We start from the raw sequence: 54,778 nt of genomic DNA on the forward strand, positions 1-54,778 counted from the left end.
GGACACACCCGCATGAACGCGAGGGACTTAAGCGAAAGACCTAAACGGGACGACCTTGGGATGCCCCCCTCCGTCGCCCGATCACAATTACCGAACGTTCCTGCACACACAACAAAAGAACGCTCCAAAACGGGCCTGCGAAACGTGTTTCCCGGAGAGTGTTGCACAAATAACACGCAGATGTGATCGAGCGACGCTCGCAACATATTGTTTTTATTATATTTTTTACTGCAGTTCCATTTGCCGTCAAGGTTCCCGGTCAGACGGCGCGCGGGCAGACTTACACACAGCACCAGGGTTTGGGGCGCTCAAATCTTGGAATCAACTCGGAGACTCAAGGGGGATCTAGGCCGGGCCCGTAACGCGGGGCGATCTTCAGCTGGACGTATAAAGCATCGGCGGCGCAGCCGGCTACGAGGCGGCAATCATCTGGAGATCGCGACATCCAGACGACGGACCCCCTCCCGACCGCTCCTTACCCCGCAGCGAGCGGGCGATCCTGTCCCACGAGTCCGAGCACTGGGGAAACGGCCAACAAATTCAGATATTTGAGGCCACAAGAGATGATTCCCCCCTTGCCCCCTGCCCGTCTCTGAGCCACGCGCGCTGACGGCGTGTCGGCGGTTCCCGCGCGATGTTTACCGGCGCGACTGCAAACCGCGTTGATTGACGCGCAGAGCCGCGGAATTCGTTGGGAATATTTGAGCGAAAACACACGCTTCCAAATTGACCCGCCCAACCAATTAGATGCATAAGGCTCGCACCGGAGAGGTGGCCGAGTGGCTGAAGGCAACGCTTTGCTAAAGCGTCATACGGTCTCAAGCTGTATCGAGGGTTCGAATCCCTCTCTCTCCGCCACCCAGCCGCAGAATCAAGGTCTGTGCATTTCCACATTGGAAAGCGATCGCCGCGCAGCTGCGACAGCGCAAGGATTCGCGCCGGCTGAGCTCGGCCGATTCGCTGCCTCTCTATATATGTGTGTGCGCACCAGCTTGTGCGGGATCGCCAGATTCGCCGGTGGGACGGCGATATCAGCAGCGCCTCGCCCGCCCAGACGTGGATCCAGACACGAGCGTTGCGTCTGCATTGAGAGTTGAGCGGCAGAATGCCGGTCTTGTGCAGCCGTCCGAGTTCCAGATCGCAATCGTCGGGCGCGACTCTGAATCGGCAGCCATCACCTTTGCCGCGACTGCGCCTTGCTGGAGTCGTTCACGCCGCGCGAGTCTATGCAGCGGCACGATGCGGGAACTCGGTTCAGCGCAATTGAACCGCCCCGTGGCAACACGGGGCCGGATGCAAGTGTCTGCTCAATGCGCGGAAACCCAGGCCCTCGCCTCGCGCTGCGCGGCCGAGATCTCGGCCTCCGACATCTGACCGGCCACTTCCTGCCGCAGCGCGATGGCGTCCTTGCGGCCCTTCAGAGCGGCGAGGTTGAACCATTTGTGCGCGGCGACGAGGTCGACCAGGCCGGAACGGCCGCTCGCCCAATAGATGCCGCGCTCGAACAGAACGTCCGACAGCGCGGTTGCATCGATCGGCGTCGCCGCATCGAGATCGAAAGTACCCTGAAACATAACGCATCCCCTTTTTTCTTATGCCGCCTCGAATCCCCCGAGCGCGGCTCCCGTCCAACTCTGATCTGCGTGATCCTTCTGGACCGCGCATTGTTCAACTCATCCCGAGTCTTCTTGCCCAGTGCCGTTCGCCGGCTTGTTGGAGGGGATGATGGCGGGCAAATTTGAATGGCAGTTTAAGTATCGCGATGAAGCAGACGTAAACGAGGGCGCGCGCCGCGCGCGCCGGCGATTCGAAAAACCCCTGATTTGCAGGCACTTCTCTGATTCGTCAGATTCGGTTTACCCTGCGGTTTTCGGACATCGATAACCATCGCGCACGGTGGCACGCGTGCTGCGTTTGGAATGTCTGGGCGGGACCGCGCTGGAACCGCCGCATCGTCGACGGCGGGCTGAGCGCCGGGCCAGCGGCTCGTTAAGGCAACGAGAGCTCGCCGCAACCCTCGCCTGCCTCACGGCAGCACGATGCGACGCTCTCGCGGTCAGTTCAGCAATGTCGGAGAAAAGGGGATGCCGGCAATACCCCGGCCTCAGGGAACGAGGGCGTCGGCGAACACGTCAGGACCAGATTCCGTGATGGCCCGAAGGCCGCTCGTGGAATTGCGGAGCCCTTTTGAAGGAGAACCGCACCGAACGAAGAAAACCTGTTTCTTCTGCCGGACCGGACTTTGACGAGCAAGCTCGAAGAAAGCTGACGATCCGACCGTTGACCTGATGTCTCGCCGACACCCTCTATCGTCGACCAGAACCTCTGGGAGGGGCTGATGACGTGCCGGCGCTTAGGAGCCGGCAACTTCAGAAGTCGAAGTTACTTCTTCTTCTTCGCGACCTTGCGGGTCTTCTTCGCAGTCTTCTTCACTGCGCTCTTCGCCTTCTTCGCCTTCTTCGCTTTCTTGGCCATGTTGCCCTCCGATGTGTGAGATGGCTTTAATCGCTGCGCGCATTCGGGGATCGAATGCACTCACCCCGAATACACCAACACGACGAAAAAAACATCTTCTCACTTAAGGAAGTGTTGACGACGCAGCGCGCGTGCGCCAGCCGCGCTTGATTTGCCTGCGAGCAGCGACGCGCGCTCGCGATTGCAAATGCTTCGCGCAACATCGACATCGACAAGCGCAGGGATTGCAAGAAAACACTATGCAGCAAGTATTATTCTGTGCGCGCACATCAGGCGCGATCGACGCGGTGAAGCGCGCCGCGAAGCGTGCGATCGCCTCGTGAAGGCTTGTCGCGGACTCTGAGTCGCGAATTTTGGCAACGAAATTATTTTCATGCTTAACGGCGGAAGCGCTCGTCAGAGCGTGTGCAAGACGCCGTTTTGCGCGAATCGCGCGGACTGCGATTCGGTCGCGACATCGCACTCGGACGGGATGTCGGTTGCTGTCGACGACGCGTGAGAGCGTCGCGTCGCAAGGCGACGAAGCGCGTCGTCACCTCGTCCGAACGCGCGACGTCAGATGCCGAGCTTGGACTTGAGCAGCTCGTTGACCGCCTGCGGGTTCGCCTTGCCGCCCGACGACTTCATCACCTGGCCGACGAACCAGCCGAGCGACTGCGGCTTGTCCTTCACCTGCGCAGCCTTGTCTGGGTTGGCCGCGATGATGTCGTCGACAACCTTCTCGATCGCCGAAAGATCCGTCACCTGCTTCATGCCGCGGCTTTCGACCAGCGCGCGGGGGTCGCCGCCCTCCTGCCAGACGATCTCGAACAGATCCTTGGCGATCTTGCCTGATATCGTGCCCTCGCCGATCAGGTCGATGATGGCGGCAAGCTGCCCGGACGTCACGGGAGAGCCCGTAATATCCCGGCCCTCCTTGTTGAGACGGCCAAACAGCTCGTTGATCACCCAGTTCGCCGCCATCTTGCCGTCTCGGGCGCGGTTGGCGAGCCTGTCGAGCACGGTCTCGTAGAACACGGCGCTCTCGCGCTCGGCGACCAGCACGCTGGCATCGTAAGCCGACAGGCCGAAGTCTGCGACAAAGCGCGCCTTCTTCTGGTCCGGCAGCTCGGGCAGCTTCGCTTTCAGCTCGTCGACGAAAGCCTGAGTGAACTCGAGCGGCAGCAAATCCGGATCGGGGAAGTAGCGGTAGTCGTGCGCCTCTTCCTTCGAGCGCATCGAGCGCGTCTCGCCCTTGCTGGGATCGTAGAGCCGCGTCTCCTGGTCGATTGCCCCGCCGTCCTCGAGGATTTCGATCTGGCGGCGCGCTTCGTACTCGATCGCCTGCCCGATGAAATTGATCGAGTTCATGTTCTTGATCTCGCAGCGGGTGCCGAGCGGCGCGCCCGGCTTCCGTACGGAGACGTTGACGTCGGCGCGCAAGCTTCCCTTCTCCATGTCGCCGTCGCAGGTGCCGAGATAGCGCAGGATCGAACGCAGCTTTGTCACGTAGGCCTTGGCCTGCTCCGCGTCGCGGATGTCGGGTTTTGACACGATCTCCATCAGCGCCACGCCGGAGCGGTTGAGATCGACATTGGTCATCGTCGGCGACCGGTCGTGCAGCAATTTGCCGGCGTCCTGTTCGAGATGCAGGCGCTCGATGCCGATGGAGACGCTGCGGCCGCCATCGAGCTCGACCACCACCTCGCCCTCGCCCACAACGGGCGATTTGTACTGGCTGATCTGGTAGCCCTGCGGCAGATCCGGATAGAAATAGTTTTTCCGGTCGAATACCGAACGCAGATTGATCTTTGCGTTGAGACCGAGCCCGGTCCGGACGGCCTGCCTGACGCATTCCTCGTTGATGACAGGCAGCATGCCCGGCATCGCCGCGTCGACCAGCGACACATGGCTGTTCGGCTCGCCACCGAACGCGGTCGATGCACCCGAGAACAGTTTCGAGTTCGACGTCACCTGGGCATGGATCTCCATGCCGATGACCATCTCCCAGTCACCGGTGGCGCCTTTGAGAAGTTTGTGCGTGGCCGTGCTCATGTCGTGCTCCCGAGCAGCGCGGCAGCGATCCGCTCCCACTCCGCCTCCAATGAATCCTTTGCCGCTGGCTGGCCGGCCTGGCGATACCAGTAGCCGGCATTGCCGAGATCGCCTTCGACGCGGTGCAGGTACGCATGCACCCAGGCGGCGTCGCGGCCCTTGTCGTCCTGAACGATCTTGTGCGCCTGGTCCCAATCGCCTCGCGCGGCCCACCAGAGACCGGCGAGCGGCGCGCTCAGCTGCGGCGCGGGCGCCGCGCCGCCCAGGCTCGCGATGAAATCAGCGACATTCACCACCACCTCGCGGGCGTGAAGCGGCCGGCGGCCTGCTCGATCACCTCGCCGAGCGAGAACAGCGTCTCCTCCTCGAACGGACGGCCGATCAGTTGCAGGCCAAGCGGCAGACCCTGCGCATCCTTGCCTGATGGCACGGCGATACCCGGCAGACCGGCCATGTTCACGGTCACCGTAAAAATGTCGTTGAGATACATCTCGACGGGGTCGGCGCCGCCCTTCTCGCCGATACCGAAGGCCGCCGACGGCGTCGCCGGCGTGAGGATCGCGTTGACGCCCTTGGCGAAGCAATCCTCAAAGTCCTTCTTGATCAGCGTCCGCACCTTCTGGGCGCGCAGATAGTAAGCGTCATAATAGCCGGCCGAGAGCACGTAGGTGCCGATCATGACGCGGCGGCGCACCTCCGCGCCAAAACCTTCGGCGCGGGTGTTTTCATACTGCTCGATGATGTTCCTGCCCGGCTCGCGCAGGCCATAGCGAACGCCGTCGTAGCGCGCGAGGTTGGACGAGGCCTCCGCCGGCGCCACGATGTAATAGGCGGGCAGCGCGTACTTCGTGTGCGGCAGCGACACTTCGACCAGCTCGGCGCCGGCCGCCTTCAGCCAGGCCGCGCCCGCTTCCCAAAGCTTCTCGATCTCGGCCGGCATGCCGTCGAGACGATATTCCTTGGGAATGCCGATCTTCATGCCCTTGACCGACTTGCCGATCGCCGCCTCGTAGTCAGGCACGGCGATGTCGACCGAGGTGGTGTCCTTCGGATCGTGGCCGGCCATCGAACGCAGCAGCATCGCCGCATCGCGTGTCGTGCGCGCGATCGGACCTGCCTGATCGAGCGACGAGGCAAAGGCGACGATGCCCCAGCGCGAGCAGCGGCCATAGGTCGGCTTGATGCCGACGGTCGCGGTGAATGCCGCGGGCTGACGGATCGAGCCGCCGGTGTCGGTCGCGGTCGCGCCCATGCAGAGCAGCGCGGCGACGGCCGAAGCCGAGCCGCCGGACGAGCCGCCCGGCACCAGCGTCGTGTTGCTTCCCTCGCGCCGCCAGGGATTGCCGACGGGACCGAAGCACGAGGTCTCGTTGGCCGAGCCCATCGCGAACTCGTCGTTGTTGAGCTTGCCGAGCATCACCGCGCCGTCGCGCCACAGCTGCGAGGTGACGGTGGACTCATAGGTCGGCACGAAATTGCCGAGGATCTTCGAGCACGCGGTGGTGCGGACGCCCTTGGTCGCGAACAGATCCTTGATGCCGAGCGGGATGCCGGCGAGCGGCCCCACCTCACCCCTGGCGATCCTTGCATCGGCCTCGCGCGCCATGCTGCGCGCCTGCTCGGGCGTCTCCAGCACGAAGGCATTGAGCACGCGCGCCTTCTCGATCGCGCTCAGATGCGCGTCGGTCAGCTCGAGTGACGTGAAAGTCTTGTCGGCGAGACCCTTGCGGGCCTCGGCGAGCGTCAGCGATGTCAAATCGGTCATTTATTGATCGGGCTGCAGAAGAACGGAGACAAGGTCTTGTCGTTGGCCGGGTCGTCTTGCGTGACGTTTTTCTTGGCGGCCGCATTCGCGGCGGCCTGGAGCTCGTCGAGCACGGCATTGACGGCGACATTGGGATCGGCAGCCTTGCCCTGCCGCTCCATCTTGTCGAGGTAGTTCATGTAGGCCTGGTAGGCCTTCTCATCGTCGCAAAGCATGCACATCGGACTTGGTCCTAAAACCTATTCAACAACCTTTGGCACCAGAAAGAAGTGACCTTCGGTCGCGGGCGCGTTGGCAACGATATCGTCGGCGATCTCGCCGTCATTGACCACGTCCTGCCGCTTCTTCATCTGCATGGGTGTGACCGAGGTCATCGGCTCCACGCCCTCGACATTGACCTCCGAGAGCTGCTCGACAAAGGCGAGCATGGCATTGAGCTCGCCCTGAAGATGCGGAACCTCGTCCTCGGAAACCGCAATGCGCGCCAGATGCGCGATGCGGCGGACGGTAGCGGCGTCGACGGACATTATATAAGGCCTCTCACGGCAAAACCTATTGCCGTATAGCAGAGGCCGGTTTTGCGCCGCAACCTACCCCGCCATCTGGCGCAGGCGGGCCAGGGCCGATTTGGCGAGATCCCGGGTCAATTCGGCAGCCGGAAGCGCCCTGCCCATCCCAATCGCCTGCCCTGCCCAGAGATTGGTGAAGTCCACCTTGCCCTGCTTCTCGGCGGCTGCCTTCAGCGGCGCCAGCGCCGTTGCGGCATGGGGAAATGGCGGGGCATCGGCCGAGATCGGACCAACCTCGCGGATCAAACGGTTCTGGACGCCCCGCGCCGGCCGTCCGGTCATGACATTGGTGATCACGGTGGAATCGTCCCGCGCGTCCGCAAGCGCGGCCCGTCCGGCGGCGGTGTGCGTGGATTCCGGACAACGCAGATAGGCGCTGCCGATCTGCACGCCTGATGCGCCGAGCGCAAACGCCGCCGCGATGCCGCGGCCGTCGGCAATGCCACCGGCCGCAATCACCGGCACCTTCACCGCATCGACGATCTGCGGCAGCAGCGCGAACAAGCCCGGCTGCTCGGCGATCTTCTCGGTCAGGAACATGCCGCGATGGCCGCCCGCCTCCGCGCCCTGCGCAATCACGGCATCGACGCCGCGCTGGTCGAGCCAGACCGCCTCCTTCACCGTCGTTGCCGACGCGATCACGATACAGCCAGCCGCCCTGATGCGATCAAGCAGAGCCTTGTCCGGCAGACCGAAATGGAAGCTCACGACCTCGGGCTTCAACTCCTCCACCACCGCGCAGGTCGCCGCATCGAACGGCGCCCGGTTGGCAGCGTTGACCGGCACAGCCGGATCGAGGCCATGTTCGGCGTAATAGCCCGCGAGGCACAGCTTCCAGCGCGCTTCGGCGGCGGCGGTGAGTTCGACCGGCGTGTGGCAGAAGAAGTTCAGATTGACCGGCGCCGATACGCGCTGGCGGATGATCCCGACCTGCTCGCGGATCTTGTCCCCTGACAGCATCGCACATGGCAGCGATCCGAGCGCGCCGCCTTGGGCGGCCGCGATGACAAGCTCGGCATCCATCACGCCGGCCATCGGCGCCAGCACGATCGGAAATTCGGTCTTGAACAGATCGATCAGTCGAGTGTCAGGCCACATGGTTGTTCTCTCTCGTTTTCCTTACCCTCCCCTGGAGGGGGTGAAGAATTCTGCGCCGCGACAACCGAATTGCGCCGGCCGGCCAGCAACTGCTCGGCCTCGGTCGCAATCCGTTCGACGATCTCGGCCGCCGGTGGAATATCATGGATCAGACCGACTGCCTCGCCCGCAAAGACAGCAGCGATTTCGAAATCGCCCTCCATTTTTGCCGCAGCGTATTCCTCGGCAATCTCGTCCGCGCGCTGCATCAGTTCGATCTCGCGGCCCGTCCAGGTCTTGATATGGGTGTTGACCAACGTCCGTGCAGTGAACGGAGCCGGCCAGAATAGTCTTCGCGACCAGTCTGAGACGACACCGCGCACAGTGCCGTTGCCGTCGGCCGCGCGAATGCGCTGCTTCGCCTCTTCCGCGCCATTGGCCTCGACGCTCGCATAGAACCGCGTCCCGACCAGCACGCCGGATGCGCCAAGCATCATCATGGCCGCCAGACCACGACCGTCAGCGATCCCGCCGGCCGCGACGACAGGCACACGCCCGGCTGCAAGATCAACAATGGCCGGCACAATATCGACGGTGGTGCGCGAAGCGCCGTGGCCCCCTGCCTCCGTCCCTTGCGCGATCAAGATCTCCGCGCCCGCATCAAGAGCCTGTTTCGCCATATCCTCGCTCTGCACCTGACAGATCAAGCGCGCACTGCTCGCCCTGATGCGCGGCGCGAATGGCGCGGGATCGCCGAACGACAGCATGACCGCCTGCGGGCGCGCATCGAGCGCAATGTCGAGAAGCTCGGGCTGTTTCGCCAGACTCCAGGTGATGAAGCCGATCCCGAACGGCGCAAAACCCTTGAGCTCCGCGGCCTCGGCCTGAAGTCGGGCGCGGTCGCCATAGCCACCGCCGAGGATCCCAAAGCCGCCGGCTTCGCTGACGGCGCGGGTCAGCCGGCTGCCCGCGATCGTGTCCATCGGCGCCGACAGGATCGGATGCCTGATCCCGAGAAGCTCCGTCAGCGGCGTCGCAATCGGCATTGGCTCCTCTCCCACTCTGGACAGGAACATTAGGCGCAACTAGCATTCTCGAAAAATGATTTCTTGCGAACGCTGCCATCACAAAAGCGAAACGACGCCATGGAACTGAGCGACATCCAGACTTTCGCCGCGGTCGCACGCACCGGCGGCATTACCCGCGCCGCCGAAGAGCTCAATACAGTCCAGTCGAACGTCACCCAGCGCATCAAGGCCCTGGAGGCCGAGATCGGCACGCCGCTGTTCGAGCGTCACAGCCGCGGCATGGCGCTGACCGGCGCCGGCAAGCGTCTTCTGCCCTATGCGCAACGGATGGCCGCGCTGTCGCGCGAAGCGGTGCTCGCCGCGCGCGACGATGGCGAGCCTAAGGGGCCGCTTTCGATCGGCTCGATGGAGACGACGGCGGCGGTGCGGCTGCCGACGCTGCTCGCCGATTTCCACCACCGCTTCCCGGCCGTGCGGCTGAGCCTGCGCACCTCGCCGACCGCCGATCTCGTCGCCGGCGTGCTAGAGGGCGCGCTGGATGGAGCGTTCGTCGCGGGGCCCATCGCGCACGACGACCTCGCCGCGACGAGTGCCTTTCGCGAGGAGCTGGTGCTTGTCAGCGCGCGGCGCTGGTCCTCGCTTGCGGAGCTGCGCGCCGGCACGCCCGAGTCAGGCCCGACGGCGCTGGTGTTCCGCACCGGCTGCACCTATCGGCAGCGGCTCGAACAGATCTTTGTCGAGTTCGGCTGGCCGTCGGCAACGCGCTTCGAACTCGGCACGCTCGACGGCATGATCGGCTGCGTCGCCGCCGACATGGGCGTCACGCTGCTGCCGCGCGCCGTGGTCGAGCGCAGTGCGATGAACGGCAGCGTGACCATGCACGCGCTGAGCCCGTCGCATGGGCGCGTCGAGACGCTGTTCATCCAGCGCCGCGCGGGCCATCAAACCAGCGCGCTGCAGGGATTCCTCTCCTGCCTGACCCGGGACGACGACATCATCGCGGCCTGATCCACCAGCGGCGCAGCGCGACGATGGCCCAGATCGCCTCGACGAGACCGAACGGCCAGGCCCCCTGCAGGAAGCCGTAGGCCGAGCCGAGCGCGCAGGAGGCGGCGAACAGCAGCACGAACCAGTGGCTGCGGTCCTCCATCGCATAGCAGACCAGCATCGCGGTGACGGCAAACAGGCCGAATAGAGTCAGGGTATCCATCGTTCAGGGTTCACTCCCCGGCGCGGCGCGTGATATGCGCTAGTGCATGCCGGCTCTTATCCTGCCCCTCGTCGATGCTGCAACCCACTGGCCCGAACGCGGCGGGTTGATCGGCCTTGATTTGGGCACCAAGACCATCGGCGTAGCGGTCTCCAATCCCGACCGGCGGCTGGCGACCGGCGTCGAGACCATCCAGCGTAAGCAGTTCAAGCAGGACGCCGCCCGCCTCCTTGCGATCGTGGCAGAACGCAAAATCGTCGGCTTCGTGCTCGGCCTGCCCATCAACATGGACGGCAGCGAGGGGCCGCGCGCGCAATCGACCCGCGCCTTCGCCCGCAATCTGGCCAATTTGACCCCGCTCCCGATCGGCCTCTGGGACGAGCGCCTCTCGACCGCGGCGGTCGAGCGCGAGCTGATCGGCATGGATGTCAGCCGCGCCAAGCGCGCTGAGGTGATCGACGAGCACGCCGCCATCTTCATCCTGCAAGGCGCGCTCGACCGGCTCGCCAATCTGCGACAAGGCTGATCGGAACCGACTGATGGCACTGTCGACAAGAACAAGACTATCGATCGGCGCCTTCCTTCTTGCGCTCCTCGCCGTCCAGGGGGCATTCGCCATGGAAGATCATGTCGCTTCGGACCTCAAGGGCACCTGGTCCGGCACGTTCAATCAATATTCGCACGACATCAACGACAGCTTTGCCTTCAGGCTGACCATCGATGCGGTCTCGGGCAGTGAATTCACCGGCATGATGGAGTGGCCGACCTTCGACACGACGACAAAAGTAAGAGGGATGCTCGAGGGAGCTCTGATCAAATGGACCGAGACCGAATATGTGAAAGGCGATGATGCCGTTCTCCACGGGCTCTACGTTGCGCGCTTCAGTGCCGACAACGAGATCTCCGGCGACTGGATGGACCCCAAGCACACGATCACGCCCGAGGGTCCCCGCTTTGGGACGCGCGGAGCCGACTTCGTGCTGAAAAAAGACTAGGCGCATGGCCGTCGTGATCGCGGCGCTGCTGCCGGTCTTCATCCTCATCGTGCTCGGCGTGGTGCTCCGGCACAGCCTGATGCGGCTCGACACGCAATGGCACGGGCTGGAACGGCTGACCTATTTCGTGCTGTTTCCGATGCTCTTGATCCAGACGCTGGTGAAGGCTGATCTCTCGAAAGTGCCGGTCGCCGGCGTCGGCGGCGCGCTGCTGCTGTCGGCGCTCGCGATGTCGCTGCTCTGCCTCGCGCTGCGCCCGGCCCTGGCGCGCCTCGATATCGACGGTCCTGCCTTCACCTCGATCTTCCAGGGCGCGACGCGCTGGCAGACCTATGTGGCGTTGTCGGTCTCCGCCAATCTGTACGGCGAGGTCGGGCTGGCGCTGGCCTCGGTCGCGATGGTCGCGATCATTCCGTTGGTGAACGTGTTCAGCGTCGCCGTGCTCGCGCATTACGCATCGCCCGAGAAGCAATCCGCGCGCGCGATCGTCATGACCGTGATCCGCAACCCCCTGATCTGGGCCTGCGTCATCGGCCTCGTCATCAATGTCGTCCACCTGCCGATGCCAAAGATCTGGCACGAGGTCGCCGACGCGCTCGGCCGCTCCTCGCTCGCGATCGGCCTGCTCGTCACCGGTGCCGGTCTCCAGCTCAAGGGCCTGCTCCGCCCGCGCGTCGGCGCAACCATTGGCGTGGTGTTCAAGCTGGTCTTGATGCCCGTGCTTGCGCTTTCACTCGCCGTCTGGTTCGGGCTGACGGGGACCAACCTCGCGATCGTCGCGATCTGCGCGGCGGTGCCGACCTCGCCGAGCGCCTATGTGCTGGCCCGCCAGATGGGCGGCGATGCGCCATTGCTGGCGCAGATCATCACGCTGCAGACGATTTTGGCAGCGATCACGATGCCGATCGCGATCGCGCTGGTGGCGTGAGCTCGTCGTTGAGAACGCACTGCTCTCACCTGCGTCATTGCGAGCGTAGCGAATCAATCCAGAGTCTTTCCGCGGCAGCAGCCCTGATTGCTTCGCTACGCTCGCAATGACCGAGCGTGGAGCGACGGCCGGGCTAGCCCCCCAGCCACATCGTCAGCACCACCGCTGTCATGTTGTTCAGCGCATGCAGCAGGATGGTGAGCCAGAGCGAGCCCGCGCGATAGCGCATGTAGCCGAACCACAGGCCGATCGAGAAGACCTCGGCGAGGAAGTACAGATCGTATTGCAGATGCACCGCCGTCCACACCAGTGACGACAGGATGATGGCTCCGGGCACGCGCAGGAAGCTCGCCGACCAGCCGCGAAACAGGAAGCCGCGCGCGAGCACCTCTTCCGACATCGGCGCAGCCACGCTGAAGGCGAACAGCAGTAGCATCGCCGCGCCCTTGTCGCGGCCGGACTTCAACAGGTCTGCCATGAAGCCCGGCGTCGCCTCGCGGCCGAGCGAACGCGATGCCACCTCCCAGGCCAGCACGACCAGAATGAGACCGGCGGCGCCAAGCAGGAACTGCCGCCAGGTCGGCCAGCGCAGTGCGAGATAGTCGACGAAGGATGCTTTCTTGATGCGGATGGCGAGCCATACGGCCGCGAGCGTCGCAGGCAATCCTGTGATCACCGACAGCGCCAACGCCTGCGGCTCGCGGCCGACCGACTGGATCGAGGCCATGTCGAGCGGAAGCCCGCGCATCATGATCAACAGCAGGATCGCCCCGACCTGGCCGACGAACATCGCCACGAAGATGAGCAAGCCCCACAGCGCCGTGCCCCAGAACTTCCAGACGCGCGGCGGCACCGGCGTCTCGATGAGCGGCGGATGGTCGGGATTGAGGGAGTCCATCAGAGGGCTTTCATGGGTTGGGACACGCTCGCCTCCTTGTCATGGCCGGGCTTGTCCCGGCCATCCACGTATTTCGGCGCGCTCAAGCAAGCGTGGATGCCCGGGTCAAGCCCGGGCATGACGTTGTGGAGAGATCGTGCTCCGATCACGGCAGCGCCCGCTCCAGCAGCGCACGGACGTCGCCGCCCTCGAGTTCGACCGCGCCGTACATGCTGGCGTGATTGGTGGCAAGGCGCGTGGCGGCGAAAAGTTCGGCGTTCGGAGGCGACACGCCATTGAACGCGGCCGCGGCGGCCAGCAGCGCCAATTTCTCGACCGCGAGCCGCGCGACACGCTCGCCATCGGCGCGGCGGAAGGTCTTGCCGATGAAGGCAACCGCCTCGCTTGCCCCAGCCAATCCCTTTGTCTCGGCAGCAAGACCTTGCAGCACGGCCATCGCCGCCTCCGGCTCGCGCGACAGCGCGCGCAGCACGTCGAGGCACATCACGTTGCCGGAGCCTTCCCAAATCGCGTTGACAGGCGATTCCCGGTAATGGCGCGCCAAAATGCCGTCCTCGACATAGCCGTTGCCGCCGAGGCACTCCATGGCTTCGTAGAGGAGCGGCGGCGCGCTTTTGCAGGTCCAGTATTTGATCGCCGGCGTCAGCAGTCGCATATAGGCCGCCTCGGCCGGATCGTGCGGCGTGCGGTCGAAGGCGCGGCAGAGCCGCATCGCCAGCGCGGTGCTCGCCTCCACATGCAGCGCCATGTCGGACAGCACCGCCTGCATCAGGGGCTGATCGGCCAGATGCTTCTGGAACACGCTGCGATGACGGGCGTGATGCAGCGCATGCGCGAGCCCCGAGCGCATCAGGCCGACCGAAGCGATCGCGCAGTCCTGCCGCGTCAGCTGCACCATCTGGATGATGGTGCGGATGCCCTTGCCCTCCTCGCCGACGCGTTCGGCATAGGCGCCGACGAACTCCACCTCCGAGGATGCATTCGACCGGTTGCCGAGCTTGTCCTTCAGCCGCTGGAAATGAAGTGCGTTGACCGATCCGTCCGGCGCAAAGCGCGGCATGAAAAAGCAGGTCAGCCCGCTCTCGGCCTGCGCCAGCACGAGGAACGCGTCGCACATCGGCGCCGACATGAACCATTTGTGGCCGGTGATGCGGTAGGCATTCCCGTCGGGTACCGCGCGCGTCATGTTGGCGCGCACGTCGGTACCGCCCTGCTTCTCGGTCATGCCCATGCCGAGCGTCATGCCGCGCTTGTCCCACCACGGCGTGAAGCTGGGATCGTAGCTCCTGGTCGACAGCACCGGCATCACGCGCGCGAGCAGGTCCGGCTGCATCGCCAATGCGGCGACCGAGGCCCGCGTCATCGTGATCGGGCAGAGATGGCCGGTCTCGACTTGCGCAGCCATGTAGAATTTTGCGGCACGAATGACCTCGGCCGCATCGCCCGCGGGCTTGCCATCCGCGGTCCAGGTCGAATTGTGCAAGCCGGCACGCGCACTATGCGCCATCAGCTCGTGATAGCAGGGGTGAAACTCGACCTGATCGCGGCGGTTGCCCTTGGCGTCGAAGCTGCGCAGCTTCGGCGTGTTCTCGTTGGCGAGGCGACCGCGATCCGCCATCGCCGCCGAGCCCCAATGCTTCCCGAACTCCGTCAGCTCCCGCTCCGCCGCCGCGCCGCCATTGGCCCTCACGGCCTCGACCAGCGGTCGGTCTACGGCAAACAGGTCGACCTCCTCGAAAGGCGGCGACTGATTGAATACCTCGTGAGTTGCGAAGCTGGGCTGGGTCATGGTGCTTCCGATCAAATCTGTCCCGACACGGGGGGTGCCACCTCTCCCGACGGGAGAGGTCGCGCCGGAGGCGCGGGTGAGGGCTTACGCTCCACCGAGGGACCTGATCCCCTCACCCGGCGCTTCGCGCCGACCTCTCCCCTTGGGAGAGGTAACCCGACTCGCGGCTGCTTCCGCTTCAATCAACTCTACCTTGTTCGCGGCTGGATCGGGAAATCATAGGCCGCCCCGCCGGCCCCCGGCAGGGAAAAATGCCACCACTCCTTCGAATAGTTCACAAAGCCTTGCTTCGCCATCGCAGCCACCAGCCGCCTGCGCCAGGCGCGCTGCTCCGGCGTGATCGACGGTGCCGCGGTATGTCCCATGGCATCCGTGCAATCATAACCGGTGCCCATATCCACGCTGCCTTCCGGCAGCCGCGCCGCGACCGGCGCCGTGCAATCGGCGTAAGACTTTGCGGGATCAATCCTGGCGGAATTGTCGGCCTTGAGATCCACCAGAGTGAGATCCAGCGCCGCACCGGTCGAATGTTGGGAACGGCTCGCGATATAGCCAAGCCGAAACAGCTCGGACTTGGCGATGTGCGGATTGTAGCGCCGGTCGGCCGCGGTCTCGTGGCCATTCTGTGACCATCTCACCATGTCGAGCGAGGCGCGCGCCGGCCGGTAGCAATCGAACATTTTCAGCGACAGGTTCTGAGCGGCAAGATCCTGCTGAACCGCCTTCAGCCGCAGGCCGACGTCGCGCTTCACCACGCACTCCCCGGCACCGTAGCCGGCGAGCGGACGGCCGACGAAGTTGTTCGGCGTGGCGTAGCGGATGTCCTGGATGATGGTGGGATCGATATCACGCAAATAGACGAAGCCGCCGGGGAGCGATTGGGCTTGGGCGGTGCTGATCGTCATTGTGACCAAGAGCGCGCTCAGAACTGCTTTCAACGGAAGCTCCCCCACGTCGTCATGGCCGGGCTCGTCCCGGCCATCCGCGTCCTTTTTTGCGTCAAATGCGATAGAGAACGTGGATGCCCGGGACAAGCCCGAGCATGACGAAGAAAAACGCCAGCAGCTCGAGACGGAGGGACGCGTCGTCGCATTAAGACAGATCAGGGGATAACTCCCCGCCCCGGCTTTGGCCCTTGCTCCGTCAGCCATCCGCGCCTATAGCTCTCGCTTTAATGACATCGAAATCGACCTTTGTCCTCGGCCACCGGCATTTGCTGGGCATCGAGGGCCTTTCCGCGGCCGATATCACCGGCCTGCTCGACCTGTCCGAAGAATATGTCGAGCTCAACCGCCAGGTTGACAAGAAGCGCACCGTCCTGCGTGGACGGACGCAGGTAAACCTCTTCTTCGAGGCCTCGACAAGGACCCAGTCCTCGTTCGAGCTCGCCGGCAAACGCCTCGGCGCCGACGTCATGAACATGTCGGTGTCCTCCTCGTCCATCAAGAAGGGCGAGACGCTGGTCGACACCGCGATGACGCTCAACGCCATGCACCCGGATATCCTGGTGGTGCGCCATCACGCCTCCGGCGCGGTGGAACTGCTGGCGCGCAAGGTTGACGGTTCCGTGATCAATGCCGGTGACGGCGCGCACGAGCATCCGACCCAGGCGCTGCTCGACGCGCTCACCATCCGCCGCAACAAGGGCCGGCTCGAGGGCCTCGTGGTCGCGATCTGCGGCGACGTGCTGCATTCGCGCGTGGCGCGCTCCAACATCATCCTGCTCAACACCATGGGCGCCCGCGTCCGCGTCGTGGCCCCCTCCACGCTGCTGCCGCCCGGCATCGAGCGGATGGGGGTCGAGGTCGCGCGCGACATGCGCGAAGGTCTCAACGGCGCCGACATCGTCATGATGCTGCGGCTGCAGCGCGAGCGCATGAACGGCTCCTTCGTGCCGTCGACCTCCGAATACTTCCACTATTTCGGGCTCGACCAGAAGAAGCTCGGCTACGCCAAGCCGGATGCGCTCGTGATGCATCCGGGTCCCATGAATCGCGGCGTAGAGATCGACACTGCGGTTGCCGACGGCGCGCAGTCGCTGATCCGCGAACAGGTCGAGATGGGCGTGGCCGTGCGCATGGCCGTGCTCGAAGCGCTCGCCCGCAACCTGCCGAACGCGTGATGCTCATGCTGACCGACCGCCGCCCCATCCTGCTCGCCAACGCCCGCGTCGTCGATCCGTCCAGGGATTTCGACGGTCCCGGCGACGTGCTGATCGCCGACGGTGTCATCCGCGAGACCCGCCGCGGCATCGGTGCGGCCGGCGTCCCCGAAGGCACCGACGTCATCAACTGCTCCGGCAAGATCGTGGCGCCCGGCCTGATCGACATGCGCGCCTTCGTCGGCGAGCCCGGCTTCAGCCATCGCGAGACCTTTGCCTCGGCGAGCCGGGCGGCTGCGACCGGCGGCATCACCACCATCATCTGTCAGCCCGATACGTCGCCCGTCATCGACAATTCGGCGACCGTCGACTTCGTGATGCGCCGCGCGCGCGACACCGCGATCGTCAACATCCTGCCGATGGCGGCGCTGACCAAGGGCATGCGCGGCGAGGAGATGACCGAGTTCGGCCTGCTCAAGGCCGCCGGCGCGATCGCCTTCAGCGACAGCGACAAAAGCGTGACCAATGCGCAGGTGATGCGCCGCGCGCTGACCTACGCCCGCGATTTCGACGCGCTGATCGTGCACTACACCGAGGATCCCGATCTTGTCGGCGAAGGCGTGATGAACGAGGGCGAGTTCGCCTCGCGGCTCGGCCTGATGGGCATCCCGAACGCGGCGGAAGCCGTGATGCTGGAGCGCGACATGCGCCTCGTCGCGCTCACCGGCGGCCGCTATCACGCGGCTTCGCTGACCTGCATCGACTCGCTCGAGATCCTCAAGCGCGCCCGCGACGCCGGCCTCGCCGTGACCGCCTCGGCCTCGATCAATCATCTTGCGTTGAACGAGAACGACATCGGACCCTACCGCTCGTTCCTGAAGCTGTCGCCGCCGCTGCGCACCGAGGACGACCGCCGCGCGCTGGTCGCCGCCGTCGCCTCCGGCCTCATCGACGTCATCATGTCCGACCACAACCCGCAGGACGTCGAGGTCAAGCGCCTGCCCTTCGCGGAAGCGGCGCCCGGCGCCATCGGTCTCGAGACCATGCTGCCGGCGGGCTTGCGACTGGTCCACAATGACGAGCTCGACCTCAAGACCCTGATCCGCGCGATGTCGACGCGGCCGGCCGAGTTGCTTGGCCTGCCGGGCGGAACCCTGCGCAATGGCGCACCGGCCGATGTCGTCGTGATCGACCCCGACGTGCCCTGGGTGGTCGACCCCGCCGACCTCAAATCGCCCTGCAAGAACACCCCGTTCGACGAAGCCCGCTTTACAGGCCGCGCGATCAGGACCATCGTCGGCGGCCGAACGGTTTACGAGCATGTCTGATGGGCGCTGGCTATGTCAGCCATGGAGGCACCGCCATGGGGCTTGATGTGTTCCTGCCGGTGGCCTTCGTCATCGGCTACCTGTTCGGCTCGATTCCGTTCGGGTTGATCCTGACGCGCCTGGCCGGGACGCAGGATCTGCGCTCGATCGGCTCCGGCAATATCGGCGCCACCAACGTGCTGCGCACGGGCCGCAAGGGGCTCGCTGCGGCCACCCTGCTTCTCGACGCGCTCAAGGGCACCGCGGCGGTGGTGATCTCCGGCTACATCGCCGGCCCCAATGCCGCGATGGTGGCGGGCCTCGGCGCCTTCCTCGGCCATCTCTTCCCGGTCTGGCTCAAGTTCAAAGGCGGCAAAGGCGTTGCCGTCTATATCGGCATCCTGCTCGGCCTGTTCTGGCCGGGTGCCGTCGTGTTCTGCCTGCTGTGGCTGGCGACCGCCTTCACCACCCGCTATTCCTCGCTTTCGGCGCTGGTGGCGGCCTTCATCACGCCACTGTTCCTGTGGTGGTTCGGCCACCTCGCGCTGGCCTCGCTGTTCGCGGTGCTGACGCTGCTGCTGTTCTACATGCATCGCGAGAACATCAAGCGATTGCAATCGGGAAAAGAAGGCCGGATCGGCGAAAAGGCCTAGGTCGCTTTTTCGAGCGACGCCGCCGGTTCGCCTCAAGAAAACGCGCCAGAACAAGAAGCCGGAAAAAGTACGGATACCGCCACAGCGCGCCCGCATGATATGCCAAATCCTGTTCGCAACTTGCGTCCGGCTCGCCGGCGCTAGTGGCGAACGTGGTCCATGCCTGTCATTCTGACATCGGAAATGGCGTTACGCGGTTGCTCAGAATGAGCGAGAAGATTGACGGCACGCATGATGACCGTGGCGCGCAGGGCAGTGCGGCGAGCCGCCTGCTGTCATCGACCAATATCTGGTCCGATGCGCCCTCACCGCCTCCGGCGCCAGAGCCTGCATCCGTTCCACTGCGGCAACCCGATCCCGTCCCGCAAGCTCGCGTGACCTTTGCGACCGTTTCACCCAGGCACACCCGCGCCGATCAATGGCCGCCGCGAAAACTCTCGCTGGCGCTCCAGGGTGGCGGCACCTTTGCGGCGTTCACCTGGGGCGTGCTGGAGCGGCTCCTCGAAGAACCATCCATCGAGTTCGACGCGATCAGCGGCGCCAGCGCCGGCGCCATCAACGCGCTGCTGCTGGCGTGCGGCCTTGCCGAGGATGGCCGAGAAGGCGCCCGCAATCGCCTGAACCGGTTCTGGATCCGGCAGATGCACGAGGCCTCGTTCCGCTCGCTGATGCTGATCGGCGGCTTTTCCCCGGCGGGAAGCTCGGTCGCGTTCGGCCCGACGCTGCGCTCGGGCCAATTCGATCCGTTCGATCTCGACCCGCTGCGCCAGGCGCTCGCCCGCGACATCAATTTTGCGGCTTTGCGCGACGCACGATGCCCAAAGCTCCTGATCGCGGCGACGCGGATCCGGGACGGCGAGCTGCAGATTTTCGGCAATGACGCCGTGACCGCCGACGTGGCGCTGGCCTCGACCTGCCCGCCTCTGGTTCACTGCGCCGTCGAGATCGACGGCGAGGCCTATTGGGATGGCGGCTTTGGCGGCAATCCGCCGCTGATCAGGCTGGCGCAGCAATCGACCACCGCCGATCTGCTGCTCGTTCAAGTCACGCCGACGCGCGACGGCTTTGTCCCGATTACGCTCGCCGCGATCGATCGCCGCCTCGACCAGATCGCCGCCAATGCGGCGCTCAAGGCCGAGATCGCAGCGATCGAATGGGCGCGATCCCACGCAGCCCCTGCGCTGCGGCTGTCGACGATCGCTGCGGAAGACTCGATCGAGGGCCTGGCGCAGCGTTCATCGACCGATCTCGGCCGCGGCTTCATTCGCATGCTGCACCGAAACGGCCGCCAGGCCGCCGAGCGCTGGCTCCGACAGGGCGCGACAGGCACTGAAGCCCAACGCGCTCGACCCGTCGCCGAACCCGCGCTAGCCTGATTTCGCCAGCGCGTTCTCCAGGAACCACGCCGCAGCGAGTGCGCCGGGATCGTTGCCGAAGCGCGCGATCACCTGCACGCCAACAGGCAGGCCACCGACCTTCATCACCGGTACGTTGACGCAAGGATTGCCCATCAACGTCCAGAGCCGGTTGTAGCGGGGCGAGCCGGTCGAGGCGAGCTCCTTGGCCGGTGCGGTGCCCGGCGCCGAATAGGTGAGCAGCACGTCGACATGCTCGAACAATTCGCCGAGCTCCCGGCGGCCACGGCGGGCGATGCGGCGTGCATCGTCGTACTCCTTCGGCGTCAGCCCGACTGTTTCGTCCAGGCTCGCACGCAGCATCGGCGCGATCTCGTCGTGACGCGTGTCGAACTCCCAGGCGAGCGCGCGATGCGCCTCGAAATCCTGGATGATGGGGTGAATGCGCCACGCTTCCGCGACCGCCTCGGGCAGATCGATCGTCCGCACGCCGGCGCCGGCCTTCTCGGCCGCCTTGATCGCAGCCTGCAGGCCCTCTTCCGCCGCCGGCTCGACGGCCTCGGCGAATTCCTGCCTGACCACGCCGATGCGCGGCGACTTCGCCGGCGCAACATTTTCGAATTCCGTCCGGCCGGTCATTCCCAGAAGTCCACGCGCGAGATCTTCCGCGCGCGATCCGAACAGGCCGACCGTGTCGAGCGCCCACGAGTAACACTTCACGCCGACCGTCGGCAGCATCCGGAACGACGGCTTGATGGCGGCAGCCCCGCAATAGGCCGCAGGCCGGATGACCGAGCCGCCGGTCTGCGTGCCCAGCGCCAGCGGGATCATGCCGGCACCGACGGCGGCCGCCGAGCCCGACGACGAGCCGCCCGGCGTATGACCGGGATTGTGCGGATTGAGCGTCGGCGTCGGATCCCGCGAGGCGAACGCTGTCGTCGTGGTCTTGCCGATGATGGTGGCCCCGGCCCGCTTCAGCATCATCACGACGGGCGCATCGCTGCGCGGCTGCCAGCCGCGATAGATCTCCGAGCCCATCTCGGTCGGCATATTGGCGGTGTCGATGATGTCCTTGATGCCGACGGCGATGCCGCGCAGCGGACCTGACGCCTGCGCCTTGGCCGACTTGTCGTGGCGGACGAAGGCACGGACGTCCTTCTCCCTGGCCTCGATCGCCGCATGCGACTGGGCAATGGCGTCATCGGGCGAAAGCTCGCCCGCTTCAATGCGGCGTTGGAGGTCGGCAAGTGAGATCATGGCGATATCCTTCTTATTGGCATCGCTTTTAGCATCGGGGCGCGGTCGCGCAAGCGCACGTGGCTGTTGATCACGCCCTCAGGTTGTTCCATGCTGCCTTCGCAAGGAGACGCCGTGGACGCCATCAATAAAAGCGCGAAAGTGAGCGAGGCTGACAGGATCGACCGCCTGCGGCTGATCCGCTCCGAGAATGTCGGGCCGCGCACGTTTCGTTCGCTGGTCGATCATTTCGGCACGGCGCGCGCCGCGCTGGAGCGCCTGCCGGATCTGGCGCGCCGTGGCGGCGCACAGAAATCGGGGCGCATCTGCAGCGTGGATGAAGCAAAGGCCGAGCTCGCCGCGAGCCACAAGCTCGGCATCGCCTGGCTCGCGCCCGGCGAGGACGGCTATCCGGCGCGGCTGGCGACGCTCGACGATGCGCCGCCCCTGCTGGCCGTGCGCGGCGACGTCGCGACCTTGATGCGGCCGATGATCGCGATCGTCGGCTCGCGCAATGCTTCCGGCGCGGGTTTGAAATTCGCCGGTCAGCTCGCGCGCGAACTTGGCGAAGCCGGCTTCATCATCATCTCGGGACTTGCGCGCGGCGTCGACCAGGCCGCGCATCGTGCGAGCGTCGAGAGCGGCACCATCGCCGTGCTCGCAGGCGGGCACGATTGCATCTATCCGCCGGAGCATGACGGCCTGCTCACCGCGATCCTCAATCAGAGCGGCGCGGCGATCTCAGAGATGCCGCTCGGCCACGAGCCGCGTGCTCGCGACTTTCCTCGCCGCAACCGCCTGATCTCGGGCGCTTCGCTCGGCGTGGTCGTGGTGGAGGCCGCGCACCGTTCGGGCTCGCTGATCACCGCGCGCATGGCCGCCGAACAGGGCCGCGAAGTGTTCGCCGTCCCCGGCTCGCCGCTCGATCCGCGCGCCGCCGGCACCAACGATCTGATCAAGCAGGGCGCGACGCTCGTCACCGAAGCCACCGACATCATCAATGCGGTTCAGCCGATCATGGAGCGGCCGCTGATGCGTCCGATGAGTGAGCCCGACGGCGATCCGTTCGAGAACGATCCGCAAGGGCACGACCGCGACCAGATCACCGGCCTGCTCGGCCCTGCCCCTGTTACGATCGACGATCTCGTGCGGATGTCCGGTGCTTCGCCCGCGGTTGTGCGGACGGTGCTGCTGGAACTGGAACTGGCCGGCAGGCTCGAGCGTCACGGCGGTGGAATGGTGTCTCTGGTCTAGGGATCGCTGCGCTTGTCGACATGCGAGTGCGCCGCCTCGATCTGCTGAGGCCGCGCCGACTTCATCAGGCGCCAAACATCTGCGGCGGCCGATGGACCGGTGGATGCCTTTCGAAGCTAAAACCAGGCGCCCTGCACGCCCAGGATCACGGCAAAGAGCGACACGAGCAGGCCGACGCCGGAGAAAATCGCGACCCCGATGAACTCTGCCGTGTCGGATTGCCTGGCGGGAACAGCGGAACGTTCGGTGTAAACACGCGGTGCTGAAATCGGAGAAAAAATGCGTGCTGATTTCGACATGGCGGGTTCCTCAAATGGGCCGTAAAACCCCTTCCCCGTAAACAAAGTCTGAGCAGCCGGCGCGAAGGTTCAACGCATCACGCAAGCGTCAGAAAATACATCCTGCAGGACGTGAGAACCGGACGGCGCAACTGGCCGCCGGCCGGTTCGATTATCGCTTGGCTCGATCATCAGCGATAGATCGGCGCACCGCTCGGCGAGGCCACCGCGCCACCGTCGACGAAGATCTCCTGTCCCTGAATATGCGCAGCATCATCGGAGGCGAGGAACAGCACCGTCTTTGAAATGTGATCCGGTTCACCCATTCGGCCGAGCGGGGTCGAGAGCGCGATGCGCTTCTCGAACGCTTTCTCCGCTTCGGGCGTCGCGATTGCCGCGCCCCAGATCGGCGTGCGGATCGCGCCCGGCGCGACCACGTTGACGCGAATGCCGCGCGGCGACAGTTCCGAGGCCATGATCCGCGCCATCGCCCGCACACCCGCCTTCGCCGCGCCGTAGGCGGAGTAGCCGGGAATGCCGAGCACCGAGATCACCGAACCGTTGAGAATGATCGAGGCGTTGTCGTTGATGTACGGCAGCGCCGATTGCACCGTGAAAAACACGCCGGTGAGATTGGTGCTGATGACTTTCTGGAACACCTCGAGCGTCGCAGATCCGAGCGGCGTGCTGCCGGGAATGCCGGCATTGGCGAACAATATGTCGAGCCTGCCGAATTTGTCGGTGCCCTTCTTGATGGCAGCTTCGGTCGCGGCGATGTCGGTGGCATCGGCAGCGAGCGCGACTGCGTTCGGGCCGAGTTCCTTCGCGGCCGCCTCCAGCGTCTCCTTGTTGCGCCCGGTGATGATCACCTTGGCGCCCTCGGCCACGAACAGCTTTGCCGTTGCAAGGCCAATGCCGCTGTTGCCGCCCGTGATCAAGGCCGTCTTGTTTTTCAGTCTCACGCTCGCCTCCAATGGTTGCATTATGAAACTGATTGCGATGTAGACCATATGGTTTTATAATGCAACTACACGAGCGCGTGAGCAACGACTGGACCGTGCGAACGCGAAAGGAGCGGGACGATGGTGAAACGAACCAGCTTTGAGGGCGATGCCTGCCCGATCGCACGCGCCCTGGAGGCGATCGGCGACTGGTGGTCATTGCTGATTGTCCGCGAGGCGCTGTTCGGCCTGCGCCGCTTCGGCGAGTTTCAGAGCAAGCTCGGCATGGCCAAGAACATCTTGTCCGCGCGGCTGCGCGCGCTGGTCGACCACGGCATCCTGGAAACCGCCCCCGCCTCCGACGGCAGCGCCTATCAGGAATATGTGCTGACGCCGAAGGGCCGCGGCGTCTTCCCGATCCTGGTGGCGCTCCGGCAATGGAGCGAGGAATTCGACGATCGCCCTGAGGAGATCGCGACCATCCTGGTCGATCGCGCGAAGGGCCGCCCGGTGCGCAAGCTGGAGCTGCGCGCCGAAGATGGCCGGTTGCTCGCGCCCGCGGACACAATGCTGAAGCCACGGCCGGCACCGCGGCGGCGGTCGGCCTAGCAGCGTCGAACGCCTCCCACTCCGGCATTGCGAGCGAAGCGAATATCCAGACTTGTGCAAGAGATAGACGGCGTCAAAGATAGCTAAACCGCCGAAGTAGCGCCGCCATGCCCCTGCTTGCGATCGTGTATTTTTCCGTCTCCGGCACCACCGATAGGCTGGCGCAAGCAATGGCGCGTGGCGGGGCTGGAGCCTCGGACGTCGCGCTTTGCCGGATCGCGGGCCATGACATTCTATCAGGCCGTTTTCAGAATGAGAGCTTGTTAGAGACGATCGACCGCGCCGGAGCGGTCGCATTTGGCAGCCCGACCTATATGGGCGGACCCGCGGCGCAATTCAAAGCCTTCGCAGACGCTTCAAGTGACCGATGGAGCCAGCAGCGATGGGCCAATAAGTTCGCAGCCGGGTTCACTACCGGCGCCTGCGCGAGCGGCGATCAACTCCATACACTGACCTACTTTTCCATTCTGGCCGCGCAGCACGGCATGCTCTGGTGCGGACTGGATATTCCGGGTGGGGACGATCCGAGTGGCCGCAATCGGTTGGGCAGCTAGCACCGTCATCCCCGCGCAATGGCGAAGCCATTGTCGCTGAGGTGCTCGCCTCTTCGGCGAGCCTCGAAGGGCGACGGCCCCAACTGCATCTCGGCCGTTCATCCTTCGAGGCTCCCGGCACGATGCTCCGCATCGCGCCACTCGCACCTCAGGATGACGGGTTGGACAGCGGCGCATTCAAATCTGACACCGCCCTGAGCCCCTCACGACAGCTTGCGCTTGCTCCGCAGCCGCAGGTGCTCGTCGGCCTCGAGCTTGGTCATTCCCAGGAGATAATGCAGCACATCGAGCTTGTGGCGCCCGGCGAGCGTGCGCAGGGCGCCGACCTGCTCCGCGATGAAGGCGACGGCCTCATCGACCCCGCCTTCCCCCGGTTCCTCGTTGCGCGAGCCTCCTCGCGCGCCCGTTGCGGCGCGCGCGCGCTTCTTTCCTGGCTTTGCCACCAGCCCCACCCGAATCCATGCCCCGCCGGAACATTACGCCCATAGCGGCCGCAACTCCAAGGTGGTAATTTGCAACTTTCTTGATATGAAACTTTTCTTAATCGGCAGGCCTTCAACACCCCTCGATTTGACAGGGACGGCCGCACCACCCATGTTCGAGTCGAAACGGCCGACCCGAATCTAGAGGAAATCGGCCCTATATTTCCCCGTAAGTTACTGGAACTACATGAATATCGTCATTGTGGAGTCGCCGGCGAAAGCCAAGACGATCAACAAGTATTTGGGCTCGTCCTATGAGGTTCTGGCCTCGTTCGGCCATGTCCGCGACCTCCCGGCCAAGAACGGTTCCGTCGATCCTGACAGCAATTTCAAGATGATCTGGGAGGTCGATCCCAAGGCGGCCGGCCGGCTCAACGATATTGCCAAGTCCCTGAAGGGCGCCGACCGCCTGATTCTGGCGACCGACCCTGATCGCGAGGGCGAGGCCATCTCCTGGCACGTGCTGGAGGTGATGAAGGAGAAGCGCGCGCTGAAAGATCAGAAGATCGAGCGCGTGGTGTTCAACGCCATCACCAAGCAGGCCGTCACGGACGCGATGAAGAACCCGCGCCAGATCGACGGCGCGCTGGTCGACGCCTACATGGCGCGGCGGGCGCTCGACTATCTGGTCGGCTTCACCCTCTCCCCCGTGCTGTGGCGCAAGCTGCCGGGCGCCCGCTCGGCCGGCCGCGTGCAGTCGGTGGCGCTGCGCCTCGTCTGCGACCGCGAGCTCGAGATCGAGAAGTTCGTGCCGCGTGAATATTGGTCGCTGATCGCGACCTTGCTGACCCCGCGTGGCGATGCCTTCGAGGCGCGCCTCGTCGGCGCCGACGGCAAGAAGATCCAGCGTCTCGACATCGGCACCGGCGCGGAAGCCGAAGACTTCAAGAAGGCGCTGGAACTCGCCACCTACGCCGTGACGGCGGTTGACGCCAAGCCGGCGCGCCGCAATCCGCAGGCGCCCTTCACGACCTCGACGTTGCAGCAGGAAGCCAGCCGCAAATACGGCTTTGCGCCCGCTCACACCATGCGCATCGCGCAGCGCCTTTATGAAGGCATCGACATCGGCGGCGAGACCACCGGACTCATTACTTATATGCGTACCGACGGTGTGCAGATCGACCCGTCTGCCATCACCCAGGCACGCAAGGTGATCGGCGAGGATTACGGCAACGCGTATGTGCCCGATAGCCCGCGCCAGTACCAGGCCAAGGCCAAGAACGCCCAGGAAGCGCACGAAGCGATCCGCCCGACCGACCTCTCGCGGCGCCCCGACAGCATGAGCCGCAAGCTCGATGCCGATCAGGCAAGACTCTATGAGCTGATCTGGAAGCGCACCATCGCGAGCCAGATGGAATCGGCGGAGCTCGAGCGCACCACCGTCGACATCACCGCGAAGGCCGGCGGTCGCACGCTGGAGCTGCGCGCCACCGGCCAGGTCGTCAAGTTCGACGGTTTTCTGGCGCTCTATCAGGAAGGCCGCGACGACGAGGAGGACGAGGACTCCCGCCGCCTGCCCGCGATGAGCCCGAACGATGCGCTGAAGCGGCAGTCGCTGTCCGTGAGCCAGCACTTCACCGAGCCGCCGCCGCGCTTCTCTGAAGCCTCGCTGGTCAAGCGTATGGAAGAGCTCGGCATCGGCCGGCCCTCGACCTATGCCTCGATCCTCCAGGTGCTGAAGGACCGCGGCTACGTCAAGCTGGAGAAGAAGCGCCTGCATGGCGAGGACAAGGGCCGCGTCGTGGTCGCGTTCCTGGAGAGCTTCTTCAGCCGCTACGTCGAATACGATTTCACGGCCAACCTGGAGGAGCAGCTCGACCGCATCTCCAACAACGAGATCTCCTGGCAGCAGGTGCTGAAGGATTTCTGGACCGGCTTCATCGGCGCCGTCGACGAGATCAAGGACCTGCGCGTCGCGCAGGTGCTCGACGTGCTCGACGACATGCTGGGCCAGCACATCTATCCGCCGCGCACGGATGGCGGTGATATCAGGCAGTGCCCGAGCTGCGGCAACGGCCGGCTCAATCTCAAGGCCGGCAAGTTCGGCGCGTTCGTCGGCTGCTCGAACTATCCGGAATGCCGCTACACCCGTCAGCTTGCCGCCGACAGCGAGCAGACTGCCGATCGTTCGTTGGGCCAGGATCCCGATACGGGGCGCGATGTCTGGGTCAAGGCCGGGCGCTTCGGGCCGTATATCCAGCTCGGCGAGCAGAAGGATTATGAAGAAGGCGAGAAGCCGAAGCGCGCGGGCATCCCGAAGGGCACCTCGCCTGGCGATGTCGAGCTCGAGCTCGCGCTGAAGCTGTTGTCGCTGCCGCGTGAGATCGGCAAGCATCCGGAGACCGGCGAGCCGATTACGGCCGGCCTCGGCCGCTTCGGGCCGTTCGTGAAGCACGAGAAGACCTATGCCAGCCTCGAGGCTGGCGACGAGGTCTTCGACATCGGGCTCAATCGCGCGGTGACGCTGATTGCCGAGAAGGTCGCCAAGGGCCCGAGCCGGCGCTTTGGTTCCGATCCCGGCAAGGCGCTCGGCGATCATCCGACGCTCGGCACCGTCACTGTGAAGAGCGGCCGTTACGGCGCCTATGTCACCGCGGGCGGTGTCAATGCAACGATCCCCGCCGAGTTCGAAAAGGACACGGTGACGCTGCCGCAGGCGATCGCGCTGATCGACGAGCGCGCGGCCAAGGGCGGTGGAAAGAGCGGCGGCAAGACCAAGAGCACCAAAACGGCGAAGAAGGCGGCAAAGCCGGCCAAGGCCAAAAAGGCTGCGGAGGGCGACGACGCCGCGCCGAAGACGAAGAAACCGGCCGCGAAGAAAGCCGCGGCCAAAACCAAAACCGAATCCACCAGCAAGGCGCGCGCAGGCGTGGCGTCGACGGCAAAGACGTCGGCGACCAAGTCAGGCGGCGCAGCCAAAGCTCCGGCCAAGAAGAGTGCCGGCACCAATTAGAGGTTAAGTGAAACGCAAGAAAGACCATGGCTTTCCCGAGCGGAGCGCCATCGTCGCCTTCATCAAGGCACATCCCGGCAAGGTCGGAACCGGCGACATCGCGCGCGAGTTCGGCCTGAAGAACGCCGATCGCATCGCGCTCAAGCGCCTGCTGCGCGAGCTCGCCGACGACGGCACCATCAAGAAAAAACGCCACACGGTCTCCGAGCCGGACAGCCTGCCGACCACGCTGGTCGCCGACATCACTGGCCGTGATGCCGATGGCGAGCTGATCGCCTCCCCCAGCGAATGGGACGAGGTCGAGAGCGGCGAGCCGCCGAAGATCCTCATCACAATGCCGCGCCGGCCCAAACCCGGCACCGCGGCCGGCGTCGGCGACCGCGTACTGCTGCGGGTCGAGCCGTCCAACGAGAGCGAAGGCCCCGCCTATCGCGGCCACGTCATCAAGGTCTTCGACAAGACCAAGAGCCGCATCCTCGGCGTGTTCCGCGCGCTTCCCGAAGGCGGCGGACGGCTGGTCCCGGTCGACAAGAAGTCCGCCGACCGCGAGCTGAACATCGCCGCGGCCGACACGCGCGGAGCAGAGGACGGCGACCTCGTCAGCGTCGACATCGTCCGCACCCGCAGCTTTGGGCTGGCCTCAGGCCGGGTCAAGGAGAAGCTCGGCTCGGTCAAATCGGAGAAGGCGATCAGCCTGATCGCGATCTACGCCCACGACATCCCCTTGCAATTCTCCTCCGCCGCCGAGCGCGAGGCGGAAGCGGCGGAGCCGGCAAACCTGAAAGGGCGCGAGGACTGGCGCGACGTGCCGCTGGTCACCATCGATCCGCCCGACGCCAAGGATCACGACGACGCGGTGCATGCGCAGCCGGATTCCGATCCAAACAACAAGGGCGGCTTCATCGTCGACGTCGCCATCGCCGATGTGAGTTTCTACGTCCGTCCGGGCACCGCGCTCGACCGCGCCGCACTGGATCGCGGTAATTCGGTCTATTTCCCCGATCGCGTCGTGCCGATGCTGCCCGAGCGCATCTCCAACAATCTCTGCTCGCTGGTGCCGGGAGAGCCGCGCGGCGCGCTCGCGGTGCGGATGATCATTGCGCCCGACGGCCGCAAGCGGTCGCACAGCTTTCATCGCATCCTGATGCGTTCGGCCGCCAAGCTGAGCTACGCGCAGGCACAGGCCGCGATCGACGGACGGCCTGACGATACCACCGGGCCCCTGCTCGATCCGATCCTGAAGCCTCTTTATGCGGCTTATGCCTGCGTCAAGCGCGCCCGCGACGAGCGCGATCCGCTCAATCTCGATCTGCCCGAGCGCAAGATCCTGCTCAAGAGCGACGGCACCGTCGACCGCGTCGTGGTCCCTGAACGTCTCGACGCGCACAGACTGATCGAGGAGTTCATGATCCTGGCCAACGTCGCCGCGGCCGAGATGCTGGAGAAGAAATCGCTGGCGCTGATCTACCGCGTGCATGACGAGCCGACGCTGGAAAAAGTCCACGCGCTCTCGGAATTTTTGCAGACGCTCGACGTTCCCTTCGCGAAGTCAGGCGCGCTTCGCCCGGCCCTGTTCAACCGCGTGCTGGCGCAGCTCGAAGGCCATGACCATTTCCCGCTGGTGAGCGAGGTGGTCTTGCGCGCGCAAGCACAGGCAGAATATTCGTCTGAGAATTACGGTCATTTCGGCCTGAATTTGCGCCGCTACGCGCATTTCACTTCGCCGATCCGCCGCTATGCCGACCTCGTCGTGCACCGCGCGCTGGTCCGCGCGCTCGACCTCGGCGAAGGCGCCCTGCCCGACAGCGAGACGGCGGAGACCCTCGGCGAAGTCGCCGCACATATTTCGCTGACCGAGCGGCGCGCGATGAAGGCGGAGCGCGAGACGGTCGATCGCCTGATCGCCCACCACCTCGCCGACCGTATCGGTTCGACGTTCCAGGGCCGCGTCTCCGGCGTCACCCGCGCCGGCCTGTTCGTCAAGCTGAGCGAGACCGGCGCCGACGGACTGATCCCGATCCGATCCCTCGGCACGGAATATTTCAACTATGACGAGGGCCGCCACGCTTTGGTCGGCACGCGCAGCGGCACCATGTATCAGCTCGGCGATGTCGTGGACGTCCGCCTGATTGAGGCTGCCCCCATCGCCGGCGCGCTGCGCTTCGAGCTGCTGTCGTCGGACAGCGCAACCGCCCCGCGCGACCGCAGACGACCGGGGCCGCAGCGCCGCCCTTCGTTCAAAGCGCATCCCGGCCGCAGCCCGGACAAAAAACACAAGCCGCCGAAGCCAAAGCCCGGCAAGAAGGGCAAAGGAAAGAACAAGGGCAAAGGCAAGGGAAACAAGGGCAAGGCATGGTGACCATGAGCACGGCCCCAAAGATCTGGACGCGCGAGACCGGCCTTATCGAGAAGCGCGACCTCTGGGCTGCGATGAAGCGCGGCTTCCGCGGCCGCTGCCCGCGCTGCGGCGAGGGCAAACTGTTCCGCGCCTTCCTGAAGACGGCGGACGATTGCTCGGCTTGCGGCCTCGATTTCACGCCGCACCGCGCCGATGATTTGCCCGCCTATCTCGTGATCGTCATCGTCGGCCACATCACCGTGCCGAGCATCCTCTGGATCGAGACCAATTACACCACGCCGATCTGGCTCAGCTTTGTGGCCTATTTGCCCTTCACCTTCTTTGCCTCGCTCGGGCTGCTGCAGCCGGTGAAGGGAGCTGTGGTCGGCTTGCAATGGGCTCTGCGCATGCACGGGTTTGACGACAACCCGCCGGATGGTATTCCGCCTGTGTAAGCAGAATAAGCAAGAACAGTCTGGGTGAGGATATGAGCGATACGGCGCAGACGGCCGAGAAGGCCAAGATCCACGAGGGCAAGGAAGCCGATCACCATCCCTATTTCCGCCCGAGGGATGCAGCGACCCTCATCCTGGTCGATCGCAGCGGCACCGTTCCGAAAGTCCTGGTCGGCAAGCGCCACGACAAGGTGGTGTTCATGCCGGGCAAGTTCGTCTTCCCCGGCGGCCGTGTCGACAAGGACGATCATCGCGTGCCGTGTGCTGCGCCCATCACCACGGAGCTGGAGGCCAATCTCGCCAAGGGCAGCCCGAAGACGCCGGCCTCGCGCGCGAAATCGCTGGCGATTGCCGCCATTCGCGAGGCCTGCGAGGAAACAGGTCTCTGCCTCGGCCGCAAATCCGAGGTCAAGGCCAGGCTCGAAGGCCCCTGGAAGCCGTTCGCGGATGCGGGCCTGCTGCCCGACCCCTCCAGCCTGTTCCTGATCGCGCGCGCGATCACGCCGCCCGGCCGCGTCAAGCGCTTCGACACCCGCTTCTTCACGGCCGATGCCTCCGCGATCACCCATCGCGTCGACGGGGTGATCCATGCCGATGCGGAGCTGGTCGAGCTGGTCTGGGTCGAGCTCGGCTCGAAGCCACTCGCCGATCTGCATCCCATGACACGGAATGTGCTCAACGAGCTCGACAGCCGCCTTGCCACCGGTCCCTTGCGCCACGATGCGCCGGTGCCGTTCTTCCATTTCTACGGCGGCAAGATGCAGAAGGACATCTTGAGCTAATCGGCGCGGGCGTCGTCGTCAAAAGGCTCGGTCCCGACATAGTCGCGTGCCGGCAATTTCAGCGCACGCCCGAGCTCCTGAGCGAGTTGGTTGGCATCTTCGCGTTTGGTGAAGCTCATCAGCGAAATGGCTTCGGTGCCCTTGCTGCCGCAGAGATTGACGTCATAGGTGGTCAATTGCGGATCGTCGTCGTCGGTGATGCTGATGAAGTGATAGTCGGCGAGGTCGCGGGACCTGCGAAAGTTCAGCGGGCCGAACTGTCTGGTGATCACGATCTGGCGCAACGTCTCGTTGAGCACGACGAAGGTGCGGAACGTCAGCAGGATCAAGCCGGGAATGCCGATCAACAGCCCGAGGCCGGTGAACACCAGCACCGGCACGAGGTCGTCGGCGAGCCGGCCGAAGCCGGAAAAATCCTGGCGCAGGCCGAGCGCGACATTCCAGAGCAAATAGGCGCTCGCCGCCAGCAATGGCAGCGACAGCAGCCGGCCGAACCAGGGCATCGGACGGTCGATCCGGACGATGCTGCCGTTTACACTCATTGCCGCTGCCATGAAAAGTCTCCTCACGGGTCTTGGCTTGGTCGGAGCGAGTCGCAGGTTGGTTCGACAGCCCCCCTTGCAACGCCCCCGAATGACGCGATTGTGCTGAAGCGCCAGCGAAAAACAAAAAATTGTTCTCAGCCATCCCAATGGCGGAGTTCCCGGGCATGCCTATGTCTTTGCCCAACGACACCAGAACGGGATTTTGGGCGCGATGGCACAACGGCAACTCAAGCTTGGCGCGTTCATGCGCCCGATCAGCATCCACACCGGCGCCTGGCGCTATCCCGGGGCGTGGCCCGACGCCAATTTCAATTTCGGTCACATCAAGACGCTGATCCAGAAGCTTGAGGCCGGCAAGTTCGACGCCTTCTTCATGGCCGATCACCTCGCCGTGCTGAACATGCCGGTCAATGCGCTCAAGCGCAGCCACACCGTGACCTCGTTCGAGCCTTTCACGCTGCTCTCGGCACTCTCCGCCGTCACCGAGCGCATCGGCCTGATCGCGACGGGCTCGACCACGTTCGACGAGCCCTATCACGTCGCGCGCCGGTTCGCCTCGCTCGACCATCTCAGCGGCGGCCGCGCCGGCTGGAACATCGTCACCACCTCGAACCCGGATGCGGCGCTCAACTTCGGTCTCGACGACCACATGGAGCACGCCGAACGCTACAAGCGCGCCCGCGAATTCTACGACGTCGTCACCGGCCTCTGGGATTCCTTCGCCGATGACGCCTTCGTGCGCGACGTCGAAAGCGGGCTGTTCTTCGATCCATCGAAGATGCATGTGCTCGACCATGTCGGCAAATATCTGAAGGTGCGCGGTCCCCTCAACATCGCCCGCCCCGTGCAGGGCTGGCCCGTGATCGTGCAGGCCGGCGCCTCCGAGGACGGCAGGCAGCTCGCAGCCGAAACGGCGGAAGCCGTGTTCACCGGCGGCGGGCCCCTCGCCGACGGGCAAAAGCTCTATGCCGATATCAAGGGCCGCATGGAGAAGATCGGCCGCGACCCCGAGCACCTGAAGATCCTGCCCGGCGCTTTCGTCGTGGTCGGCGACAGCGTCGACGAGGCCAGGGAGAAGCGCGCCTTGCTCGACAGCCGCGTCCATTACGACAGCGCCATCGCCTCGCTCTCGGTCATTCTGGGCACCGATGCCTCCGGCTTCGATCCGGATGGACAGCTGCCCGAGATTCCCGAAACCAACGCCAGCAAGAGCGGCCGCCAGCGCATGGTCGATCTCGCCAGGCGCGACAAGCTCACCGTGCGCCAGCTCGCCGAGCGCGTCGGCGGCTATGGCGGGCTGTCGTTTGTCGGCACCGCGAAAACCATCGCCGACCAGATGGAGGAATGGCTGGTCGGGCGCGGCTGCGACGGCTTCAACATCATGTTCCCGTTCTTGCCCGCGGGCCTCGACGATTTCGTCGACAAGGTCGTCCCGGAGCTGCAGCGGCGCGGGATTTTCCGCAAAGACTATGAAGGGGCCACTTTGCGGGAGAATCTGGGCCTTCCCCGGCCGAAAAACCGCTTCTTCGAGGCGTAAAGGGCCCGATTTGAGCGGTTTTCGGGGCGTGAAACCTTGACATCAGGCGGTTTCTGGCTAGGTTGCCGGCCAACGCGGGCCGTTTGGCCGGCTCCAGATTCCCCTGATTTCTGAGGTTCAGAACATGGCCAAAGCGGTCACCATCAAGGTCAAGCTCGTGTCCTCGGCTGACACCGGCTTCTACTACGTCGCCAAGAAGAATTCGCGCACCATGACCGACAAGCTGGTCAAGAAGAAGTACGACCCGGTCGCGCGCAAGCACGTCGAATTCAAGGAAGCCAAGATCAAGTAAGATCGCGGAACGCTGCAGACTTTGCGGGGCCCTTGCGGGCCCCGTTTTCGTTTGGGCTCCGTCATCGATGACGGCAGTGTCTGTGCTGTCAACGCCAGCCTCGCGAAATCCTGGCGTGGTTGGAATGAGGGGCCTCGCTGACTTCGATTGCGGGGTGGACACGAATTCCACCGCTCCAACCCTCCATGAATCGCAGAGAGCGCCGGGCCGCCGCGGCCAGACAATCCGGAAAGGTCACGCCGGCCGCCCTCGTCCGGGCGGGCTTTGCGCATTTTCAATCGGGACGTATGGCCGAGGCCGAACTCTGCTGCCAGCAGGCGCTGACGCTGGACGAGCAACATCCCGACGCCCTCCATCTGCTCGGCGTGCTCTGTTTCCATGCGCAGCAGCCCGATGCCGCCGTGGAATGGATCGGCCGCGCGGTCCGGCAGGCGCCGAAGCCAGAGTACGTCCTGAGTCTGGCGACGGTGCTGGAGCGCCAGGGGCGGCTCGAAGACGCACAGCAACACTATAGCCACGCCCTGCGCCTCAAACCTGAGGATGCCGGCCTCTGGAATCACGTCGGCAATCTGCTCTGGCAACTCGAGCGCAAGGACGAGGCCGCGCAACACCTGCAGCAGGCGCTGAAGCTCAATCCGCATTATTGGGAGGCCGCGCACAACGGCGGCATGCTGCTGTTCGAGCTCGGCCGGCATGCGGACGCCGTGCAGTGCTTCGATGTTGCAGAGAGACTCGGTCCAAGCTCCGCAGCGCTGCATCAAATGCGCGCCGTCTGCCTCTCGGCGCTGAACCGCTTCGAGGATGCAGAGGCCGACTACGAAAGATCCATCGCGCTGGATCCGGGCCTTGCGGAGACCCACAACAATCTCGGCCTGCTGCATTGGCGCTTCGGCCGGCTGGAACAGGCCTTCGCCTGTTTCGACCGGGCACTCGTGCTTCGCCCGGATTTCCATGCCGTGCTCAACAACAAGGCCGTCGTCCTGTTGCATCTGCAATTGATCGACGAAGCCTTCGCGACCCTGCACAGATCGCTCGCGGCCGCGCCAGACGATGCGCAGACGCTGTTCTATCTGGCGACGCTTCAGCTCCTGACCGGCGATTTCGAGCGCGGCTGGCTCGCACGCGAAGCGCGTTGGCGACTTCCGTCCGTCGGTCTGGTCGATCGCGGCTTTGCTCAGCCGCTTTGGCGTGGCGACCAGCCCATCGCAGGCAAGACCATCCTGCTTCACTCCGACGAGGGATTGGGTGACGCGATTCAGTTCGCCCGCTATGTGCCCATGGTGGCCGCGCTCGGAGCCAGGGTCATCCTCGAGGTCGAGCCGCCGATCCAGCAGTTGTTGGGCGGCATCGAGGGGGTCGCAGACTGTGTCGGCCGCTGGTCCGCGCCGGCCTTCGACCTGCACTGCCCCCTGGGAACGCTGCCGCTGGCGTTCGGGACGCGGCTCGACACCATCCCGTTCGCGCAAGGCTACGTTCCCCCACCGTCGGCGGCGCGCGCAAATGCGTGGGAGAGCCGGCTTGGTCCGCGCCATCGTTTCCGCGTCGGCCTGGTCTGGGCCGGCAATCCCGATCACAAGAACGATCACAACAGATCGATGGCGCTGCGCGCGCTCGCGCCGCTGCTGGATTGCGATGCCCAGTTCGTCTCCCTGCAAAAAGGCGTCCGGGATCAAGACAAGACCTTCCTCGCCGAGCGGCCCGACATCGTCGACCTCACGCAACATCTGACGGATTTCAGCGAAACCGCCGCCCTGATCTCGTGCCTCGATCTTGTGATCACCGTCGACACCAGTGTCGCGCATCTTGCCGGCGCGCTCGGCGCTGCGGTCTGGACGCTGCTGCCTTTCAACCCCGACTGGCGCTGGCTGCGCGATCGCGACGACAGTCCCTGGTATCGGTCGATGCGCCTGTTCAGGCAGCCGGCGCGCGGTGACTGGGCCAGCGTCGTGGAGACTGTTCGCACCGAGCTCGAGCGGCATGTGGCCACGTCGCGATCAAGGCAGGGTCACACTTCGCTCCTGCCGGCGTAAGCCAACGCGAAACGCGGTTGCCGGAAAAAGAGAGAGGCCGCCGAGCAGATGCCGGCAGCCCCCTGTGTTGTAAGGCCTCAGGCGAGACCATCAACGGCCGGTCGGATCCTGGCTGCGCCCCGGACGAGGATTCTGGGGTCCGCCCTGCCCGGCACCGGTTCCACCCGCGTTTCCGGAACTTGCAGCGCCACCGCCCATGCCGCTCGTGCCGCTGCTCGCTCCGGTGCCACCCATGCCCGCGCCACCCATGCCCGCGCCGCCCGTGCCAGCGCCACCGGTGCCAGCGCCGGCGCTCGCACCGGCTCCGCCGGCACCTGCACCGGCTCCACCACCCGCCCCGCCGCCGCCGGCCTGGGCGTGAGCGAAACCGATCGACGCGCCGGCCAACAACGCGCACACAGCAACCGAGAAAATAGTCTTCCGCATGTTCAACTCCGTTTGAGGTTGTGCCCGTCAACCGAAGTTGCACGCGGTCGTTCCTAAGCGCTCACGACAAGCTGTGCCAATTCTTTCAGGAACGATGTCGCGCCGCAGAAGTGCTGGTGGCGGGAACAGATCTTGAGCGACCGCCAGCCGCCGACTATGTTCCAAACCGTCAGCTTTTCAGCCGCCGTCGACCGGCGTGATCGAGGATCATATGCTCATCGCCCAACGGATTGTCTTCATGGTCGGGCGTTTTCCCGCGGTGCGCGGCGGGGGTGAGGTTCGGACGGCCGGCTCCGCAACGGATGCGCGCATGATGGTGCGCACGCTCCCCCTGCTCCTCATCGCGGCGATCGCAATGTTCGCTCCCGCTCCGGCCGTAGCTCAGCGCTTCAACGGCAACTATCCGGTTTGTATTCAGCAATGGGAGTGGGGCGGCGGCAACTGGATCTCGTGCCGATTCACATCGTGGGACGAGTGTCGCGCGAACACTGTCGGCCTTCCCGCCATGTGCTTGCAGAATCCTTACGTTCAGCAGTCGCCCGTCCAGCAGCCGCCGCGTCCAGTCCGCGCTCCGCGTCCCCGATAAGCTTGCCCGCGTCACGCCGTCCGCAGCACCGGCGACGGCGGCTGCGACGGCCGGATCAGCGCGAACGCCACCTGGATGATGCCGCCGGCCAATCCCAGCGCCACGCCGATGCGCCAGGCCATGGTGTAGGAGCCGAGCGAATCGTAGATCAGCCCTCCTCCATAGGCGCCGAGGAAGCTGCCGATCTGGTGGCTCATGAAGGCGAGGCCCTGGATCATGGCCTGCCAGCGCAGGCCGAACATCTCGGCGACGGCGCCTGCGACCAGCGGGCCGACGCCCATCCAGAGGAAGCCCATGATGGCGCCGAACAGCAGCGTCGTGGCCGGCGTCGCCGGCAGCATGAAGTACCAGGCGAGCGCGATCGAACGGAAGATGTAGATCGCCCCAAGCAGCGCCAGCTTGTTCCAGCGCTGGCCGGCCCAGCCGAAGAACAGCGAGCCAAGCACGTTGAAGCCGCCGATCATGCCGAGCGTCTGCGCGCTCAACATCGGATCGAGGCCGCAGATCGCCAGGTACGACGGCAGATGCGTGGTGAGGAACACCAGCTGCATGCCGCAGACCAGGTAGGCACAGGTCATCACCGCGAAGGAGGCATTGCCGAACGCGGTCCTGGCGACGCTCGCAGCGGAGACATCGCCGATGTCATCGGCGGCAGGCTTCGGCAGCGGGATCCTGTCGACGCTCCCGGCGTACAGGGCAGCCGGGATCATCAGCACCGACATGACGACGAAGCCGGCGAGGCCGATACGCCAGCCAAAGCCTTCGTTGAGCATCTGCCCGATCGGCGCCGACAGCAGCGCACCGAGCGAGCCAGCGCCGGAGACGATACCGAGCACGGTCGAGCGCACGGTTGCGGGCACGGCCCGCGCCGCCACCGACATCGCGATCGCATTCGCCGTGCAGGCGAGCGAGGTGCCGATCAGCACGCCGGCGCCGATCATGATGCTGACGAGGCCGTTCGCGGTCGCCATCAGGGCGAGGCCCGCAATGTACATCAGCGCGCCCGCGATCATGATCGGGCGGAAGCCGTAGCGCACGGTCAGCGCGCCGGCGAGCGGCTGGAGGAAACCCCAGGCGAGGTTCTGCACGGCGAGCGCCAGCGTGAAATCCGACACCGAAAGATGGATGTCGTGCGTCAGCGGCTGCATGAAGATGCCGAGCGACTGCCGCAGCCCCATGCTCAGCGTCAGCATGATCGAAGCGCCGATCAGGATCGGCAAGGTCGGGCGCAGGATCTGCAACAGGGGCATTCTTGTTCTCCCTCGTGGGCGCAGAACGCGCGCCGGCATCCGCAATACACTTGATTTTGGTTACACAGACCTGTGTAATTAGTCTATAGAAGGGCCGTGCTGTCAAGCCGCTTGTTACACAGGTCTGTGTTATGCCGTCCGCCGAAAAATCCGACATGAAGGAGCGAATCCTCGAGACCGCCGACAGGCTGTTCTATCTGCAAGGCATTCGCGCCATCGGCGTCGACACCATCGCAGCCGAGATCGGCATCTCCAAGCGCACGCTCTACAACCACTTTCCCTCCAAGGACGCGCTGATCACGGCCTATCTCGAGCGCCGCTTCGTCCACGCCCGCCCCTCCGACAAGCCGCCGGCCGAGCAGATTCTCGCCACCTTCGATTCGCTGGAGCGGCGCTTTGCTGCCAGGGATTTCCGCGGCTGCCCGTTCGTGAATGCCGTCGCCGAGCTCGGCCCCACCGACCGCAAGGTGAAGAAGATCGCGATCGCCTTCAAGGAAAGCCGCCGCGTCTGGTTTCGCGAGCGGCTGAACGAGCTTGGCGTTGCCGATGCGGATGCGCTCGCAACCCAGCTCGTGCTGCTGGTCGATGGCTCCATCGCCCAGGACCTGGTGCGTGACGACCCCGCCATGGCGCGCGCGGCGAAGGAAGCCGCGAAGGTGCTGCTGCGGAATGCGGGGGTGGACGTGGGGGATGAGGCAGCAAGGCCAGCGCCTGTGAAGAGCAAGCGGGCGCTCCAATAATCGCTGTCGCCGTATCCCTCCCTGTCATCACCCGCGAAAGCGGGTGATCCAGTATTCCAGAGACGGCTATGATTGAATCGAGATGCCGCGGCGTACTGGATTCCCCGCTTTCGCGGGGAATGACAACGGAGTTTGTGGCGCTAGCGACGGCACACGGCCTTCACGCCGCCTGCGCCACCACGCGATTGCGGCCGTCGTGTTCTCCTCCTAGGATCGGTCCGGAATGTAAGCGTTCGCAACGCGAGAAATTTCGTTGCTGTCAGCATCCAGAATGCTCGCGTCCAAGAGAATAGCTGCTCCCCAAATACCGTAGCCGGTCGCCCATGTGAGCCTGGCCGCTGGCCGTAGAGAGAGCTTTTGACTGAACGCGGGGTCGATCACAAGCCTAACGCCGGTTGTGTTTCTTGATTTGTAAGGAATGTACGACGAAACCGATTGGATCACGTTCCACGGTATGGCCGTGGACGTCAGTCGCGTGTCCTTGAAACCCGTTGCGTCAATTGAAACGACAACATGCCCCCTCGCCGTCAGCAAGAGATAGGAAACCTTTAGTGCTGCACCCGTCATCGCCGTAGCCAAAACGTAGTTGGTGATGGTGAACCAGACCTGGCCCCGCATCTGCGTGGCGACGAACCAAAACAACAGTGCAAGGCCGCCGTAGAGGCCCACGCGACTTAGCAACGCAAGAACCGAATAACGGGCGTTGAGCGTTTGGTCGGTCATCGCAGGTCCCTGTGGCGCAACGGACGGGCCTGCCTTCCTACCTCAAACCCTGCAAGAATGCGACCAAGGTGTCGCGAGCCCCCTCACGCCGCGTGCGACACCACCCGATTTCGCCCGTCGTGCTTGGCGCGATACAGCGCCGTGTCGGCGCGCTTGAGCACGTCGGCCACGGCCTCGCCTTTCTGCTCAAGCGTGGTGAGGCCGATCGAGATCGTGACCTCGACGCGCTTGGTGCCCTTGTGGATGACGAAAGGCTCGCCGGCGATCGAGCGGCGCAGGCGCTCGGCGACCATGCCGGCAACGTGCAGATCCGTCTCCGGCATCACGATGACGAACTCCTCGCCGCCGTAGCGGCAGGCCAGATCGATGCCGCGGATCGACTTGCGCACGCGCACCGCGAATTCGCGCAGCACGTCGTCGCCGCCGTCATGGCCGAAATTGTCGTTGATCGACTTGAAATAGTCGATGTCCAGGATCATCAGCGCCAGCGGCTTGCCGCGCGTGGCGGCCTGCTCGGCGAGCGTCGCCAGATGGCTTTCCATGTAGCGGCGGTTGTGCAGGCCGGTGAGCGCGTCGGTGATCGCCATCTCGATCGAGTTCTGCACGTTGTCGCGCAAATGATCGGTGTAGCGGCGACGGCGGATCTGGGTGCGGGCGCGCGCCAGCAGCTCGGTCTTGTCGATCGGGCGCAGCAGATAGTCGTTGACGCCGATCTCGAGACCGCGCAGCAGACGCGTGGAGTTTTCCGCTTCCGCGATCGCCAGGATCGGCACGTGACGCGTGCGCTCCAGCGAGCGGGCCTGGCTGCACAGCCTGAGGCCGTCGAAATTGTTCAGGTCGAGCGAGACGATCAAGAGATCGTAGTTGCCCTCGGCGGCGTGGAACAGCGCCTCGGTCGGGTTGGGCTCGACGTCGACGGTGTGTTCGGCGGCAAGGATGGCCGCGAGCCGCTCATAGGAGGCCTCGCGGTCGTCGACCAGCAGGATGCGGCCGCCCTTGCCGGTGTCGGCGATGGCGCTGCGCTCGGGCGCCTGCATGCCGATCTCGAGCGAGGTGATGGCGCGCATGCGCAATTCATCCGTCATCATCTTCAGCCGCGTCAGCGAGCGGACGCGCGCGATCAGCACGACGTCGGAGACGGGTTTTGTCAGGAAGTCGTCGGCGCCGGCTTCCAGGCCGCGGTTGCGGTCGGACGGGCTGTCGAGCGCGGTGACCATCACCACGGGAATGTGGTGCGTGGCCGGATCGGTCTTGAGGCGGCGGCAGACTTCGAAGCCGTCCATGTCGGGCATCATCACGTCGAGCAGGATGATGTCGCACTCGGCGCGGCAGGCCAGCGCCAGCGCCTCGGTGCCGTTCGAGGCGGTCATCACGTCGAAATATTCGGCCGAAAGACGGGCCTCGAGCAGCTTGACGTTGGCGGGAACGTCATCGACGACGAGAATACGCGCGGACACTTTGAACTCACTTCCTATCCGATGAAACGCCGGACCGTCTCTATGAATTTGCCGACCGAGATCGGCTTGGACAAATACGCCTCGCAGCCGCCCTCGCGGATGCGCTCTTCGTCGCCCTTCATCGCGAAGGCCGTGACAGCCACGACGGGTATGGAACGCAGCTCCGGATCGTCCTTGATCCAGCGCGTCACCTCGAGCCCTGACACCTGCGGCAATTGGATGTCCATCAGCACGAGGTCGGGCCGCATCTTGCGCACGAGGTCGAGCGCCTCGTAGCCGTTGCTGGTGCCGGAGGTCTGGTAGCCGTGCGCCTCCAACAGGTCGCGGAAGAGCTTCATGTTGAGCTCGTTGTCTTCCACGATCAGGACGGTCTTAGCCATCCCGCCCTCCTGTTGGTCCCAAAGACCGCTGCATGTGACGCCTCAGGCGCCGCTTTCCGGCGCTTCGAAAACTGGATTCAAACTAGCCTCAGATTCGCTTGAGTTTCGTTAAACCCGAGGGGCCACTTTCCGCGATGTGGTTTCCAGTTGCTTGTACGGCCAGCAAGACTCAGGCCCGAGACTCGGTCCCCAGACTCGGGCATATTCCAAAGTAGACACCGAAAGTTAACGGAAAGGCAAACCGGGCCCTTGAAAAAGCCTGTTCACAACCCCCGCGAAGTCGCTGAAATCGTTGCGATTCAGGCGCTGTCCTTTATTGCGGGCGCCCCTGAAAGGCTGGGCCTGTTCCTGGCCGAGACAGGGGTCGGCCCGGAGACCCTCCGGAACGCCGCCTCGGACCCGAATTTCCTCCTCAGCGTGCTCGATTTCGTGCTGCGCGATGACGACACCGTGAAGGCCTTTGCCAAGGCGACGGACCTGCATCCGACCAACGTTGCCGCGGCGCGGCAGGTGCTGGGCGATGCGCTCGGCGACCGGACCTGGGAGCGCGACGTGCCGTGAGCGCCCCTGATGCGGCCGGGCCCCGCTGCTTCTGCCGGGATTGCCTGGCCGATCTGGAATGGGGCGTACGGCGCTGTTCCGCCTGCGGCTCCCCTCGCCTCGTCCGCCACCGCGCGCTCGCGAGCCTGACCATCGCCCATATCGACTGCGACGCCTTCTATGCGACGGTCGAGAAGCGCGACAATCCTGACATTGCCGACAAGCCCGTCATCATCGGCGGGGGCAAGCGCGGCGTGGTGGCGGCGGCCTGCTACATCGCGCGCACCTATGGCGTGCGCTCGGCGATGCCGATGTACAGGGCGTTGGAAGCCTGCCCGCATGCGACCGTGATCCGGCCTGATATGGCTAAGTACGTGCGCGTTGGACGCGAGGTGCGTCAGGCCATGCAGGCGCTGACGCCGCTGGTCGAGCCGCTCTCGATCGACGAGGCCTTTCTCGATCTCTCCGGCACCGAGCGGGTGCATGGCATGATCCCGGCAAAGGTGCTGGCGCGCTTTGCCGGCGAGGTCGAGCGCAATATCGGCATCAGCGTGTCGGTCGGCCTGTCCTGCAACAAGTTCCTGGCGAAAATCGCCTCGGATCTCGACAAGCCGCGCGGCTTTGCCGCGCTCGACCAGGACGAAGCGCGCACAATGCTCGCCGAGAAGCCCGTCGGCTTCATCTTCGGCGTGGGGCCCGCGACGCAGGAACGCCTCGTGCAGCGCGGTTTTCGCATCATCGCCGATCTGCAGAAGGCCGATGAGATCGAGCTGATGCGGCAGTTTCCAACCGACGGCCGCCGGCTGTGGCGGCTCGCGCGCGGCATCGACGATCGCCGCGTCGAAGCCGATCGCGGGGCAAAGACAATTTCGAGCGAAACCACGTTCGAGACCGACATTCGCGATTTCGCCGCGCTGGAAAAGATCCTGTGGCGGCTGTGCGAGAAGACGTCGTCGCGCCTCAAGAGCAGCGAGCTGGCCGGCTCGACCGTCACCTTGAAGCTCAAGACATCAGATTTTCGTCAGCGCACCCGCTCGCAGTCGATCGCCGCGCCGACGCAGCTCGCCGCGAAGATCTTTTCGATCTGCCGCGAGATGCTGGCCAGGGAAATCGACGGCACCGCGTTCCGCCTGATGGGCGCCGGCGTCAGCGCGCTGCGCGAAGGCTCCCCTGCCGACGACACCGACATGCTCGACCGCCGCGCCGCCCACGCCGAGCGGGCGGTGGACAGCCTGCGGAAGAAATTCGGCAATGCCGCCGTGATCCGGGGCATCGCGTATGAGGGGCCGGAGAAGGCAGAGCGGGAGTGAGGTGCACGCATGTTGCGCCAAGCCATCCCCCGGGGTCGTCCTGGCGAAAGCCAGGACCCATTACCACCGGCCGTCGTTTGGCGAAGACCGGTGGTTGACAGCTCAACGCCGCAACTTCTCCCTGGGGTAATGGGTCCTGGCTTTCGCCAGGATGACATTGTGGAAGCGCCATGCCAGCCGAACGCGACCTCACCGCGCTGCTGAAGAACATGAAGCCGGAGCTGCAGCCGGGCATCTTCGTCTTCTGCACGATCGCAGCAAACGCGCCTGTTCCCGCAGCGCTCAATCCGCTGCTGACATTCCGTGAGCAGGAAGGCACGACGCTGGTCGTCCTGCGCGAAGAAGCCGAAGCGGCGGGACTGAACTGCGCATTCCCCTCGCGCCTGATCACGCTGACGGTTCACTCCGCGCTCGATGCGGTCGGTTTCCTGGCAGCCGTCGCCGCGCGTCTGGCCGACGCCGGCATCAGCGTGAATGCCGTGTCAGCGTTTCATCACGACCACCTCTTCGTGCCCGTGGATCGCGCCGACGACGCCATGGCTGCGCTGTCGGAGATAGCCCTCTCGCCACCTTCGAAAAATGCCAGCATGGCATAATGCCACTGTTTTGCCCGACGCGTCAAACAAAATTCGCTAAAAACGAAAATCGCTGGACGCCTCTACTGTGCATGGGGTTGTTTTCCACTTTTCGCGAAAGCGCGGGCCGGCGCCCTCAGTCCGCGACGGCGATCGCCTCGATCTCGATCAGCCATTCCGGCGCGGCCAGCGCGGAAACGCCGACCAGGGTCGAGGCCGGCGGCTCCATGCCCTCGAAGAAGACCGAGCGGGCCTTGCCGATGATGGGGCGCAGCTCCGGCTTGTAGCCGACCACGAAGGTCGTGATCTTGACGATGTTGGCGTAGGTGGCGCCGGCTGCCTTCAGCGCATGGCCGAGATTCTGCATCACCTGCGTCGTCTGCGCGGCGATGTCGCCCTCGCCGACGATGCGCCCCTCCTCGTCGGTCGAGACCTGGCCCGAAATGTAGATCGTGCGCGCGCCGGAGGCGGTCACGACGTGCGAATAAGCGGGGTTGTGATGCAGGCCGCTGGGACGAAGATGATCGAGCTTGGGCATGGGCTGGCTCCCGGAGTTTGTGGTTGGGAGCAAGCGTAACCGCAGAGTGCGCGGAGGGCCAGCCCCGTCATTGCGAGGAGCTCTTGCGACGAAGCAATCCAGAATCTTTCCGCGGAATGATTCTGGATTGCTTCGCTGCGCTCGCAATGACGGACGAGAGAGAGTGCCCCTCAATTACAGGGCTTGCTGTCCTTGACGTCGAACTTGCCCATCGCACCGGAGATCACGAAATCGTTGTAGTCGAGCACGAGCTGGCGGGAGACCCCGTTCTCGTAGAGCTCGAACGACATCGCATAGACAGGCGTCTGCTCGCCTTGCTTCTGCGGGACGTCGCGATCGAAATAGCTGACGGTCACCGGCCAGCGCGTCATCGACTTCATGTGCTCGTCCGAGGTCGATGCATCGGGCGAGGCGGTGCGGTCGGCGGGGATCGGCTGACCGATCACGGTCAGCGTGTTGTAGACCTTCTGGCCGTCGTCGGAGCCGTCATAGACCGACAGCTCGAGCAGCGACTTGCCGTCCTTGGCGGCTGCAATGATGCGCTGGATCTGCTCCGTGGGGAACACGATCTTGCCGTCGAGGGTGAAGTTCTTCGGCGCCGGCAGCTTGAGCTTGACGTTGATGTGGTCGCCGTCGCGCTCCGCCGAGCCGTCGACGAGACCCGCCTCGGTCTCGTTCATCCGCGTCTCGATCTTGAAGCGGTAGCTCTTGCCCGCGGCGTCCTCCCAGGAATTGGAGCGGAGGTCGCTCAGCGTGATCTTGCCCTCGCCGCTGTCGAGCTCGGAGACCTGGCGGAATTCGGAGGTGTAGCCTTCGCAGGCGCTGCCGGCGAAATTGTAGAGGATGCGGCCGCGCGCGCTGCTGATGGAATTGGAGCGCGATTTGACCAGGCTCAGATCGTAGAGCGCCTGGTGCGCGAGGAACGGACCGCTCGCTGCATGGGCGCGGCTACCCGCGCCGAGAGCGGCCGCCGCGAGCGCGATCGCACCGAGTGAAGTCCGGAAAAGGTGCACCATGTCTATTCCCTGGGGGACGCGCAGATTCGACACTTTAATGACCGATCCATTGCGTCGCAACTGGGGCGGTTTCACGTAAAGTTGCGCCTCCTCACTGAACCTCCTGAGCTGCCTCAGGAAAATGCGACCCGCCCCCGGCGTTTCGCAGTCCTATCGGCTTGCTTGCATGTGGCGGCATGATGGGCGAAACAGGGCGCGGCCGGCCGTCACCAGACGCGCCGGAGCGGAAGAGTTTTCAGACATCGAGGTCGAGACATGGCGGGCACGGTCGAGCAGAAACTGGCGGAACAGGGCATCAAGCTGCACGACGCCCCCAGCCCCGTCGCCAACTACGTCCCGTTCGTACGATCAGGCAATCTGCTGTTCGTCTCCGGCCAGGTCTGCTTCGACCCATCCGGCAAGCTGATCGCCAAGGGCAAGCTCGGCGCCGGCGTCTCGCTCGAGGACGGGGCCGCGGCCGCGCGCGGCTGCGCGGTGAATCTGCTGGCGCAGGTCAAGGCAGCGCTGGGCGACCTCGACAAGGTCGTCCGCGTGGTGCGTCTCGGCGGCTTCATCAACTCGGCGCCGGACTTCGTGGACGGACCGAAGGTGCTCAACGGCGCCTCCGATCTGATGGTCGCGGCCTTCGGTGACAAGGGCCGCCACGCCCGCACCACCGTCGGCGTCGCCTCGCTGCCCGCCGATGCGGCGGTCGAGGTCGAAGGCGTGTTCGAGGTCGCCTGAGGCCGGTATCGTGCGTGCTCCCACCTGGCTGACGGCGCGGCCGGTCGCCCATCGCGGCCTGCACGATATTTCGCGCGGCATCGTGGAAAACATGCCGGGCGCGGTGCAGGCTGCAATCGCTTGCAATTTCTCGATCGAGGTCGACATCCAGCTCTCGGCTGATGGCGAGGCCATGGTGCATCACGACCACGAACTGGGGCGCCTCACCGAGGCCAGCGGCCCGGTGGCCGCGAAGACAGCGGTCGAGCTGAAGGCCGTTACATTCAGGGACACGCCCGAGCGGATGATGTCGCTTGGCGACCTCTGCACCATGGTCGCCGGCCGCGTGCCGCTGGTGATCGAGGTGAAGAGCCATTTCGACGGCGACCGCAAGCTGGTGAAGCGGATGGCCGACGTGCTGGCGTCCTATCAGGGGCAAGCGGCCGGCATGTCCTTCGATCCCGACCAGGTGCTGGCGCTGCGCGAGCTGCTGCCCTCCCGCCCGCGCGGCATCGTCGCCCAGCGGAGCTATGAGGATGAATATTGGGCTTACCTGACGCAGGAACAACGCGACAGCATGCTGTACCTGCGTCACGGCTTTCGGACCCAGCCGCACTTCGTCGCCTTCAAGGTCGACCACCTGCCGGCCCCCGCCCCCTGGATCGCCCGCAACGTCTTCGGCTGTGCCCTGCTCGGCTGGACCACCCGGACGCCGGAGCAGCGCACGCGGGTTGCGCGCTATGCCGACCAGATGATCTTTGAGGGGTTCGTGCCGCAGGGTTGATCTTTCCGACCCTTGAAGTCGCTGCTGCAATGCACGATCTTGGGCGCAATGACATCATCCGACATCACCTTGGAGGCGGTACCGTCCATTGGCGAAGTCTCGCCGGAGGATTGGGACGCCTGCGCCAATCCTGGCAAGGCTCATCGTGGAAAGGTCTGCAACGGGCATGGCACGGGACCCTCATCCGGGCCCCCAGGCGATTCGCTCGGCCTCTTAAGGCCCGCCTATAACCCGTTTGTCTCTCACGCATTTCTCTCCGCCGTCGAGAAGTCGGGTTCGGCCACGATCCGCACCGGCTGGGGCCCGCGGCACCTGGTGGCCAAGATCGACGGCCGTGTCGTCGGAACCGTACCCTGCTATCTCAAATCGCACAGCCAGGGCGAATACGTCTTCGACCGCGGCTGGGCGGACGCCTATGAGCGCGCCGGCGGACGGTACTATCCGAAGCTTCAGGTGTCGGTTCCCTTCACGCCCGCCACGGGACCGCGGCTCCTCGTCCGCGACGGCGTCGACCACGCCCGCATCACCGAGGCGCTGGCGAGCGGCCTGGTGGCGCTGTGCGGCGTCAGCAAGGCCTCCTCGGTGCACGTGACCTTTGCGCGCGAGGCCGAATGGAAGTTGCTGGCGCAGCACGGCTTCCTCCAGCGCACCGACCAGCAGTTCCATTGGCGCAACGAGGGTTTTGCCAGCTTCGACGACTTCCTGGCCACGCTGAATTCCCGCCACCGCAAATCGATCAAGCGCGAGCGGCGCGATGCGCTCGCGGCCGGCATCACGATCCACTGGCTCACCGGCAAGGACATCACCGAAGACGCCTGGGACGCCTTCTTCGCGTTCTACATGGAGACCGGCTCGCGCAAATGGGGCCGCCCCTATCTCACCCGCGAATTCTTCTCGCTGATCGGCGAGACCATGAGCCAGGACGTGCTGCTGGTGATGGCCCGCCGCAACGGCCGCTGGATCGCCGGCGCGATCAACTTCATCGGCTCGGACACGCTGTTCGGCCGCAACTGGGGCGCGGTCGAGCATCATCCATTCCTGCATTTCGAGGTCTGCTACTACCAGGCGATCGACTTCGCCATCAAGCACGGCCTCAGGCATGTCGAAGCCGGCGCGCAGGGCGAACACAAGATCGCGCGCGGCTACCTGCCGCGGACGACGCACTCGGCCCATTTCATCGCCGACCCTGGCCTTCGCCGTGCCATCGACGATTACCTCAAGCGCGAGCGCGCCTATGTCGCCGAGGCCGGACGGGAGCTCGCCGAGCTCGGCCCGTTCCGGAAAGGCATCGACGAGGCGCCTTGACGTGCCTGCGGGGCTGATGACAGTAAGCGCAAAATCCCAGCTCAGAACTTCCGGGAGCCGTCGTCATGACCGCCTACGACACCAACAACATCTTCGCAAAGATTCTGCGCGGCGAGTTGCCCTGCCACAAGGTCTATGAGGACGAGCACGTGTTCGCCTTCCTCGACATCATGCCGCGGGTCACGGGCCACACGCTGGTGATCCCGAAGGCTCCCTCCCGCAACATCCTCGACATCGCGCCTGACGACTTCGCCCATGTCGCCCGCGGCGCGAAGACGATCGCGATGGCCGCCATGAAGGCATTCAACGCCGACGGCATCAGCGTGCATCAGTTCAGTGAAGCCGCCGGTGGACAGGTGGTGTTTCATCTGCACATGCACGTGCTGCCGCGCCATGACGGCGTGGCCATGTTGCCGGCCGCCAGCCGCAAGGAAGACGACAAGGTCCTGCAAGAGAACGCGACCAAGCTGATCGCAGCCTTGAAGGCCTGACTGCTGCGCGATTTTGTCGCGAGCTCCTCGCAATGACGGCGGGAAGACCTACTCAGTCTGAAAATCCCCGGCCTGCGGCGCCGCCAGCGGCGTGAACTCGCAGCGATCCGGCTTGATATCGATCAACGGGGTATTGTCGATGCAGTCGAGCCCGCGCACCAGGATGGCATTTCCCTCGATGGCGACGAACTTCACGATCGAGGTGCCGATCGGGTTGGGCCGCACCGGCGAGCGCAGCGAAAACGTGCCGCGGGTTTTCTCGTTGTTCTTCGGGCTTTGCAGCACGATGTCGCGGCGCGACCGGTCGAGCCAGTACAGCACTTCGAGATTGTTGTAGAAATCGACACCCTTGATCGCCGGCACGAACGGCTCAAAGATCTCGAGGCGGCAGATCGGGCCATCCTGGCGCCCCTGCCGCGGCGTCTCCAGCCGCGACGTCCAGGGCGTGCGGATGCGGCCGACGAAGACGAGGCCAGCATCCTCGGTGGACGGCAGCTCGATGGCGACCTCGCCCTCGCGGAGCTCGTTTTCGCGAACCATATTTCCTGTTCCCTGGCTTGTCGGACGCGGTTTTAGCCCAACCACCACTTGCCGGCCAGCATGAAGACTTCGCCGGCGACGACGCCCGCAAAAATCGACCGGCGGGTCAGCAGGAAAACGACGAGGCCGGCGCCGACCGCGCCGTAGCGCAAACCATCCGGCACGCTGGCGAGCGCGCCTGGCGGCTGCACGACGATCTGGGCGATGACGCCGGCCAGGATCGCCGTCGCGACCGCCCTCACCCAGACCAGCAGCTCGGAGCCCTCGTCGATGCCGCCGCCGAACCAGAGGCCCAGCATGCGCCATATCTGGTTGGGAACGACGCCGGCGACGAACAGCACGACCAGCGCCTGCCAGTCGCCGATGATTTGCGCGGCGCTCATGCGCGCACCTCCCGCCACCAGTGCACGCCATAGGCGATCGTGCCGGCCACAAGGCCGCTGACGAGGATGTCGAGGCCGGAGTTCATCTTCGCCGCCAGCGGATAGAGCAGAACGCCAAGCGCGAGCGCGACGACATCAGCGACCTCGCGGCTGTTGCGGGCGGTCGAGAACAGGAACGACAGCGGCGTCAGCAGCAGGATCGCCGCTCCAAGTGTCTGCGTCAGATTGGCTGCGAGGAAATAGCCGATCGTGTTGGCGGTGAGACACACCGAGACCAGACCGAAGCCAAGCCCGTTCACGAAGGCAATGCGCCGCTCGCGCGGTACCTGCGGCAGGAAGCGATGGCACTCGACCCATAGCGTCACGGCCGTGAGATGCGCAGCAAAGAACAGCTCGCCGCGCTTGGTCGTCGGCGTGCGCATCAGCGGCAGTACCGAGACCACCATCGGAAACAGCCTGATGGCGCTGACGGTGACCGCGATCGCCGACTGGATGACCGTCGCGCCCGAACCGAGCGTGGTGATCAGGATGATCTGCGCGGGACCTGCCCAGACGAACAACGTCGAGCAGAGCGCCCAGAGCAGGCTGAAATGGGTGTCATGGGCCAGCGCTCCGATGCCGAGATAGGTCGCGAACAGGACGAGCGTGAGGATCGTCTGCGTGATCGACCGCAGCCCCCAGCCGAAGGCGCGCCACGGACTTTGCCATTGAGGGGAATCTAGCGGAGGAAGCGCCACGGGAGCTTGGCCGAACAGTGAAGAATCTTGCCTTGCCTGCATAACGGGCAATGCCCGGGCTGACGTCAAGGAAGCCCGGGGCGGGGCTGGCATGCGCGGCACTGCCCTAGCCGCTCACGCCCCTGTTCTTCAGCACAAAGCACGCCCCGCCCGCTTTGCGGATGCGGTTGCAGAGGTCGTCGGCCTCGGGTCGCGTATCGGTGCCGATGCGGACCTGGTAGAAGGCGTGCGACCCGCGGCTGCGCACCACCGAGCTCAGCAGGCTCGGATCGCGTTCGCCGATCACGGCGCTGAGGCGCGTCACGGCGCGGGAATACATTGCCAGCGCCTTGTTGCGGTCGAATCCGGCGGCGAGCTGCACACCCCAGAGCTTGGCGGCGGCGAGCTCGACATGCTGCTCCAGCTCGGCGACGAACGGGTTCGGCGCGCGCTTGAGCAGCGCCATCAGGTCGCGGCAGCTCGTCGGCGGTGAGCTCGGCGGCCCCTTGCCCGTGCTGCCGGCCTTCGCCCATGTGTCAACGCTCGCACCGGTAATGGCGTAGACGTAGTTGCGGGTCTGCTCCGGCATGCCTCCGGTGCCGGCGAGCCATTCCTGGACCCGCCGCGGGCCCGCATTGTAGGCGGCTGCGGCGAGACCGAGATTGCCGAACTGGTTGCGCAGCTCGTTCAGGAACTCCGCCGCTTTCGGCAGGGCCTGAACCGGATTGAACGGATTGAGCAGCCCGCGCTCGCTCGCGGTGCCCGGCATGAACTGCGCAATGCCTTGTGCCTGCTCGCCGCTGCGCGTGATCGGGCCCACCGCGTCGGCCTGGAAACGGCTCTCCTGCCAGATGACGCGGGCGAAAAATTCCAGCGGCAGATTGGCATCGCGCGCGGCCGCCTCCACGATCAGGCAGATCGATTCCCTTGTGTCGCTCTCACGCGCATCCGTGGCTTTCCGCGGTGGATATGCAAGCTCCTCGACGCTGGGAATGGCGACACCTGTCTTCGCGGGCGAGTCGTCCCATGCCGCCGCCTCCATCGCCGAGACGAGCAGTGCTGCGAGGCAGATTGACGCAATTCTCGCCAGCCGTGCCCAAGCAACGCAATGGCGGAGGCCGGTGAGGCGTGCAACAAGATGATCTGCCATGTTGTGGCGTCGTGTCATGGATCGTCGAGCTGCCAATCTATGTTGTCTGACCTGCTTGTCTCAATGCGTTCCCTCGCCAACAGGATCCCTGCCCTCCTTGCCCTCGCCGCGCTCGCCTTGGGCACCGCACCGGCCATAGGGCAAGTCGCCCCTCAAGTGGTCTGGCGGATGGCGACTGAATATCCTGACAACAACATCTCGGGGATCGGGCTCACGACTTTCGCCGATCGCGTGGCCACGCGTACAAACCGTTTCGTGACCGTCACCAACGCCTTCGACAATCAGCTGAAGATCAGCTCTGGCGAGATGCCGCGCGCGGTGCTGGACGGCCGGGTTACCGGCGGGGATGCCTTCGCAGGCGCGCTCTCCGGCATCGATCCCGTGCTCGGCCTCTCGACGCTGCCCTTCCTGATCCAATCGGTCGATCTCGCCCATGCTGCCAACGCGCGTGCGCGCCCTCTCTACGAAAAGGCACTCGCCGCGCGCGGTCTCAAGCTGCTCTACGTGACGGTCTGGCCGGCCACGGGCCTTTGGTCGGACCGCGCGCTCGCAGGCGCCGATGACCTGCCGAAACTCAATTTGCGTGCTTACGATGCCAATTCAAGCGAGGTGATGAAGGCAGCGGGCGCGAACGCGCAATTCCTGCCGATGGATACCGCGCTGGCTGGCCTCAGGGAACGTCGGCTGAATGCGTTCCTCACCTCCGGCGACGGCGGCGCGGGACGCAAATTGTGGGACTTCCTGCCCTATTTCACGGCCATCAACTACGCAATGCCGGTCTCGATCGCTTTCGTCCGCGACGAGGCATTTGCCGCGCTGCCAGAGCCAATGCAGCGCGAGGTCCTGGCTGCTGCCGCCGAAACAGAGCAGAGCCAGCTCGCACTGCTGACCCACCGCACGTCCGAGAATTATGCGCGCATGCGCGACAACGGCGTCAAGATCGCCGAGCCCGCACCGCCATCGCTCGTGGCGGCGCTGCGAGCGGCCGCGACGGGCACGATCGCCGCCTGGGAGGCACGGGCCGGCGCGGATGCCGCCGCGATCGTCGAATGGGCGAAACAGCAATAAGGCGCTCGCCTTGGCTGCTTCAGTTCGTAACGGGAACCAGGTTTTCGCCCTTGATGGCGCGGTCGAGGGCGTCGATCAAAGCCTGGATCTCCACGAACTTGTTGCGCGCCCGCTCGGCGGTGTCGCGCACGAAGGGAGCCGCCAACACTTTCGCATGTGCGTCCCGGTCTTCGATCATGCGATCACGGGCCTTCTTCAGTGTTTCAAGTCGCTCACTCATTCGGGCTCTCCTTCAGATCGGCACGGGGCGAAATCGAGGCATGCGCGCTCCCCGCCCAGTCGGCGGCAGCGCTGGCGACTCTCAGTCACCGGTGAATGCCAGGGGAAATGCGGTGATGGGGCGACCCTACGCCGACGCCCGGCAGATAGCGAGCTTTGATGCGCCATATGACCTCAACAGGGCGGATTTCGACGCGCCGATCGTTCCGCGTTGCCTTGGAGGGCAGCCTCGTCTAGGTCAAGCAGCGGTATCAACGCGGGCACGACCGGCATGGCGACCATCTTCTTCGATCTCGACGGCACGCTGACCAATCCGAAACCCGGGATCACGCGCTCGATCCAGTATGCGCTGGAGCGGCTGAGCCTTGCCGTCCCGAGCGAGGATGAGCTGACCTGGTGCATCGGGCCGCCGCTGCATGCGAGCCTGAAGAAGCTCACCGGGACCGACGCACTGGCCGACCGGGCGCTGCTGCTCTACCGCGAACGCTTCAGCGAAGTCGGCCTGTTCGAGAACGAGGCCTATGCCGGCATCATCGACACCCTGACGACGATTGCCGCAACCGACCAGCGCCTGTTCGTTGCGACCAGCAAACCCGCCGTCTACGCCACCCGCATCGTCGAACACTTTGGCCTGAAGCCGTATTTCGAGCGCGTATACGGCTCCGAGCTCGACGGCACACGTGTCGACAAGCGCGACCTGCTGCGCCACGCGCTCGACGAGACCAGGGTCGATGCGACCAGCGCCATCATGATCGGCGACCGCAGCCATGACGTGCTCGGCGCCCGCGCCAACGGCATGACCGCGATCGGCGTGCTCTATGGCTACGGCAGCGAGGCCGAGCTGAGGGACGCCGGCGCGCACCACATCTGTGCCGCGCATCCGGAGCTGCTCGGTCATTGCTTGGCCTAGACGCTGACGGTCTCCACCGCCGTCAACATTCCGGTCTTGGCGTGGCAGTTCAGATATTCAAAGAACTGCTCGTCGGCGGCCGCCACCGTAACTTCATGATAGAGCCGCAGCTTGGCTGACGGCCCCAGCATCGAGAGATATTTCATCGCCGCGCCGAAGATCCTGACGTGGGTCGGGTGCGATTCCGCCAAACGTTCCAGCGCAGCCAAGCTCCTCCGCCGGCTCTGGCCGTAGGATTTCTCGCTCGCCTTGCCGTCGGCCGGGAGCACCTGCATGTAGCGCTTGGCGTAGCAGCCAATCGCAAGCCCGTCGTCGCGCAAGAAATCTATGCCCTCGCGCAGCACCGGCTCGACCTCGTCGAGGTAGAGCTTTCGCTCGGACGCCTCGGCAATGCCCTCCCCTCGATCTCTCTGATCAGCTCGCTGCCGCGCCGATATCCGCCGGCTCGATGGCATCAACTGGCAGTGCGAACTGCTCGACGCGCTTGTAAGGCTTCTTG

58 protein-coding genes, 1 tRNA gene and 1 pseudogene (1 of these 60 cut by a window edge) are annotated in these 54,778 nt (G+C 64.9%); 30 read left to right on the forward strand and 30 right to left on the reverse strand.

The window, feature by feature from the left end; genetic code table 11:
- The first annotated feature begins 765 nt into the window (after positions 1-765).
- Positions 766-858: transfer RNA gene (locus JQ621_RS16525), tRNA-Ser, on the forward strand.
- Positions 859-1,307: 449 nt separating this feature from the next.
- On the opposite strand, the gene JQ621_RS16530 is transcribed toward JQ621_RS16525, so the two are convergent.
- The 8 genes from JQ621_RS16530 to JQ621_RS16565 form a co-directional block, all read right to left on the reverse strand.
- Positions 1,308-1,574, reverse strand: coding sequence for a hypothetical protein (locus tag JQ621_RS16530; protein ID WP_212235752.1), 267 nt, complete (start codon positions 1,572-1,574; stop codon positions 1,308-1,310).
- Between the two features lie 1,456 nt (positions 1,575-3,030).
- Entirely contained in the window at positions 3,031-4,509 is a 1,479-nt protein-coding gene (gene gatB, locus JQ621_RS16535; RefSeq protein WP_212235753.1) for an Asp-tRNA(Asn)/Glu-tRNA(Gln) amidotransferase subunit GatB, read from the reverse strand.
- Entirely contained in the window at positions 4,506-4,808 is a 303-nt protein-coding gene (locus JQ621_RS16540; protein WP_212235754.1) for a hypothetical protein, read from the reverse strand. Before JQ621_RS16540 ends, gatB begins: the two co-directional genes overlap by 4 nt.
- The gene (gene gatA / locus JQ621_RS16545; RefSeq protein WP_212235755.1) at positions 4,799-6,274 is read right to left on the reverse strand and encodes an Asp-tRNA(Asn)/Glu-tRNA(Gln) amidotransferase subunit GatA; all 1,476 of its coding nucleotides are present in this window, start codon (positions 6,272-6,274) and stop codon (positions 4,799-4,801) included. Before gatA ends, JQ621_RS16540 begins: the two co-directional genes overlap by 10 nt.
- Positions 6,271-6,495, reverse strand: a complete 225-nt coding sequence (locus tag JQ621_RS16550) for a hypothetical protein (RefSeq protein WP_212235756.1) — start codon at positions 6,493-6,495, stop codon at positions 6,271-6,273. The genes gatA and JQ621_RS16550 overlap by 4 nt, the downstream gene beginning before the upstream one ends.
- Positions 6,496-6,513: 18 nt before the next feature.
- Positions 6,514-6,801: an Asp-tRNA(Asn)/Glu-tRNA(Gln) amidotransferase subunit GatC gene (gatC, locus tag JQ621_RS16555; protein ID WP_008548395.1), complete on the reverse strand. Its 288-nt coding sequence runs from the start codon at positions 6,799-6,801 to the stop codon at positions 6,514-6,516.
- A 63-nt stretch (positions 6,802-6,864) separates the two neighbouring features.
- Positions 6,865-7,941 carry an NAD(P)H-dependent flavin oxidoreductase gene (locus tag JQ621_RS16560; protein ID WP_212235757.1) on the reverse strand — a complete coding sequence of 359 codons (1,077 nt, stop codon included), beginning with the start codon at positions 7,939-7,941 and terminating at the stop codon, positions 6,865-6,867.
- Positions 7,920-8,966, reverse strand: a complete 1,047-nt coding sequence (locus JQ621_RS16565; protein ID WP_212235758.1) for an NAD(P)H-dependent flavin oxidoreductase — start codon at positions 8,964-8,966, stop codon at positions 7,920-7,922. Before JQ621_RS16565 ends, JQ621_RS16560 begins: the two co-directional genes overlap by 22 nt.
- Positions 8,967-9,065: 99 nt before the next feature.
- On the opposite strand from JQ621_RS16565, the gene JQ621_RS16570 reads away from it, so the two are divergent.
- Positions 9,066-9,956, forward strand: a complete 891-nt coding sequence (locus JQ621_RS16570) for a LysR family transcriptional regulator (protein WP_212235759.1) — start codon at positions 9,066-9,068, stop codon at positions 9,954-9,956.
- On the opposite strand, the gene JQ621_RS16575 is transcribed toward JQ621_RS16570, so the two are convergent.
- Positions 9,943-10,158 carry a hypothetical protein gene (locus JQ621_RS16575; RefSeq protein WP_212235760.1) on the reverse strand — a complete coding sequence of 72 codons (216 nt, stop codon included), beginning with the start codon at positions 10,156-10,158 and terminating at the stop codon, positions 9,943-9,945. The two genes, JQ621_RS16570 and JQ621_RS16575, sit on opposite strands and share 14 nt — an antisense overlap.
- A 46-nt stretch (positions 10,159-10,204) precedes the next feature.
- On the opposite strand from JQ621_RS16575, the gene ruvX reads away from it, so the two are divergent.
- Genes ruvX through JQ621_RS16590 form a run of 3 tightly spaced genes read left to right on the forward strand, consistent with a single transcriptional unit; the run spans position 10,205 to position 12,081 of the window.
- A complete protein-coding gene (ruvX, locus tag JQ621_RS16580) occupies positions 10,205-10,684 on the forward strand; it encodes a Holliday junction resolvase RuvX (protein WP_212235761.1) in 480 nt (159 codons plus the stop codon).
- Positions 10,685-10,697: 13 nt separating this feature from the next.
- Complete coding sequence (locus JQ621_RS16585; protein WP_212235762.1) at positions 10,698-11,153, forward strand: hypothetical protein; 456 nt, start codon at positions 10,698-10,700, stop codon at positions 11,151-11,153.
- 4 nt (positions 11,154-11,157) lie between these two features.
- The gene (locus JQ621_RS16590) at positions 11,158-12,081 is read left to right on the forward strand and encodes an AEC family transporter (RefSeq protein WP_212235763.1); all 924 of its coding nucleotides are present in this window, start codon (positions 11,158-11,160) and stop codon (positions 12,079-12,081) included.
- 133 nt (positions 12,082-12,214) lie between these two features.
- On the opposite strand, the gene JQ621_RS16595 is transcribed toward JQ621_RS16590, so the two are convergent.
- From JQ621_RS16595 to JQ621_RS16605, 3 genes are all read right to left on the reverse strand, one after another.
- The gene (locus JQ621_RS16595; protein ID WP_212235764.1) at positions 12,215-12,979 is read right to left on the reverse strand and encodes a CPBP family intramembrane glutamic endopeptidase; all 765 of its coding nucleotides are present in this window, start codon (positions 12,977-12,979) and stop codon (positions 12,215-12,217) included.
- Positions 12,980-13,124: 145 nt separating this feature from the next.
- Positions 13,125-14,768: an acyl-CoA dehydrogenase family protein gene (locus JQ621_RS16600; protein ID WP_212235765.1), complete on the reverse strand. Its 1,644-nt coding sequence runs from the start codon at positions 14,766-14,768 to the stop codon at positions 13,125-13,127.
- A 188-nt stretch (positions 14,769-14,956) separates the two neighbouring features.
- A complete protein-coding gene (locus JQ621_RS16605) occupies positions 14,957-15,673 on the reverse strand; it encodes a M15 family metallopeptidase (RefSeq protein ID WP_212236018.1) in 717 nt (238 codons plus the stop codon).
- A gap of 269 nt (positions 15,674-15,942) precedes the next feature.
- Here JQ621_RS16605 and JQ621_RS16610 point away from each other — a divergent pair, with 269 nt between their 5' ends.
- From JQ621_RS16610 to JQ621_RS16625, 4 genes are all read left to right on the forward strand, one after another.
- Positions 15,943-16,890, forward strand: coding sequence for an aspartate carbamoyltransferase catalytic subunit (locus JQ621_RS16610; protein ID WP_212235766.1), 948 nt, complete (start codon positions 15,943-15,945; stop codon positions 16,888-16,890).
- A 5-nt stretch (positions 16,891-16,895) separates the two neighbouring features.
- Positions 16,896-18,197, forward strand: coding sequence for a dihydroorotase (locus JQ621_RS16615; protein ID WP_212236019.1), 1,302 nt, complete (start codon positions 16,896-16,898; stop codon positions 18,195-18,197).
- Positions 18,198-18,232: 35 nt separating this feature from the next.
- The gene (plsY, locus tag JQ621_RS16620) at positions 18,233-18,829 is read left to right on the forward strand and encodes a glycerol-3-phosphate 1-O-acyltransferase PlsY (protein WP_212236020.1); all 597 of its coding nucleotides are present in this window, start codon (positions 18,233-18,235) and stop codon (positions 18,827-18,829) included.
- A 206-nt stretch (positions 18,830-19,035) separates the two neighbouring features.
- Complete coding sequence (locus JQ621_RS16625; protein ID WP_212235767.1) at positions 19,036-20,205, forward strand: patatin-like phospholipase family protein; 1,170 nt, start codon at positions 19,036-19,038, stop codon at positions 20,203-20,205.
- Here the strand turns inward: JQ621_RS16625 and JQ621_RS16630 are convergent.
- A complete protein-coding gene (locus tag JQ621_RS16630) occupies positions 20,197-21,441 on the reverse strand; it encodes an amidase (protein WP_212235768.1) in 1,245 nt (414 codons plus the stop codon). The genes JQ621_RS16625 and JQ621_RS16630 overlap by 9 nt on opposite strands.
- 90 nt (positions 21,442-21,531) lie before the next feature.
- Here JQ621_RS16630 and dprA point away from each other — a divergent pair, with 90 nt between their 5' ends.
- Positions 21,532-22,674: a DNA-processing protein DprA gene (gene dprA, locus JQ621_RS16635; protein ID WP_212235769.1), complete on the forward strand. Its 1,143-nt coding sequence runs from the start codon at positions 21,532-21,534 to the stop codon at positions 22,672-22,674.
- A gap of 116 nt (positions 22,675-22,790) precedes the next feature.
- Here the strand turns inward: dprA and JQ621_RS16640 are convergent, their stop codons facing one another.
- Together JQ621_RS16640 and JQ621_RS16645 are read right to left on the reverse strand one after the other, a co-directional pair.
- Positions 22,791-22,973 (reverse strand): hypothetical protein, encoded by a 183-nt coding sequence (locus tag JQ621_RS16640; protein ID WP_212235770.1) that lies wholly within the window; start codon positions 22,971-22,973, stop codon positions 22,791-22,793.
- A gap of 170 nt (positions 22,974-23,143) precedes the next feature.
- Positions 23,144-23,914, reverse strand: a complete 771-nt coding sequence (locus tag JQ621_RS16645) for a glucose 1-dehydrogenase (protein ID WP_212235771.1) — start codon at positions 23,912-23,914, stop codon at positions 23,144-23,146.
- 120 nt (positions 23,915-24,034) lie between these two features.
- Here JQ621_RS16645 and JQ621_RS16650 point away from each other — a divergent pair, with 120 nt between their 5' ends.
- Positions 24,035-24,502, forward strand: a complete 468-nt coding sequence (locus JQ621_RS16650; protein WP_212235772.1) for a winged helix-turn-helix transcriptional regulator — start codon at positions 24,035-24,037, stop codon at positions 24,500-24,502.
- Positions 24,503-24,609: 107 nt separating this feature from the next.
- A complete protein-coding gene (locus JQ621_RS16655; protein ID WP_212235773.1) occupies positions 24,610-25,056 on the forward strand; it encodes a flavodoxin family protein in 447 nt (148 codons plus the stop codon).
- A 203-nt stretch (positions 25,057-25,259) separates the two neighbouring features.
- On the opposite strand, the gene JQ621_RS16660 is transcribed toward JQ621_RS16655, so the two are convergent.
- Positions 25,260-25,499 carry a hypothetical protein gene (locus JQ621_RS16660; RefSeq protein ID WP_212235774.1) on the reverse strand — a complete coding sequence of 80 codons (240 nt, stop codon included), beginning with the start codon at positions 25,497-25,499 and terminating at the stop codon, positions 25,260-25,262.
- 226 nt (positions 25,500-25,725) lie between these two features.
- Here JQ621_RS16660 and topA point away from each other — a divergent pair, with 226 nt between their 5' ends.
- Genes topA through JQ621_RS16680 form a run of 4 tightly spaced genes read left to right on the forward strand, consistent with a single transcriptional unit; the run spans position 25,726 to position 32,066 of the window.
- Positions 25,726-28,491 carry a type I DNA topoisomerase gene (gene topA / locus JQ621_RS16665; protein WP_212235775.1) on the forward strand — a complete coding sequence of 922 codons (2,766 nt, stop codon included), beginning with the start codon at positions 25,726-25,728 and terminating at the stop codon, positions 28,489-28,491.
- A gap of 7 nt (positions 28,492-28,498) precedes the next feature.
- On the forward strand, positions 28,499-30,850 hold the full coding sequence (gene rnr / locus JQ621_RS16670; RefSeq protein ID WP_212235776.1) for a ribonuclease R: 2,352 nt from the start codon (positions 28,499-28,501) through the stop codon (positions 30,848-30,850).
- Positions 30,844-31,284 (forward strand): DUF983 domain-containing protein, encoded by a 441-nt coding sequence (locus JQ621_RS16675; RefSeq protein WP_212235777.1) that lies wholly within the window; start codon positions 30,844-30,846, stop codon positions 31,282-31,284. Before rnr ends, JQ621_RS16675 begins: the two co-directional genes overlap by 7 nt.
- Before the next feature lie 32 nt (positions 31,285-31,316).
- On the forward strand, positions 31,317-32,066 hold the full coding sequence (locus tag JQ621_RS16680) for an NUDIX hydrolase (RefSeq protein ID WP_212235778.1): 750 nt from the start codon (positions 31,317-31,319) through the stop codon (positions 32,064-32,066).
- On the opposite strand, the gene JQ621_RS16685 is transcribed toward JQ621_RS16680, so the two are convergent.
- The gene (locus tag JQ621_RS16685; RefSeq protein WP_212235779.1) at positions 32,063-32,620 is read right to left on the reverse strand and encodes a hypothetical protein; all 558 of its coding nucleotides are present in this window, start codon (positions 32,618-32,620) and stop codon (positions 32,063-32,065) included. The two genes, JQ621_RS16680 and JQ621_RS16685, sit on opposite strands and share 4 nt — an antisense overlap.
- 202 nt (positions 32,621-32,822) lie before the next feature.
- Here JQ621_RS16685 and JQ621_RS16690 point away from each other — a divergent pair, with 202 nt between their 5' ends.
- The 4 genes from JQ621_RS16690 to JQ621_RS16705 all read left to right on the forward strand — a co-directional run bounded on the left by JQ621_RS16690 (position 32,823) and on the right by JQ621_RS16705 (position 37,482).
- Positions 32,823-34,148: an LLM class flavin-dependent oxidoreductase gene (locus tag JQ621_RS16690; protein WP_212235780.1), complete on the forward strand. Its 1,326-nt coding sequence runs from the start codon at positions 32,823-32,825 to the stop codon at positions 34,146-34,148.
- A 124-nt stretch (positions 34,149-34,272) separates the two neighbouring features.
- Positions 34,273-34,440, forward strand: a complete 168-nt coding sequence (gene rpmG / locus JQ621_RS16695; protein WP_057756569.1) for a 50S ribosomal protein L33 — start codon at positions 34,273-34,275, stop codon at positions 34,438-34,440.
- Between the two features lie 185 nt (positions 34,441-34,625).
- On the forward strand, positions 34,626-36,470 hold the full coding sequence (locus JQ621_RS16700) for a tetratricopeptide repeat protein (RefSeq protein ID WP_212235781.1): 1,845 nt from the start codon (positions 34,626-34,628) through the stop codon (positions 36,468-36,470).
- 739 nt (positions 36,471-37,209) lie between these two features.
- Positions 37,210-37,482, forward strand: a complete 273-nt coding sequence (locus JQ621_RS16705; RefSeq protein ID WP_212236021.1) for a DUF3551 domain-containing protein — start codon at positions 37,210-37,212, stop codon at positions 37,480-37,482.
- A gap of 11 nt (positions 37,483-37,493) precedes the next feature.
- Here JQ621_RS16705 and JQ621_RS16710 read toward each other — a convergent pair whose 3' ends face one another.
- Positions 37,494-38,732, reverse strand: coding sequence for an MFS transporter (locus JQ621_RS16710; protein WP_212235782.1), 1,239 nt, complete (start codon positions 38,730-38,732; stop codon positions 37,494-37,496).
- Positions 38,733-38,887: 155 nt separating this feature from the next.
- Here JQ621_RS16710 and JQ621_RS16715 point away from each other — a divergent pair, with 155 nt between their 5' ends.
- Positions 38,888-39,472 (forward strand): TetR/AcrR family transcriptional regulator, encoded by a 585-nt coding sequence (locus JQ621_RS16715; RefSeq protein WP_212235783.1) that lies wholly within the window; start codon positions 38,888-38,890, stop codon positions 39,470-39,472.
- Between the two features lie 207 nt (positions 39,473-39,679).
- Here JQ621_RS16715 and JQ621_RS16720 read toward each other — a convergent pair whose 3' ends face one another.
- The 3 genes from JQ621_RS16720 to JQ621_RS16730 all read right to left on the reverse strand — a co-directional run bounded on the left by JQ621_RS16720 (position 39,680) and on the right by JQ621_RS16730 (position 42,032).
- On the reverse strand, positions 39,680-40,195 hold the full coding sequence (locus JQ621_RS16720) for a hypothetical protein (protein ID WP_212235784.1): 516 nt from the start codon (positions 40,193-40,195) through the stop codon (positions 39,680-39,682).
- 83 nt (positions 40,196-40,278) lie between these two features.
- A complete protein-coding gene (locus tag JQ621_RS16725) occupies positions 40,279-41,652 on the reverse strand; it encodes a PleD family two-component system response regulator (protein WP_212235785.1) in 1,374 nt (457 codons plus the stop codon).
- Between the two features lie 14 nt (positions 41,653-41,666).
- Positions 41,667-42,032, reverse strand: a complete 366-nt coding sequence (locus tag JQ621_RS16730) for a response regulator (protein WP_008130064.1) — start codon at positions 42,030-42,032, stop codon at positions 41,667-41,669.
- 249 nt (positions 42,033-42,281) lie between these two features.
- On the opposite strand from JQ621_RS16730, the gene JQ621_RS16735 reads away from it, so the two are divergent.
- The 3 genes from JQ621_RS16735 to JQ621_RS16745 all read left to right on the forward strand — a co-directional run bounded on the left by JQ621_RS16735 (position 42,282) and on the right by JQ621_RS16745 (position 44,478).
- Complete coding sequence (locus JQ621_RS16735) at positions 42,282-42,593, forward strand: DUF3572 domain-containing protein (protein WP_212235786.1); 312 nt, start codon at positions 42,282-42,284, stop codon at positions 42,591-42,593.
- Positions 42,590-43,882: a DNA polymerase IV gene (locus JQ621_RS16740; protein WP_212235787.1), complete on the forward strand. Its 1,293-nt coding sequence runs from the start codon at positions 42,590-42,592 to the stop codon at positions 43,880-43,882. Before JQ621_RS16735 ends, JQ621_RS16740 begins: the two co-directional genes overlap by 4 nt.
- 170 nt (positions 43,883-44,052) lie before the next feature.
- The gene (locus JQ621_RS16745) at positions 44,053-44,478 is read left to right on the forward strand and encodes an ACT domain-containing protein (protein ID WP_212235788.1); all 426 of its coding nucleotides are present in this window, start codon (positions 44,053-44,055) and stop codon (positions 44,476-44,478) included.
- Between the two features lie 115 nt (positions 44,479-44,593).
- Here JQ621_RS16745 and JQ621_RS16750 read toward each other — a convergent pair whose 3' ends face one another.
- Both JQ621_RS16750 and JQ621_RS16755 read right to left on the reverse strand, forming a co-directional pair.
- Complete coding sequence (locus tag JQ621_RS16750) at positions 44,594-44,995, reverse strand: RidA family protein (RefSeq protein ID WP_212235789.1); 402 nt, start codon at positions 44,993-44,995, stop codon at positions 44,594-44,596.
- Between the two features lie 170 nt (positions 44,996-45,165).
- Positions 45,166-46,011: a cell envelope integrity EipB family protein gene (locus JQ621_RS16755; RefSeq protein ID WP_212235790.1), complete on the reverse strand. Its 846-nt coding sequence runs from the start codon at positions 46,009-46,011 to the stop codon at positions 45,166-45,168.
- Positions 46,012-46,266: 255 nt separating this feature from the next.
- On the opposite strand from JQ621_RS16755, the gene JQ621_RS16760 reads away from it, so the two are divergent.
- The 4 genes from JQ621_RS16760 (at position 46,267) to JQ621_RS16775 (ending at position 49,293) form a co-directional block, all read left to right on the forward strand.
- Positions 46,267-46,734 (forward strand): RidA family protein, encoded by a 468-nt coding sequence (locus tag JQ621_RS16760; RefSeq protein WP_212235791.1) that lies wholly within the window; start codon positions 46,267-46,269, stop codon positions 46,732-46,734.
- A 10-nt stretch (positions 46,735-46,744) separates the two neighbouring features.
- Positions 46,745-47,497, forward strand: coding sequence for a glycerophosphodiester phosphodiesterase (locus JQ621_RS16765; protein WP_212235792.1), 753 nt, complete (start codon positions 46,745-46,747; stop codon positions 47,495-47,497).
- A gap of 48 nt (positions 47,498-47,545) precedes the next feature.
- Positions 47,546-48,802, forward strand: a complete 1,257-nt coding sequence (locus JQ621_RS16770) for a GNAT family N-acetyltransferase (protein ID WP_212235793.1) — start codon at positions 47,546-47,548, stop codon at positions 48,800-48,802.
- A 65-nt stretch (positions 48,803-48,867) separates the two neighbouring features.
- A complete protein-coding gene (locus tag JQ621_RS16775) occupies positions 48,868-49,293 on the forward strand; it encodes an HIT family protein (RefSeq protein WP_212235794.1) in 426 nt (141 codons plus the stop codon).
- A gap of 48 nt (positions 49,294-49,341) precedes the next feature.
- Here the strand turns inward: JQ621_RS16775 and tsaA are convergent, their stop codons facing one another.
- The 4 genes from tsaA to JQ621_RS16795 all read right to left on the reverse strand — a co-directional run bounded on the left by tsaA (position 49,342) and on the right by JQ621_RS16795 (position 52,082).
- Complete coding sequence (tsaA, locus tag JQ621_RS16780) at positions 49,342-49,833, reverse strand: tRNA (N6-threonylcarbamoyladenosine(37)-N6)-methyltransferase TrmO (protein ID WP_212235795.1); 492 nt, start codon at positions 49,831-49,833, stop codon at positions 49,342-49,344.
- Positions 49,834-49,865: 32 nt separating this feature from the next.
- The gene (locus tag JQ621_RS16785) at positions 49,866-50,216 is read right to left on the reverse strand and encodes an AzlD domain-containing protein (RefSeq protein WP_212235796.1); all 351 of its coding nucleotides are present in this window, start codon (positions 50,214-50,216) and stop codon (positions 49,866-49,868) included.
- Entirely contained in the window at positions 50,213-50,953 is a 741-nt protein-coding gene (locus JQ621_RS16790) for an AzlC family ABC transporter permease (protein WP_212235797.1), read from the reverse strand. The genes JQ621_RS16785 and JQ621_RS16790 overlap by 4 nt, the downstream gene beginning before the upstream one ends.
- A 106-nt stretch (positions 50,954-51,059) precedes the next feature.
- Positions 51,060-52,082: a lytic transglycosylase domain-containing protein gene (locus JQ621_RS16795; protein WP_249125342.1), complete on the reverse strand. Its 1,023-nt coding sequence runs from the start codon at positions 52,080-52,082 to the stop codon at positions 51,060-51,062.
- Positions 52,083-52,121: 39 nt separating this feature from the next.
- Here JQ621_RS16795 and JQ621_RS16800 point away from each other — a divergent pair, with 39 nt between their 5' ends.
- Entirely contained in the window at positions 52,122-53,150 is a 1,029-nt protein-coding gene (locus JQ621_RS16800) for a TRAP transporter substrate-binding protein (protein WP_212235799.1), read from the forward strand.
- 19 nt (positions 53,151-53,169) lie between these two features.
- On the opposite strand, the gene JQ621_RS16805 is transcribed toward JQ621_RS16800, so the two are convergent.
- Positions 53,170-53,370 carry a hypothetical protein gene (locus tag JQ621_RS16805; protein ID WP_212235800.1) on the reverse strand — a complete coding sequence of 67 codons (201 nt, stop codon included), beginning with the start codon at positions 53,368-53,370 and terminating at the stop codon, positions 53,170-53,172.
- A 270-nt stretch (positions 53,371-53,640) separates the two neighbouring features.
- On the opposite strand from JQ621_RS16805, the gene JQ621_RS16810 reads away from it, so the two are divergent.
- Positions 53,641-54,279 carry an HAD family hydrolase gene (locus tag JQ621_RS16810; protein WP_212235801.1) on the forward strand — a complete coding sequence of 213 codons (639 nt, stop codon included), beginning with the start codon at positions 53,641-53,643 and terminating at the stop codon, positions 54,277-54,279.
- Here the strand turns inward: JQ621_RS16810 and JQ621_RS16815 are convergent.
- Positions 54,276-54,665: pseudogene (locus tag JQ621_RS16815) on the reverse strand (phenylacetaldoxime dehydratase family protein); the annotation flags it as partial. The gene JQ621_RS16810 and the pseudogene JQ621_RS16815 overlap by 4 nt on opposite strands.
- Before the next feature lie 28 nt (positions 54,666-54,693).
- Positions 54,694-54,778, reverse strand: partial view of a carbon-nitrogen hydrolase family protein gene (locus tag JQ621_RS16820; RefSeq protein WP_212235802.1) — the 3' end only. Its footprint extends 932 nt past the window's final position; only the last 85 of its 1,017 coding nucleotides appear in the window; its start codon lies off the right edge, out of view — the gene reads right to left on this strand; the stop codon is at positions 54,694-54,696.

The organism is Bradyrhizobium manausense (assembly GCF_018129685.1).
GTDB classification, from domain to species: domain Bacteria; phylum Pseudomonadota; class Alphaproteobacteria; order Rhizobiales; family Xanthobacteraceae; genus Bradyrhizobium; species Bradyrhizobium manausense_D.

Coding starts and splice junctions, on each gene's coding strand:
- JQ621_RS16530 (WP_212235752.1), bottom strand. CDS start 1,574: ATGTTTCAGGGTACTTTCGATCTCGATGCGGCGACGCCGATCGATGCA.
- gatB (WP_212235753.1), bottom strand. CDS start 4,509: ATGAGCACGGCCACGCACAAACTTCTCAAAGGCGCCACCGGTGACTGG.
- gatA (WP_212235755.1), bottom strand. CDS start 6,274: ATGACCGATTTGACATCGCTGACGCTCGCCGAGGCCCGCAAGGGTCTC.
- JQ621_RS16550 (WP_212235756.1), bottom strand. CDS start 6,495: ATGTGCATGCTTTGCGACGATGAGAAGGCCTACCAGGCCTACATGAAC.
- gatC (WP_008548395.1), bottom strand. CDS start 6,801: ATGTCCGTCGACGCCGCTACCGTCCGCCGCATCGCGCATCTGGCGCGC.
- JQ621_RS16560 (WP_212235757.1), bottom strand. CDS start 7,941: ATGTGGCCTGACACTCGACTGATCGATCTGTTCAAGACCGAATTTCCG.
- JQ621_RS16565 (WP_212235758.1), bottom strand. CDS start 8,966: ATGCCGATTGCGACGCCGCTGACGGAGCTTCTCGGGATCAGGCATCCG.
- JQ621_RS16570 (WP_212235759.1), top strand. CDS start 9,066: ATGGAACTGAGCGACATCCAGACTTTCGCCGCGGTCGCACGCACCGGC.
- JQ621_RS16575 (WP_212235760.1), bottom strand. CDS start 10,158: ATGGATACCCTGACTCTATTCGGCCTGTTTGCCGTCACCGCGATGCTG.
- ruvX (WP_212235761.1), top strand. CDS start 10,205: ATGCCGGCTCTTATCCTGCCCCTCGTCGATGCTGCAACCCACTGGCCC.
- JQ621_RS16585 (WP_212235762.1), top strand. CDS start 10,698: ATGGCACTGTCGACAAGAACAAGACTATCGATCGGCGCCTTCCTTCTT.
- JQ621_RS16590 (WP_212235763.1), top strand. CDS start 11,158: ATGGCCGTCGTGATCGCGGCGCTGCTGCCGGTCTTCATCCTCATCGTG.
- JQ621_RS16595 (WP_212235764.1), bottom strand. CDS start 12,979: ATGGACTCCCTCAATCCCGACCATCCGCCGCTCATCGAGACGCCGGTG.
- JQ621_RS16600 (WP_212235765.1), bottom strand. CDS start 14,768: ATGACCCAGCCCAGCTTCGCAACTCACGAGGTATTCAATCAGTCGCCG.
- JQ621_RS16605 (WP_212236018.1), bottom strand. CDS start 15,673: ATGACGATCAGCACCGCCCAAGCCCAATCGCTCCCCGGCGGCTTCGTC.
- JQ621_RS16610 (WP_212235766.1), top strand. CDS start 15,943: ATGACATCGAAATCGACCTTTGTCCTCGGCCACCGGCATTTGCTGGGC.
- JQ621_RS16615 (WP_212236019.1), top strand. CDS start 16,896: ATGCTGACCGACCGCCGCCCCATCCTGCTCGCCAACGCCCGCGTCGTC.
- plsY (WP_212236020.1), top strand. CDS start 18,233: ATGGGGCTTGATGTGTTCCTGCCGGTGGCCTTCGTCATCGGCTACCTG.
- JQ621_RS16625 (WP_212235767.1), top strand. CDS start 19,036: ATGAGCGAGAAGATTGACGGCACGCATGATGACCGTGGCGCGCAGGGC.
- JQ621_RS16630 (WP_212235768.1), bottom strand. CDS start 21,441: ATGATCTCACTTGCCGACCTCCAACGCCGCATTGAAGCGGGCGAGCTT.
- dprA (WP_212235769.1), top strand. CDS start 21,532: ATGCTGCCTTCGCAAGGAGACGCCGTGGACGCCATCAATAAAAGCGCG.
- JQ621_RS16640 (WP_212235770.1), bottom strand. CDS start 22,973: ATGTCGAAATCAGCACGCATTTTTTCTCCGATTTCAGCACCGCGTGTT.
- JQ621_RS16650 (WP_212235772.1), top strand. CDS start 24,035: ATGGTGAAACGAACCAGCTTTGAGGGCGATGCCTGCCCGATCGCACGC.
- JQ621_RS16655 (WP_212235773.1), top strand. CDS start 24,610: ATGCCCCTGCTTGCGATCGTGTATTTTTCCGTCTCCGGCACCACCGAT.
- topA (WP_212235775.1), top strand. CDS start 25,726: ATGAATATCGTCATTGTGGAGTCGCCGGCGAAAGCCAAGACGATCAAC.
- JQ621_RS16675 (WP_212235777.1), top strand. CDS start 30,844: ATGGTGACCATGAGCACGGCCCCAAAGATCTGGACGCGCGAGACCGGC.
- JQ621_RS16680 (WP_212235778.1), top strand. CDS start 31,317: ATGAGCGATACGGCGCAGACGGCCGAGAAGGCCAAGATCCACGAGGGC.
- JQ621_RS16685 (WP_212235779.1), bottom strand. CDS start 32,620: ATGGCAGCGGCAATGAGTGTAAACGGCAGCATCGTCCGGATCGACCGT.
- JQ621_RS16690 (WP_212235780.1), top strand. CDS start 32,823: ATGGCACAACGGCAACTCAAGCTTGGCGCGTTCATGCGCCCGATCAGC.
- rpmG (WP_057756569.1), top strand. CDS start 34,273: ATGGCCAAAGCGGTCACCATCAAGGTCAAGCTCGTGTCCTCGGCTGAC.
- JQ621_RS16700 (WP_212235781.1), top strand. CDS start 34,626: ATGAATCGCAGAGAGCGCCGGGCCGCCGCGGCCAGACAATCCGGAAAG.
- JQ621_RS16705 (WP_212236021.1), top strand. CDS start 37,210: ATGGTGCGCACGCTCCCCCTGCTCCTCATCGCGGCGATCGCAATGTTC.
- JQ621_RS16710 (WP_212235782.1), bottom strand. CDS start 38,732: ATGCCCCTGTTGCAGATCCTGCGCCCGACCTTGCCGATCCTGATCGGC.
- JQ621_RS16715 (WP_212235783.1), top strand. CDS start 38,888: ATGAAGGAGCGAATCCTCGAGACCGCCGACAGGCTGTTCTATCTGCAA.
- JQ621_RS16720 (WP_212235784.1), bottom strand. CDS start 40,195: ATGACCGACCAAACGCTCAACGCCCGTTATTCGGTTCTTGCGTTGCTA.
- JQ621_RS16730 (WP_008130064.1), bottom strand. CDS start 42,032: ATGGCTAAGACCGTCCTGATCGTGGAAGACAACGAGCTCAACATGAAG.
- JQ621_RS16745 (WP_212235788.1), top strand. CDS start 44,053: ATGCCAGCCGAACGCGACCTCACCGCGCTGCTGAAGAACATGAAGCCG.
- JQ621_RS16750 (WP_212235789.1), bottom strand. CDS start 44,995: ATGCCCAAGCTCGATCATCTTCGTCCCAGCGGCCTGCATCACAACCCC.
- JQ621_RS16755 (WP_212235790.1), bottom strand. CDS start 46,011: ATGGTGCACCTTTTCCGGACTTCACTCGGTGCGATCGCGCTCGCGGCG.
- JQ621_RS16760 (WP_212235791.1), top strand. CDS start 46,267: ATGGCGGGCACGGTCGAGCAGAAACTGGCGGAACAGGGCATCAAGCTG.
- JQ621_RS16770 (WP_212235793.1), top strand. CDS start 47,546: ATGACATCATCCGACATCACCTTGGAGGCGGTACCGTCCATTGGCGAA.
- JQ621_RS16775 (WP_212235794.1), top strand. CDS start 48,868: ATGACCGCCTACGACACCAACAACATCTTCGCAAAGATTCTGCGCGGC.
- tsaA (WP_212235795.1), bottom strand. CDS start 49,833: ATGGTTCGCGAAAACGAGCTCCGCGAGGGCGAGGTCGCCATCGAGCTG.
- JQ621_RS16785 (WP_212235796.1), bottom strand. CDS start 50,216: ATGAGCGCCGCGCAAATCATCGGCGACTGGCAGGCGCTGGTCGTGCTG.
- JQ621_RS16795 (WP_249125342.1), bottom strand. CDS start 52,082: ATGGCAGATCATCTTGTTGCACGCCTCACCGGCCTCCGCCATTGCGTT.
- JQ621_RS16800 (WP_212235799.1), top strand. CDS start 52,122: ATGTTGTCTGACCTGCTTGTCTCAATGCGTTCCCTCGCCAACAGGATC.
- JQ621_RS16805 (WP_212235800.1), bottom strand. CDS start 53,370: ATGAGTGAGCGACTTGAAACACTGAAGAAGGCCCGTGATCGCATGATC.
- JQ621_RS16810 (WP_212235801.1), top strand. CDS start 53,641: ATGGCGACCATCTTCTTCGATCTCGACGGCACGCTGACCAATCCGAAA.